Source organism: Devosia sp. 1635 (assembly GCF_013185955.1).
Taxonomy (GTDB): Bacteria; Pseudomonadota; Alphaproteobacteria; order Rhizobiales; family Devosiaceae; genus Devosia.
In genome coordinates this window covers 897,284-951,435 of record NZ_JABAOM010000001.1, presented here as the reverse complement: position 1 = coordinate 951,435, position 54,152 = coordinate 897,284, and the positions used below count along the sequence as shown (strand labels likewise).

65 protein-coding genes and 1 tRNA gene (1 of these 66 cut by a window edge) are annotated in these 54,152 nt (G+C 61.5%); 19 read left to right on the top strand and 47 right to left on the bottom strand.

Annotated elements, in window-relative coordinates:
- Positions 1–1,489 carry the 3' portion of a DEAD/DEAH box helicase gene (locus HRU92_RS04820; RefSeq protein ID WP_172123179.1) on the top strand. The gene continues 29 nt to the left of window position 1, outside the view, so only the last 1,489 of its 1,518 coding nucleotides appear in the window; the start codon falls outside the window, past its left edge; the stop codon is at positions 1,487–1,489.
- Positions 1,490–1,608: 119 nt separating this feature from the next.
- On the opposite strand, the gene HRU92_RS04815 is transcribed toward HRU92_RS04820, so the two are convergent.
- From HRU92_RS04815 to HRU92_RS04780, 8 genes are all read right to left on the bottom strand, one after another.
- Positions 1,609–2,877, bottom strand: a complete 1,269-nt coding sequence (locus HRU92_RS04815) for a 3-phosphoshikimate 1-carboxyvinyltransferase (protein WP_172123178.1) — start codon at positions 2,875–2,877, stop codon at positions 1,609–1,611.
- Positions 2,878–2,952: 75 nt separating this feature from the next.
- Positions 2,953–3,333, bottom strand: coding sequence for an iron-sulfur cluster assembly accessory protein (locus tag HRU92_RS04810; protein ID WP_248306954.1), 381 nt, complete (start codon positions 3,331–3,333; stop codon positions 2,953–2,955).
- 53 nt (positions 3,334–3,386) lie between these two features.
- Positions 3,387–3,788 carry an SUF system Fe-S cluster assembly protein gene (locus HRU92_RS04805; RefSeq protein WP_127752958.1) on the bottom strand — a complete coding sequence of 134 codons (402 nt, stop codon included), beginning with the start codon at positions 3,786–3,788 and terminating at the stop codon, positions 3,387–3,389.
- 15 nt (positions 3,789–3,803) lie between these two features.
- On the bottom strand, positions 3,804–5,024 hold the full coding sequence (locus HRU92_RS04800) for a cysteine desulfurase (protein ID WP_172123177.1): 1,221 nt from the start codon (positions 5,022–5,024) through the stop codon (positions 3,804–3,806).
- Positions 5,025–5,120: 96 nt separating this feature from the next.
- The gene (gene sufD, locus HRU92_RS04795; protein WP_172123176.1) at positions 5,121–6,314 is read right to left on the bottom strand and encodes a Fe-S cluster assembly protein SufD; all 1,194 of its coding nucleotides are present in this window, start codon (positions 6,312–6,314) and stop codon (positions 5,121–5,123) included.
- A gap of 18 nt (positions 6,315–6,332) precedes the next feature.
- The gene (gene sufC, locus HRU92_RS04790) at positions 6,333–7,082 is read right to left on the bottom strand and encodes a Fe-S cluster assembly ATPase SufC (RefSeq protein ID WP_127755211.1); all 750 of its coding nucleotides are present in this window, start codon (positions 7,080–7,082) and stop codon (positions 6,333–6,335) included.
- A 70-nt stretch (positions 7,083–7,152) separates the two neighbouring features.
- The gene (gene sufB, locus HRU92_RS04785; RefSeq protein WP_173087615.1) at positions 7,153–8,652 is read right to left on the bottom strand and encodes a Fe-S cluster assembly protein SufB; all 1,500 of its coding nucleotides are present in this window, start codon (positions 8,650–8,652) and stop codon (positions 7,153–7,155) included.
- 63 nt (positions 8,653–8,715) lie between these two features.
- Entirely contained in the window at positions 8,716–9,864 is a 1,149-nt protein-coding gene (locus tag HRU92_RS04780) for an aminotransferase class V-fold PLP-dependent enzyme (RefSeq protein ID WP_173087613.1), read from the bottom strand.
- A 283-nt stretch (positions 9,865–10,147) separates the two neighbouring features.
- Between HRU92_RS04780 and HRU92_RS04775 the strand changes: the two genes are divergently transcribed.
- Together HRU92_RS04775 and tyrS are read left to right on the top strand one after the other, a co-directional pair.
- Positions 10,148–10,810, top strand: a complete 663-nt coding sequence (locus HRU92_RS04775; RefSeq protein WP_127752953.1) for an alpha/beta hydrolase — start codon at positions 10,148–10,150, stop codon at positions 10,808–10,810.
- Between the two features lie 39 nt (positions 10,811–10,849).
- On the top strand, positions 10,850–12,100 hold the full coding sequence (gene tyrS, locus HRU92_RS04770; protein WP_172123174.1) for a tyrosine--tRNA ligase: 1,251 nt from the start codon (positions 10,850–10,852) through the stop codon (positions 12,098–12,100).
- A gap of 151 nt (positions 12,101–12,251) precedes the next feature.
- Here the strand turns inward: tyrS and clpA are convergent, their stop codons facing one another.
- Together clpA and clpS are read right to left on the bottom strand one after the other, a co-directional pair.
- Complete coding sequence (gene clpA, locus HRU92_RS04765; RefSeq protein ID WP_127752951.1) at positions 12,252–14,594, bottom strand: ATP-dependent Clp protease ATP-binding subunit ClpA; 2,343 nt, start codon at positions 14,592–14,594, stop codon at positions 12,252–12,254.
- A 9-nt stretch (positions 14,595–14,603) separates the two neighbouring features.
- Complete coding sequence (gene clpS, locus HRU92_RS04760) at positions 14,604–15,011, bottom strand: ATP-dependent Clp protease adapter ClpS (protein ID WP_172123173.1); 408 nt, start codon at positions 15,009–15,011, stop codon at positions 14,604–14,606.
- Positions 15,012–15,326: 315 nt separating this feature from the next.
- Here clpS and HRU92_RS04755 point away from each other — a divergent pair, with 315 nt between their 5' ends.
- Together HRU92_RS04755 and HRU92_RS04750 are read left to right on the top strand one after the other, a co-directional pair.
- Complete coding sequence (locus HRU92_RS04755) at positions 15,327–16,937, top strand: SPOR domain-containing protein (RefSeq protein ID WP_127752949.1); 1,611 nt, start codon at positions 15,327–15,329, stop codon at positions 16,935–16,937.
- Positions 16,938–17,029: 92 nt separating this feature from the next.
- Positions 17,030–17,308, top strand: a complete 279-nt coding sequence (locus HRU92_RS04750) for a hypothetical protein (protein ID WP_127752948.1) — start codon at positions 17,030–17,032, stop codon at positions 17,306–17,308.
- Positions 17,309–17,321: 13 nt separating this feature from the next.
- Here HRU92_RS04750 and HRU92_RS04745 read toward each other — a convergent pair whose 3' ends face one another.
- From HRU92_RS04745 to mgtE, 4 genes are all read right to left on the bottom strand, one after another.
- Positions 17,322–18,227, bottom strand: coding sequence for a division plane positioning ATPase MipZ (locus HRU92_RS04745; RefSeq protein WP_172123172.1), 906 nt, complete (start codon positions 18,225–18,227; stop codon positions 17,322–17,324).
- Between the two features lie 143 nt (positions 18,228–18,370).
- Positions 18,371–18,796, bottom strand: a complete 426-nt coding sequence (locus HRU92_RS04740) for a DUF1489 domain-containing protein (protein WP_210258538.1) — start codon at positions 18,794–18,796, stop codon at positions 18,371–18,373.
- Positions 18,793–19,470, bottom strand: a complete 678-nt coding sequence (locus tag HRU92_RS04735; protein WP_172123171.1) for a glutathione S-transferase family protein — start codon at positions 19,468–19,470, stop codon at positions 18,793–18,795. The genes HRU92_RS04740 and HRU92_RS04735 overlap by 4 nt, the downstream gene beginning before the upstream one ends.
- A 383-nt stretch (positions 19,471–19,853) precedes the next feature.
- A complete protein-coding gene (gene mgtE / locus HRU92_RS04730) occupies positions 19,854–21,269 on the bottom strand; it encodes a magnesium transporter (protein ID WP_172123170.1) in 1,416 nt (471 codons plus the stop codon).
- Positions 21,270–21,400: 131 nt separating this feature from the next.
- Here mgtE and HRU92_RS04725 point away from each other — a divergent pair, with 131 nt between their 5' ends.
- Positions 21,401–21,772, top strand: coding sequence for an MmcQ/YjbR family DNA-binding protein (locus HRU92_RS04725; RefSeq protein ID WP_127752945.1), 372 nt, complete (start codon positions 21,401–21,403; stop codon positions 21,770–21,772).
- A 65-nt stretch (positions 21,773–21,837) separates the two neighbouring features.
- On the opposite strand, the gene HRU92_RS04720 is transcribed toward HRU92_RS04725, so the two are convergent.
- Both HRU92_RS04720 and HRU92_RS04715 read right to left on the bottom strand, forming a co-directional pair.
- A tRNA-Leu gene (locus HRU92_RS04720) sits at positions 21,838–21,922 on the bottom strand.
- Between the two features lie 126 nt (positions 21,923–22,048).
- A complete protein-coding gene (locus HRU92_RS04715; protein WP_127752944.1) occupies positions 22,049–22,282 on the bottom strand; it encodes a FliM/FliN family flagellar motor switch protein in 234 nt (77 codons plus the stop codon).
- A 47-nt stretch (positions 22,283–22,329) separates the two neighbouring features.
- On the opposite strand from HRU92_RS04715, the gene lipB reads away from it, so the two are divergent.
- Both lipB and HRU92_RS04705 read left to right on the top strand, forming a co-directional pair.
- Positions 22,330–23,094: a lipoyl(octanoyl) transferase LipB gene (gene lipB / locus HRU92_RS04710; protein WP_172123169.1), complete on the top strand. Its 765-nt coding sequence runs from the start codon at positions 22,330–22,332 to the stop codon at positions 23,092–23,094.
- 30 nt (positions 23,095–23,124) lie between these two features.
- Positions 23,125–23,658: a DUF4282 domain-containing protein gene (locus HRU92_RS04705; RefSeq protein WP_172123168.1), complete on the top strand. Its 534-nt coding sequence runs from the start codon at positions 23,125–23,127 to the stop codon at positions 23,656–23,658.
- Positions 23,659–23,732: 74 nt separating this feature from the next.
- Here HRU92_RS04705 and HRU92_RS04700 read toward each other — a convergent pair whose 3' ends face one another.
- Positions 23,733–24,134 (bottom strand): DoxX family protein, encoded by a 402-nt coding sequence (locus HRU92_RS04700; protein WP_248305279.1) that lies wholly within the window; start codon positions 24,132–24,134, stop codon positions 23,733–23,735.
- Between the two features lie 229 nt (positions 24,135–24,363).
- Here HRU92_RS04700 and rimO point away from each other — a divergent pair, with 229 nt between their 5' ends.
- From rimO to folK, 8 genes are all read left to right on the top strand, one after another.
- A complete protein-coding gene (gene rimO / locus HRU92_RS04695; RefSeq protein WP_172123167.1) occupies positions 24,364–25,734 on the top strand; it encodes a 30S ribosomal protein S12 methylthiotransferase RimO in 1,371 nt (456 codons plus the stop codon).
- A 171-nt stretch (positions 25,735–25,905) separates the two neighbouring features.
- Positions 25,906–26,904, top strand: a complete 999-nt coding sequence (gene cysP / locus HRU92_RS04690; RefSeq protein WP_172123166.1) for a thiosulfate ABC transporter substrate-binding protein CysP — start codon at positions 25,906–25,908, stop codon at positions 26,902–26,904.
- 51 nt (positions 26,905–26,955) lie between these two features.
- A complete protein-coding gene (cysT, locus tag HRU92_RS04685) occupies positions 26,956–27,798 on the top strand; it encodes a sulfate ABC transporter permease subunit CysT (protein WP_172123165.1) in 843 nt (280 codons plus the stop codon).
- On the top strand, positions 27,795–28,616 hold the full coding sequence (gene cysW / locus HRU92_RS04680; RefSeq protein WP_172123164.1) for a sulfate ABC transporter permease subunit CysW: 822 nt from the start codon (positions 27,795–27,797) through the stop codon (positions 28,614–28,616). The genes cysT and cysW overlap by 4 nt, the downstream gene beginning before the upstream one ends.
- A gap of 102 nt (positions 28,617–28,718) precedes the next feature.
- Positions 28,719–30,488: an SLC13 family permease gene (locus tag HRU92_RS04675; RefSeq protein WP_172123163.1), complete on the top strand. Its 1,770-nt coding sequence runs from the start codon at positions 28,719–28,721 to the stop codon at positions 30,486–30,488.
- Positions 30,489–30,554: 66 nt separating this feature from the next.
- Entirely contained in the window at positions 30,555–31,421 is an 867-nt protein-coding gene (folP, locus tag HRU92_RS04670; protein WP_172123162.1) for a dihydropteroate synthase, read from the top strand.
- A 1-nt stretch (position 31,422) separates the two neighbouring features.
- Positions 31,423–31,809: a dihydroneopterin aldolase gene (gene folB, locus HRU92_RS04665; RefSeq protein WP_172123161.1), complete on the top strand. Its 387-nt coding sequence runs from the start codon at positions 31,423–31,425 to the stop codon at positions 31,807–31,809.
- Positions 31,809–32,243 (top strand): 2-amino-4-hydroxy-6-hydroxymethyldihydropteridine diphosphokinase, encoded by a 435-nt coding sequence (folK, locus tag HRU92_RS04660; protein WP_172123160.1) that lies wholly within the window; start codon positions 31,809–31,811, stop codon positions 32,241–32,243. The genes folB and folK overlap by 1 nt, the downstream gene beginning before the upstream one ends.
- Here folK and HRU92_RS04655 read toward each other — a convergent pair.
- Genes HRU92_RS04655 through crcB form a run of 4 tightly spaced genes read right to left on the bottom strand, consistent with a single transcriptional unit; the run spans position 32,240 to position 35,052 of the window.
- Positions 32,240–33,019, bottom strand: a complete 780-nt coding sequence (locus HRU92_RS04655; protein ID WP_172123159.1) for an ATP12 family protein — start codon at positions 33,017–33,019, stop codon at positions 32,240–32,242. The two genes, folK and HRU92_RS04655, sit on opposite strands and share 4 nt — an antisense overlap.
- Entirely contained in the window at positions 33,003–33,686 is a 684-nt protein-coding gene (locus HRU92_RS04650) for an HAD-IA family hydrolase (protein ID WP_172123158.1), read from the bottom strand. Before HRU92_RS04650 ends, HRU92_RS04655 begins: the two co-directional genes overlap by 17 nt.
- Positions 33,683–34,672, bottom strand: coding sequence for an RluA family pseudouridine synthase (locus tag HRU92_RS04645; RefSeq protein WP_172123157.1), 990 nt, complete (start codon positions 34,670–34,672; stop codon positions 33,683–33,685). Before HRU92_RS04645 ends, HRU92_RS04650 begins: the two co-directional genes overlap by 4 nt.
- A complete protein-coding gene (gene crcB, locus HRU92_RS04640; RefSeq protein WP_127752929.1) occupies positions 34,669–35,052 on the bottom strand; it encodes a fluoride efflux transporter CrcB in 384 nt (127 codons plus the stop codon). Before crcB ends, HRU92_RS04645 begins: the two co-directional genes overlap by 4 nt.
- Before the next feature lie 123 nt (positions 35,053–35,175).
- On the opposite strand from crcB, the gene HRU92_RS04635 reads away from it, so the two are divergent.
- A complete protein-coding gene (locus tag HRU92_RS04635; RefSeq protein WP_127752928.1) occupies positions 35,176–36,327 on the top strand; it encodes a patatin-like phospholipase family protein in 1,152 nt (383 codons plus the stop codon).
- Here the strand turns inward: HRU92_RS04635 and HRU92_RS04630 are convergent.
- On the bottom strand, positions 36,324–37,652 hold the full coding sequence (locus HRU92_RS04630; RefSeq protein WP_127752927.1) for a replication-associated recombination protein A: 1,329 nt from the start codon (positions 37,650–37,652) through the stop codon (positions 36,324–36,326). The genes HRU92_RS04635 and HRU92_RS04630 overlap by 4 nt on opposite strands.
- A 9-nt stretch (positions 37,653–37,661) precedes the next feature.
- On the bottom strand, positions 37,662–39,125 hold the full coding sequence (locus tag HRU92_RS04625; RefSeq protein ID WP_172123156.1) for a DegQ family serine endoprotease: 1,464 nt from the start codon (positions 39,123–39,125) through the stop codon (positions 37,662–37,664).
- A 193-nt stretch (positions 39,126–39,318) separates the two neighbouring features.
- On the opposite strand from HRU92_RS04625, the gene HRU92_RS04620 reads away from it, so the two are divergent.
- Positions 39,319–40,500, top strand: coding sequence for a type III PLP-dependent enzyme (locus tag HRU92_RS04620; RefSeq protein WP_164854793.1), 1,182 nt, complete (start codon positions 39,319–39,321; stop codon positions 40,498–40,500).
- A gap of 69 nt (positions 40,501–40,569) precedes the next feature.
- Positions 40,570–41,100, top strand: coding sequence for an AAA family ATPase (locus HRU92_RS04615; RefSeq protein ID WP_248306953.1), 531 nt, complete (start codon positions 40,570–40,572; stop codon positions 41,098–41,100).
- Here HRU92_RS04615 and HRU92_RS04610 read toward each other — a convergent pair.
- The 24 genes from HRU92_RS04610 to rplB form a co-directional block, all read right to left on the bottom strand.
- A complete protein-coding gene (locus tag HRU92_RS04610; protein WP_172123155.1) occupies positions 41,079–42,149 on the bottom strand; it encodes an NAD-dependent epimerase/dehydratase family protein in 1,071 nt (356 codons plus the stop codon). The genes HRU92_RS04615 and HRU92_RS04610 overlap by 22 nt on opposite strands.
- Positions 42,150–42,220: 71 nt before the next feature.
- The gene (gene rplQ, locus HRU92_RS04605; RefSeq protein ID WP_127752924.1) at positions 42,221–42,646 is read right to left on the bottom strand and encodes a 50S ribosomal protein L17; all 426 of its coding nucleotides are present in this window, start codon (positions 42,644–42,646) and stop codon (positions 42,221–42,223) included.
- A 32-nt stretch (positions 42,647–42,678) separates the two neighbouring features.
- A complete protein-coding gene (locus HRU92_RS04600; protein WP_172123154.1) occupies positions 42,679–43,698 on the bottom strand; it encodes a DNA-directed RNA polymerase subunit alpha in 1,020 nt (339 codons plus the stop codon).
- A 99-nt stretch (positions 43,699–43,797) separates the two neighbouring features.
- Complete coding sequence (gene rpsK / locus HRU92_RS04595; protein WP_127752922.1) at positions 43,798–44,190, bottom strand: 30S ribosomal protein S11; 393 nt, start codon at positions 44,188–44,190, stop codon at positions 43,798–43,800.
- Between the two features lie 82 nt (positions 44,191–44,272).
- Positions 44,273–44,641, bottom strand: coding sequence for a 30S ribosomal protein S13 (gene rpsM, locus HRU92_RS04590; RefSeq protein ID WP_108398542.1), 369 nt, complete (start codon positions 44,639–44,641; stop codon positions 44,273–44,275).
- 177 nt (positions 44,642–44,818) lie between these two features.
- A complete protein-coding gene (locus HRU92_RS04585) occupies positions 44,819–45,388 on the bottom strand; it encodes an adenylate kinase (protein ID WP_127752921.1) in 570 nt (189 codons plus the stop codon).
- The gene (gene secY / locus HRU92_RS04580) at positions 45,385–46,722 is read right to left on the bottom strand and encodes a preprotein translocase subunit SecY (RefSeq protein WP_127752920.1); all 1,338 of its coding nucleotides are present in this window, start codon (positions 46,720–46,722) and stop codon (positions 45,385–45,387) included. The genes HRU92_RS04585 and secY overlap by 4 nt, the downstream gene beginning before the upstream one ends.
- Positions 46,723–46,770: 48 nt before the next feature.
- Positions 46,771–47,268: a 50S ribosomal protein L15 gene (gene rplO / locus HRU92_RS04575; RefSeq protein ID WP_172123153.1), complete on the bottom strand. Its 498-nt coding sequence runs from the start codon at positions 47,266–47,268 to the stop codon at positions 46,771–46,773.
- A 15-nt stretch (positions 47,269–47,283) separates the two neighbouring features.
- Positions 47,284–47,472, bottom strand: coding sequence for a 50S ribosomal protein L30 (rpmD, locus tag HRU92_RS04570; RefSeq protein ID WP_127752918.1), 189 nt, complete (start codon positions 47,470–47,472; stop codon positions 47,284–47,286).
- Positions 47,473–47,498: 26 nt separating this feature from the next.
- On the bottom strand, positions 47,499–48,032 hold the full coding sequence (rpsE, locus tag HRU92_RS04565) for a 30S ribosomal protein S5 (RefSeq protein WP_127752917.1): 534 nt from the start codon (positions 48,030–48,032) through the stop codon (positions 47,499–47,501).
- A 21-nt stretch (positions 48,033–48,053) separates the two neighbouring features.
- Entirely contained in the window at positions 48,054–48,416 is a 363-nt protein-coding gene (gene rplR / locus HRU92_RS04560) for a 50S ribosomal protein L18 (RefSeq protein ID WP_127752916.1), read from the bottom strand.
- 12 nt (positions 48,417–48,428) lie between these two features.
- Entirely contained in the window at positions 48,429–48,962 is a 534-nt protein-coding gene (rplF, locus tag HRU92_RS04555) for a 50S ribosomal protein L6 (RefSeq protein ID WP_127752915.1), read from the bottom strand.
- A gap of 52 nt (positions 48,963–49,014) precedes the next feature.
- The gene (rpsH, locus tag HRU92_RS04550; protein WP_127752914.1) at positions 49,015–49,413 is read right to left on the bottom strand and encodes a 30S ribosomal protein S8; all 399 of its coding nucleotides are present in this window, start codon (positions 49,411–49,413) and stop codon (positions 49,015–49,017) included.
- Positions 49,414–49,425: 12 nt separating this feature from the next.
- On the bottom strand, positions 49,426–49,731 hold the full coding sequence (gene rpsN / locus HRU92_RS04545) for a 30S ribosomal protein S14 (RefSeq protein ID WP_127752913.1): 306 nt from the start codon (positions 49,729–49,731) through the stop codon (positions 49,426–49,428).
- A gap of 29 nt (positions 49,732–49,760) precedes the next feature.
- Positions 49,761–50,318: a 50S ribosomal protein L5 gene (gene rplE / locus HRU92_RS04540; RefSeq protein ID WP_127752912.1), complete on the bottom strand. Its 558-nt coding sequence runs from the start codon at positions 50,316–50,318 to the stop codon at positions 49,761–49,763.
- Positions 50,311–50,622, bottom strand: a complete 312-nt coding sequence (rplX, locus tag HRU92_RS04535; RefSeq protein WP_127752911.1) for a 50S ribosomal protein L24 — start codon at positions 50,620–50,622, stop codon at positions 50,311–50,313. The genes rplE and rplX overlap by 8 nt, the downstream gene beginning before the upstream one ends.
- Positions 50,622–50,990, bottom strand: coding sequence for a 50S ribosomal protein L14 (gene rplN / locus HRU92_RS04530; protein ID WP_046138380.1), 369 nt, complete (start codon positions 50,988–50,990; stop codon positions 50,622–50,624). Before rplN ends, rplX begins: the two co-directional genes overlap by 1 nt.
- Positions 50,987–51,241 (bottom strand): 30S ribosomal protein S17, encoded by a 255-nt coding sequence (rpsQ, locus tag HRU92_RS04525; protein WP_127752910.1) that lies wholly within the window; start codon positions 51,239–51,241, stop codon positions 50,987–50,989. The genes rplN and rpsQ overlap by 4 nt, the downstream gene beginning before the upstream one ends.
- Positions 51,242–51,253: 12 nt before the next feature.
- Positions 51,254–51,448, bottom strand: a complete 195-nt coding sequence (rpmC, locus tag HRU92_RS04520; RefSeq protein WP_046172875.1) for a 50S ribosomal protein L29 — start codon at positions 51,446–51,448, stop codon at positions 51,254–51,256.
- Between the two features lie 11 nt (positions 51,449–51,459).
- Entirely contained in the window at positions 51,460–51,873 is a 414-nt protein-coding gene (gene rplP, locus HRU92_RS04515) for a 50S ribosomal protein L16 (protein WP_108459097.1), read from the bottom strand.
- A 15-nt stretch (positions 51,874–51,888) separates the two neighbouring features.
- Positions 51,889–52,638, bottom strand: coding sequence for a 30S ribosomal protein S3 (rpsC, locus tag HRU92_RS04510; RefSeq protein ID WP_127752909.1), 750 nt, complete (start codon positions 52,636–52,638; stop codon positions 51,889–51,891).
- Positions 52,638–53,018 carry a 50S ribosomal protein L22 gene (rplV, locus tag HRU92_RS04505; RefSeq protein WP_127752908.1) on the bottom strand — a complete coding sequence of 127 codons (381 nt, stop codon included), beginning with the start codon at positions 53,016–53,018 and terminating at the stop codon, positions 52,638–52,640. The genes rpsC and rplV overlap by 1 nt, the downstream gene beginning before the upstream one ends.
- Position 53,019: 1 nt before the next feature.
- Positions 53,020–53,298 carry a 30S ribosomal protein S19 gene (rpsS, locus tag HRU92_RS04500; protein WP_126151783.1) on the bottom strand — a complete coding sequence of 93 codons (279 nt, stop codon included), beginning with the start codon at positions 53,296–53,298 and terminating at the stop codon, positions 53,020–53,022.
- Positions 53,299–53,301: 3 nt separating this feature from the next.
- A complete protein-coding gene (gene rplB, locus HRU92_RS04495) occupies positions 53,302–54,141 on the bottom strand; it encodes a 50S ribosomal protein L2 (RefSeq protein WP_127752907.1) in 840 nt (279 codons plus the stop codon).
- Between the last annotated feature and the right edge of the window lie 11 nt (positions 54,142–54,152).

Below are 54,152 nucleotides of genomic sequence, written 5' to 3'. Positions count from 1 at the left end.
GTCAACCAAGGTCACCGACGCGGTGACTGCCGCAGGTTATACCAAGCCGACCGAAATTCAGGCCCAGGCAATTCCCCATCTGCTGGAAAAGAAAGACCTGATCGGCATTGCCCAGACAGGTACCGGCAAGACGGCATCCTTTGTGCTTCCGATGTTGACGCTGCTGGAGAATGGCCGCGCTCGCGCCCGCATGCCCCGCACGCTGATCCTTGAGCCCACGCGCGAACTGGCGGCTCAGGTCGCCGAGAACTTCGAGAAGTACGGCAAGAACCACCGCATCACGATGGCCCTGATCATCGGCGGCGTTTCGTTTGAAGACCAAAACAAGAAGCTCGACCGCGGCGTGGACGTCCTGATCGCCACGCCAGGACGCCTGCTTGATCAGATCGATCGCGGCCGCATTCTGCTGACGGGCGTTGAAATCCTCGTCATCGATGAAGCCGATCGCATGCTCGACATGGGCTTTATCGACGACATCGAGAAAATCTGCTCGCGGCTGCCCGCTCGGCGCCAGACCATGTTGTTCTCGGCGACCATGTCCAAAGAGATCGAGCGTCTGACCAAGAAGTTCCTCAAGGACCCGGTTCACGTTCAGGTTTCGCGCCAGAGTTCAACGGCAGACACGATCGACCAAAAGCTGGTGAAGGTGTCGTCCAAGCCCGAAGAAAAGCGCGCCTCGCTGCGTGCTCGCATCTCCGAGGCGGAAAACCTTACCAACGCGATCATTTTCTGCAATCGCAAGCGCGATGTCGCCACCCTTGCCCGTTCGCTCGAGCGGCACGGCTTCAGCGTTGGCGCACTGCACGGTGACATGGACCAGAAGAGCCGCACCGAAACGCTCGACGCCTTCAAGAATGATCGCCTGACGCTGCTGGTGGCCAGCGATGTTGCTGCCCGTGGCCTCGATATCCCGGCCGTCAGCCATGTGTTCAATTTCGATGTTCCCGTGCATGCCGAAGACTATGTCCACCGCATCGGCCGCACCGGTCGGGCCGGGCGCTCGGGCGTGGCCTATACCTTTGTAACGCCGGCAGACAGCAAGCACCTCGATGCCATTCTGAAACTCATCCAGAAGCCCATCGAATGGCTGGATGTGCCCGAGAACGGGAAGTCCGCGCCTGAGGCTTCTGAGGAGGAGACAGAGGGGACAACCCGCACCCGTCCGCAACGCACGCGCCGCGGCGGCCGCCGACCTGCAAGGCCCGAGGCGGAAGCAGCTGCACCTGAAGAGGTGACCGGACAGCCGGCCGAAGCACCCGCAACAACTAACCCTGCTGAAGCGGAACAGCCTGCTACTGAGCCCTCGGAGGGTCGCGGCGGTCGTCGGCCGCGGCGCCGTGAGAAGGTCGAGACACAAGGTGAATCCGAGTCGAGGCAGCGCCCCAATGCGCGTCGGCCTGCGCCCGAAGACCTCGGCGTTGACCCGCAGTCCCCCTTTGGCACCGACGGCCCCATCCCGGCGTTCCTGCTCCGGTCCACGGCTCGCTAGGCTCGAGCCGCGAACAACAGCTTCGGGGTGGAAGCCCCAGAACTGTTTCATGCTTCGATTGAATCCATTAGCCCGCAAGTTTTCACTTGCGGGCTAATGGCGTTTTTGGCGCGACGGGTTTAGGTGGTGGGAAGGAGTTCCACTCCGAGCCCCTCGAGCATTTCCCAGAAAGCGGGATAGGTCTTGCTCGTGCAGGCGGGATCCATGATGGTGACGTTACGGATCATCAGACCCGCCAGGGCAAAGCTCATGGCGATACGATGATCATGATAGGTCTCGATGCGTGCAGGCAGCGCCTGACCGGCTAAGCCCGGGTCTGCATTGACCACAAGATCATCCCCCTCCTCTACCGCTAACCCGGGGCGAATACGGTTAAGCTCGTTCGCGATCGCGCGGATACGGTCGGTTTCCTTCACGCGCAGATTGGCGATCCCGACAAAGCGGACAGGCGTCCGGTTGAAAGCCGCCACGACGGCAAGCGTCGGAACAGCATCCTGCATCTGCGAACCGTCAATCACTGCGGGCATATCGGGGTACTGCGCGAGCACGGCGCGGGCGGAAGCGTCGGGCTGCGTGAAGGCTTCAGCGGCGACGCCAAGGTCGATGCTCCCCTTGGTCAGGGCTTCGATGCCCCACAGGTAAGTGGCAGCCGAAGCGTCAGGCTCAACCTTGAAGTCGATTGCCTTGTAGCCGGTGGGTTGAACCACCCAGGCCCCCTCCCCCTGCTCGGCCACGTCAGCGCCGAAGGTCCGCATGGCAGCGAGGGTGAGATCGACATAGCCGCGCGCACCAATGTCCGCACCGGCAAGCGCAACCTCGATTGGGCCAGAGCCGAAGGGCGCAGCCATCAACAAAGCCGAGACATATTGGCTAGAAAGGGATGCGTCGATCTCCACTCGGCCTTTGCCGAACTGGCCCGTGCCGTTGATGGTGACCGGCGGGCATCCGGTAGGTGCCGATGCATCGATACCGATGGACTGCAGCGCTTCAACCAGTGGCCGAATGGGCCGGAGGCGCATGTCCTCGTCACCATCGACAACGACAGTACCGTTGATCGTCGCTGCGGCAGCAGTGAGGAAGCGCGTCGCCGTCCCGGCGTTGCCAAGGAACAGGGGTTCCGCTGGGGCCTGAAGCCGCCCGGAACTGGTCACAAGAAAGGTGGTTGGATCGGGTTCGTCCACAAGGACGCCCATCTGGCGAAGAGCTACCGCCATTAAGACAGTGTCCTTGCTTTTCAGCGCGCCGGTGATCCTGCTGGTGCCCTTCGCCAGCGCAGCCAGCAACAAGGTTCGATTGGTGATGGACTTGGAGCCGGGGGGCGAGACCCGACCGTTCAGCGGGCGATCTGGGGGGACGATGGTGAGGGCGGGTGGGAGTGGATGGCGCATGACGCCGCTGTTAGGCCATCAGCGATCACGATGCAATCGCACACAACCTTTAGCTCAACGGCGGCAAAGCCCGCGTCAGGCTCCGGCCCGCGCTTCGGCGATTGCCTTGAGGTCCGCGGGCTTGAGGGTAACGCTCTCACCGCAGCCGCAAGCGCCAGTCTGGTTGGGGTTCTTGAAAGTGAAGCTCGAGCCCATCTTGGTCTGCTCGAAGTCCATGACAGTGCCGAGGAGGTACATGGTGGCTTTGGGGTCGACCCACACGTCCACGCCATGGTCGCTCACATGGTCGTCGCCTGGTACCGGCTCGGAAACATAGTCCATCGTGTAGGACACGCCAGCACAGCCCGCGTTCTTGATACCCACGCGCAAGCCGACAACGGGCTTCTCAGAGTCTTCGATGATCTCCGCGATGCGCTCGGCAGCGGCATCGCTCAAGGACATGATCTTGAAGGGCATGGGGCAGCGACCTTTATCGGTGTTTCACGATATATAGACCCTCACGGTCCGGATTACCACCAGTTCAACGCCACTTGCGCTTCTTCGCTCATGCGGGAGGCATCCCACGGGGGATCAAACACCATGTTGACGGTGACATCCTGAACCCCTTCCACAGCGCGGGCGGCGTTCTCGACCCAGCCCGGCATTTCGCCGGCCACCGGGCACCCAGGCGCGGTCAGCGTCATGTCGATGGTGAGGTTGCGGTTGTCATCCAGATCGACCTTGTAGATGAGGCCCAGCTCATAGATGTCCACCGGGATCTCCGGATCGTACACGGTCTTGAGCGCCGCGATCAGGTCAGCCGTAATGCGCTCGACCTCACCCTCGGGAATAGCGGAAGAAACCGTGGGATTGATCCGCACGGAGGTTTCGGCAGTATCGTCGACGGCGGTAGCTTCGGCTTGGTCGGTCATAGGTGTCCTCGCGGCTTACGCGAAAAATTTCTGGGCGCGCTCGATGCCATCCACCAGCGCGTCGACATCATCGGTCCCATTATATAGGGCGAAGGAGGCCCGGCAGGTAGAGGTGACGCCGAAACGCTGCAGCAGTGGCATGGCGCAGTGGGTACCAGCACGTACCGCAATGCCGTAACGATCAAGGATCGTAGCGACGTCGTGGGCATGCGCGCCGGCAATCTCGAAGGAGAAGATGCCGCCCTTGCCTGGCGCAGTGCCTATCAGGCGCAGGGAATTGATGCGGCTGAGCCGTTCCTGGGCATAGGCGGCAACCTCTGCCTCATGGGACGCAATGGCACCGCGACCAAGGGCTTCCATGTAGTTCAGCGCGGCCCCGAGACCAATTGCCTGCACGATGGGTGGGGTGCCAGCCTCAAAGCGGTGAGGCGGCTCGTCGTAGGTCACGCCCTCAGTCGTGACCGTTTCGATCATCTCGCCGCCACCCTGATAGGGCTGCATTTCCGCGAGTAGATCATACTTGCCGTAGAGCACTCCGATACCAGTCGGACCATAGAGCTTGTGGCCGGTCATTACGTAAAAGTCAGCATCCAGATCCTGCACGTCGACAGCAGTGTGCACCGCACCTTGGCTACCATCAACCAACACGGGGATGCCGCAGGCATGGGCGATCTCGATGATCTGCTTGATCGGTGTCACCGTGCCGGTGACATTGCTCATATGCGTTATGGCAACCATGCGGGTGCGAGGCGTCAGCGAGGCCGCGAAAGCATCGAGATCAAACGAGCCGTCGTCGCGAACATCTACCCAGCGCAACACCGCACCCTTGCGCTCGCGATGGAAATGCCAGGGCACAATGTTGGAATGGTGCTCAAGCATAGACAGCACGATCTCGTCGCCTTCTCCGATGCGCGGGCCGGCAAAGGAGGCGGCGACAAGGTTGATCGCCTCGGTAGCCGAACGGGTGAAGATGATCTCCTCGGCGCGACTCGCATTGAGGAACTTTTGCACAGCGGAGCGACCGCCCTCGAAGGCCTCGGTCGCACGGTTCGCCAGTGTGTGCAGGCCGCGATGGACATTAGCGTATTCGTGGCGGAAGGCGTGATCCATGCGGTCCAGCACCTGCACCGGCTTTTGCGCGGAAGCCCCGCTGTCGAGAAACACCAGGCGCTTGCCGTGGATCTGCTCGGACAGGATCGGAAAATCGGCGCGGACTTTTTGCAGGTTGAAGGTCATGGTTCAGCTTTCGTGCGGGCATTGCACCCGCCTCGCCCATTTCGACGAATAACGAACGAGGTGTGGCACGTCCTGCGTCACACCTCGGATCAGGGCCTAGTGGCCGTTCAGCAGCCAGCCATCCACAATGCCGTTAAGCACAGTGTTGAGTGCCTCATCCTCGATAGGATCGAGCACCTCGGCAAGGAAGCCGCGGACCAGCATGGTCTCGGCCTGAGCGCGGGGAATACCGCGGCTCATCAGGTAGAAGAGCCAGTCAGCGTTCAGCTCGCCACAGGTGGAGCCGTGGCCGCAGACGACGTCGTCGGCATAGATCTCGAGCTCGGGCTTGGAGAGGATCTCGGCCTGATCAGAGAGCATCAGGCCCTGCATCATCATCTTCGCGTCAGTCTTCTGCGCGTCGCGGGCCACGACGATCCGGCCCTGGAACACGGCCTTGGACCGTCCCCGGGCGATCTGTTTGAACATCTCCTGAGAGGTCGTGTTCGGCACCGCATGGTGCACGTCGAGGGTGATGTCGCAGTGCTTGTCGTCATCCACCAGGTTGAGGCCGGTGAAATCGGCATGGGCGTTCTCACCAGAGAAACGGGCGAAGAGCTGCGTGCGCGACAAGGCGGCTCCCGAATGGATCGCTAGGGTGCGCAGGTTCGCGGCCGGCCCAATCTCATATTGATTGGTGGCGAAATGGGTCGCCGCGCGGGCCGACAGGTCAACGGTGATGTGGGTCACGTTGGCGCCGGTGCCGACAGCGAGGAAGGTCGCGTGATTGCCGATGTGAGCTTCGTTGGACCCAAGATAGGTCTCGATGACCGTAACCTTGGCGCTCTCGGCCACAAAGATCTTCACCGCACTGGCGGAATGGGCAGCCGGTCCATCGGAACGCCGATCGATATGGATGACCTGCTCGACTTCGCCGTCGATATGCAGGTTGAGGCTTTCAGGAGCAAGGGCGGTGTTGAGGTGAACCAGCACATCGTCGCGCGCGGAGAGCACATCCCCTTCCGACTTGCCGACAACGACACCCGCGGGTGCCGCCGGAGCGGCCTGCACGCGACCGTTGACGATGGTAACCTGATAAGCCCCAGCAATCCGCAGCGCCGGCGCCTCGGCAGCGTTAGCAGCCTCAGCTAGTGGCGGCACGGACCGCAACAGGCTCTTAAGATCGGTGTAGTGGTAGCTTTCGACCCGGCGGGTCGGCAGGCCAGCCGCAGTGATCCGCTCGGCCGCCGCTTCCGCACCGGCGCCCTTGAGCTGGGCGATTAGAGTTTCTTCGGCGGCACTCAGCCGCATTTGCAGGTTCTGTCGCATCTAGGCCGCCGCGGTATCGAAGTCGGCATAGCCCTTGGCTTCAAGCTGAAGCGCCAGGTCCTTGTCGCCGCTTTCAACGATCCGTCCGTCCGAGAACACATGCACGACATCAGGCACGATGTGGTTCAGCAAACGCTGATAGTGGGTGATGACGAGCATGGAGCGGTTCGGAGCCCGCAGCGCATTGACACCCTTCGAGACGACCTGCAGCGCATCGATATCCAGGCCGGAGTCGGTCTCGTCGAGGATGCACATCTTGGGCTGGAGCAGCGCCATCTGCAGCACTTCAGCGCGCTTCTTTTCGCCGCCGGAGAAGCCGACATTGAGGGGGCGCTTGAGCATCTCGCTATCAATGTTGAGATCGGCGCCGGCCTGACGCACGGCACGCATGAAATCGGGGGTGGACAGTTCCCCTTCCCCGCGCGCCTTGCGCTGTGCATTGAGCGCCGCCTTGAGGAAGGTCATGGTCGCAACACCGGGAATTTCGATCGGGTACTGGAAGGCGAGGAACAGGCCAGCAGCAGCCCGCTCAGCGGGCTCCATGGCAAGGAGATCCTCGCCGTCAATCAGAACTTCGCCTTCCGTGATTTCGTAGTCTTCCTTGCCGGCCAGCACATAGCTCAGCGTCGACTTGCCCGAGCCGTTGCGGCCCATGACGGCATGCACTTCACCTGGAGGGATCACCAGGTTCACGCCTTTGAGGATTTCGCGATCTTCGATGCGAGCGTGCAGGTTGCGGATTTCAAGAATGGGGGTAGTCACTGCAATTCTCCGGAATGGCCGGGGTCGCCCACTGGGCGCCGCCCGGATGAAATGATGGTTAGCCGACGCTGCCTTCGAGGCTAATCGAGATCAGCTTCTGCGTCTCGACCATGAACTCCATGGGCAGGTGCTGCAGCACGTCGCGCACAAAGCCATTGACGATCAGCGCCACTGCTTCTTCCTCGGACAGCCCACGCTGCTGGCAATAGAACATCTGGTCGTCGGAGATCTTGCTGGTCGTGGCTTCATGCTCGAACACCGCCGTGCCATTGCGGCTCTCGATGTAAGGCACCGTATGGGCCCCGCACTTATCGCCGATCAGCAGGGAGTCGCATTGCGTGAAGTTCCGGGCGTTCTTGGCCTTCGCATGCGCCGAAACCTGGCCGCGATAGGTGTTGTCCGAGAACCCGGCAGCGATACCCTTGGAGATGATGCGGCTGGACGTGTTCTTGCCCAAGTGGATCATCTTGGTGCCGCTATCGACCTGCTGGTAGCCGTTCGAGATGGCGATGGAATAGAACTCGCCACGCGAATTGTCGCCGCGCAGGATGCAGCTGGGGTACTTCCAGGTGATCGCCGAACCGGTTTCCACCTGCGTCCAGGAGATCTTGGAATTGTCGCCACGGCAATCGCCGCGCTTGGTGACGAAGTTGTAGATGCCGCCCTTGCCGTCCTTGTCGCCGGGATACCAGTTCTGGACGGTGGAGTACTTGATCTCGGCATTTTCCAAAGCCACGAGCTCGACCACTGCGGCGTGCAACTGGTTCTCGTCGCGCATCGGCGCCGTGCAGCCTTCCAGATAGCTGACATAGCTATCCGCCTCGGCAATGATCAACGTCCGCTCGAACTGGCCGGTATTGCGCTCATTGATGCGGAAATAGGTCGACAGCTCCATGGGGCAGCGTACGCCCTTTGGGATGATGACGAAGGAGCCATCGGTGAAAACGGCCGAGTTGAGCGTGGCGTAGTAGTTGTCCGTGACGGGGACCACAGAGCCGATATATTTCTGCACCAGCTCGGGGTACTCGCGAATCGCCTCGGAGATCGAGCAGAAGATGATGCCAACCTTGCTCAGCTCCTCGCGGAACGTGGTGACCACGGAAACCGAGTCGATAACCGCATCAACCGCCATGCCGGGCCGCTCGACGCCAGCGAGGATTTCACGCTCGCGCAGGGGCACGCCCAGCTTGTCGTACATGGCGATCAGTGCCGGGTCGACTTCGTCGAGGCTTTTGGGGGCCGGCGAGGATTTTGGCGCCGCGTAGTAGTACATGTCCTGAAGATCGATCTCAGGATAGTGCACCTTGGCCCAGGTCGGCTCGGTCATGGTGAGCCAGCGCTGATAGGCGTCCAGACGCCATTGCAGCATCCATTCGGGCTCGTTCTTCTTGGCCGAAATGAAACGGACCGTGTCCTCGCTCAAGCCTTTCGGCGACTTGACGGACTCGATCTCGGTCTCAAAACCGTATTTGTATTTGTCGACGTCGAGCGCGAGCACCTGATCGACGGTTTCGCGATCGATGTTCTCCTTGAGCGTCGGGATGTCGTAGTCGGCCATATCGCTTCTCCTTTGCCCCACCGCGATTCAAGGTCGCCGGGAGCCGTCCAATTCCTTGCGGCCTCAGGCCGCATGTTCCTGCTTTGCCCGATGGCGCTGCAGGATTGTTTCTATCGCCCCGAGCAGAGCGTCCACCTCGGCCGCGCTCGAGTTCCAACCGAGGCTGACGCGCAGGGCGCAGCTCGCGAGTTCCGGCGCGACTCCCATCGCGGTCAATACGTGGCTGCTCGAAACCTTGCCTGACGAGCAAGCCGAGCCCGAGGAAACCGACAGACCCATCAGGTCCAGCGCCATCATGGTCGTCGCGCTCGCCATGCCGGGGATGGCAAAATTGGTGATGCTACCAACCCGGTCGGCACCGAACACCACCACCCCTGCCCCCAACCGGTTAAGGCCGTTCTCGAGGCGACTTACCAGAGCGGACGTGTCCGCTGCGGCATAAAGCTCGGGGAAAGCCGAAGCTGCAGCGCCGAAAGCTGCAATCAGCGCCGCAGCTTCGGTGCCCCCGCGACGTCCCTGCTCCTGCCCGCCACCGGGAATAAGCCGCACTTCGTCAGCATGGCTTTTGACCAGCAGGGCGCCAACACCGGCGGGCGCGCCGATCTTGTGACCGCCTACAGCCATCATATCGGGTGCCGAGGCGGCAAAATCGAGGGGCAGTTTGCCAAAGGCCTGGGCCGCATCGATAAAAAGCGTGTGACGTGTCGGCCCCACCAGAGCATTGATGCGGCTAACGGGCTGCACCACGCCGGTTTCGTTGTTGACCCAATGCAGCGCGACGAGCAGGGTTTCGTTCGCTGCGTCGGCTTGGGCCAGTTGGGCCGCGAGCTGGTCAAGGTCGATTTGGCCGTCGGGGCGCAGGCCGATAGCGCGCACCGGCAGCCCCGTAGATGCGGCCGCTTTCAGGACGGCAGTATGCTCGCCGGCACTCACCAACACTGCGCTTGCGGCAAAAGCACGCGCGCCGCCGACGATCGCTTGAGTAATGGCTTCGGTGGCGGAGCCCGTAAAAACCACCTGCCGACGCTCCGCACCGGCCAGTCGCGCGACCTGGTCACGAGCAGCCTCTATGAGATTGCGCAGCTTGCGGCCATGTCCGTGCACCGAGGAGGGATTGCCCGCAAGCTCAAGAGCGGCGACCAGCGCGTCGCGCGCCGCGGGGAGCAATGGCGCGGCGGCAGCGTGATCGAGATAGATCGCCGATTGTTTCATCAACTCGCCCTCGAGCCATGCCTCCGAGCATGGTTCACTTGCCGAGCCTGCAGGCCGCGATGACGGTCTGGGCCAAACACTTCTTGAAATTGCGCACCCACATTCTTTACAAGGGGCGCTCTCGGGCCGGAAACCCGGCGAAAACGAGTTTCGAATAATTCTAAACTGGTTTTACGAGCCATGTTTTATGGAGCGTGCGGGGCTTAGTCAAGCGCGCGCCCTGCAGAACCGATGCTCCGTCAGACCATATCAACAGAGCCGAAACGGCCGGAAAAGCAGTGTCATGCCAGAAGTGATTTTCAATGGCCCCGAAGGCCGCCTGGAAGGCCGGTACCAGCCAGGCAAGGAGCCCAATGCTCCCATCGCCATCGTGCTGCATCCGCACCCGCAGTTTGGCGGGACGATGAACAACCAGATCGTCTACAACCTCTTCTATATGTTCGCTGAGCGCGGCTTTGCGGTGCTGCGGTTCAATTCGCGCGGTGTTGGCCGTTCGCAGGGCATGTTCGACCATGGCATTGGCGAGCTGTCCGATGCGGCGGCGGCGCTAGACTGGTTGCAGACCATCAACCGGGAATCGCGGGGCTGCTGGATTGCGGGCTTCTCGTTCGGCGCTTGGATCGGCATGCAGTTGCTGATGCGCCGGCCGGAGGTCGAGGGCTTCATCTCGGTCGCGCCACCGGAAAATCTCTATGATTTCTCGTTCCTTGCCCCCTGCCCTTCATCGGGGCTGATCATTCATGGCGACAAGGACCGCGTGGCGCCGCCCAATTCGGTGCAGAAGCTCGTTGACAAGCTCAAGACGCAGAAGGGCATCACCATCGAGCAGCAGATCGTGGAAGGGGCTAACCACTTCTTCGAAGGCAAGATCGATGATCTGACCACGCGCTGCGCCGATTACCTCGATCGTCGCCGGCAGGAGATTGCCGCGGGTGGCGGGCGCTAGGCGGCTGAGTTAAGCCCCTGATAAAGAAGCGGTTTGTTGATGTCGAAGTTCAAGTCTGATTTCCTGCGCGTGCTCGATGAGCGCGGTTTCATCCACCAGATCTCCGATCCGGAGGGGCTCGATGCCCTGGCCCTCAAAGGGCCGATCACTGGTTATGTCGGGTATGATGCCACCGCCACGTCGATCCATATCGGTAACCTGATCACCGTTACGATGTTGTACTGGCTGCAGGAAACCGGCCATCGGGCGATCAGCCTGATGGGCGGCGGCACCTCGATGGTGGGGGATCCCTCTTTCCGCGACGAGCAGCGCAAGCTGCTGACGGTCGAGCAGATCGAAGCCAATATCGCGAGCATCAAGCGGGTCTACAGCAACATCCTGCGCTATGATGGCCACAATCCAGCCATCATGATTAACAATGCTGAATGGCTTCTGAACCTCAACTATATCGAGTTCCTGCGCGACGTGGGCCGGCACTTTTCGGTCAACCGCATGCTCAGCTTTGACTCCGTGAAGCTCCGGCTGGATCGCGAGCAGTCGCTGAGCTTTCTCGAGTTCAACTACATGATCATGCAGGGCTACGACTTCGTCGAGCTCAACCGACGCTATGGCACCGTGCTGCAGATGGGCGGCTCGGATCAGTGGGGCAATATCATCAATGGCGTTGACCTCAGCCACCGCATGGGTGGACCGCAGCTTTATGCACTGACCACCCCGCTGCTGACCAAGTCGAGCGGCGAGAAGATGGGCAAGTCGGCCTCGGGGGCCGTGTGGCTCAATGGCGACCTCTTCAGCCCCTATGACTTCTGGCAGTACTTCCGCAACACCGAGGACGCCGATGTCGGCAAGTTCCTCAAGATCTTCACGCGGCTGCCGCTCGATGAGATTGCCAAGCTTGCAGCGCTTGGCGGGACCGAGATCAATGAGGCCAAGAAGGTGCTGGCCACCGAGGTGACCGCCATCGTACATGGCCGCCAGGCGGCTGACGAGGCGGCGGCGACGGCCAAGGCGACCTTTGAAGCCGGCGCCATCGACCTGTCACTGCCGACGGCAACGGTGTCGCGAGCCGAATTGAACGGCGGCGTTGGGATCTTGTCGGCGCTGGTGACCGCAGGACTAGCGGCCTCGAACGGCGAAGCGCGGCGGCATGTGGCTTCGGGTGCGGTACGCGTCAATGACACCGTGGTCGAGGACGACAAGCTGAGCCTGGGTGAAAACGCGCTGCTGGCCGAAGGGGTGATTAAGCTGTCCGTTGGCAAGAAGCGGCATGCGTTGATCAAGCCGGTTTAGGGCTTGCTACCAAGCCCTGCGAGCTTGAGATGGACCCCGGCTTGAGGCCGGGGTGACACCGGCGGGTGTGACCAGCTCAAGGGCTGACCTGAACAAAAAAAACAAAAAGGCCGGGATCGCTCCCGGCCTTTGTTTTTGAGCTTTTGGAGGATTACTCCTTGTCGGCCGTGGCCTTGGGCTTTTTGGGCTTGGGCAGGGCCTTAGGCTTGGCCGGGCGCGGTGGCACCGCAACCAGTTCCAGCTTGGCGTCGGCGCCTTCGCCAACGACCGCCACGGTCACCGAACCGCCATTGACGAGTTCCCCGAAGAGAACCTGATCGGCAAGCGGCTTCTTGACGTGTTCCTGGATGACGCGACCCAGAGGACGGGCACCCATGCGTTCGTCGTAACCATGCTCGGCGAGCCAATCGGCGGCTTCCGAGGTCAGGTTGATGGTGACGCCACGCTCGGCCAGCTGACCTTCCAGCTGCAGAACGAACTTCTCGACCACCCGACGGACCACTTCACGCGGCAACGGGGCAAAGGAGATGATCGCATCGAGCCGGTTGCGGAATTCGGGAGTGAAGATGCGGTTGATTGCTTCTTCGTCGTCCCCAACTTCGCGCTTGCGGCCAAAGCCGATCGGGCTCTTTTGCAAGTCCATAGCGCCGGCATTAGAGGTCATGATCAGGATCACATTGCGGAAGTCGACCGACTTGCCGTTGTGGTCCGTGAGCTTGCCGTGATCCATCACCTGCAACAGGATGTTGTAGAGGTCCGGATGGGCCTTTTCGATTTCATCCAGCAGCACGACGCAATGCGGATGCTGATCCACCCCGTCGGTCAAAAGACCACCCTGATCAAAGCCGACATAACCCGGAGGGGCACCGATCAGGCGCGACACGGTGTGACGCTCCATATATTCGGACATGTCGAAGCGCAGCAGCTCCACCCCGAGCGTGTCGGCGAGTTGCTTGGCCACTTCGGTCTTGCCGACGCCGGTAGGACCGGTGAACAGGTAAGAGCCGATCGGCTTTTCGGGCTCGCGCAGGCCCGCACGGGCCAGCTTGATCGCCGAAGACAGCGCCGTAATGGCGGCATCCTGCCCGTAGACCACGGTCTTGAGGCTCTGCTCGAGGCTGCTCAGCAGTTCCGCATCGGACTTGCTGACCGATTTGGGCGGGATGCGCGCGATGGTGGCGATGGTATTCTCGATATCCTCGACATCGATCACCTGCTTGCGCTGATCCTCGGTGAGCAGCATCTGGCTAGCGCCGGTTTCATCGATGACGTCGATCGCCTTGTCGGGCAATTTGCGGTCGTTGATGTAGCGGGCCGACAGTTCCACCGCCGCCTTGAGAGCATCGTCGGTGTACTTGATCTTGTGGAACTCTTCGAAATAAGGGCGCAGGCCCTTCACGATTTCGATGGCATCGGGGATCGAAGGCTCGTTGACGTCGATCTTCTGGAAGCGCCGCACCAGAGCGCGGTCCTTTTCGAAGAACTGGCGGTATTCCTTGTAGGTGGTCGAACCGATGCACCGGATCGCGCCGGAAGCCAGAGCCGGCTTGAGCAGATTGGAAGCATCGAGCGCGCCGCCCGAGGTTGCACCCGCACCGATCATGGTGTGGATTTCGTCGATGAAGAGCACGGCATGAGGCAGCTTTTCCAGCTCCTTCATCACGGCCTTGAGGCGTTCCTCGAAGTCGCCCCGATAGCGGGTGCCGGCCAGCAGCGAGCCCATGTCGAGCGAGTAGATCACTGCTTCCTTGAGCACTTCGGGCACGTCGCCCTCAACGATCTTGCGGGCCAGGCCTTCGGCGATGGCAGTCTTGCCGACGCCGGCATCGCCCACATAGATCGGATTGTTCTTGGAGCGGCGGCACAGCACCTGGATGGTGCGGCGCAACTCGGCATCACGACCGATCAATGGATCGATCTTGCCTGCTCGTGCCTTGGCGTTCAGATCCACGCAGAAATCTGCGAGAGCCGAACTCTTGGCGTTGTCGCCCCGCCCGCCTTCGCTATTGCCTTCACCGTCCTCGGCACCACGCACTTTGCGCTCCTCGCTGGGACCAGACTTGGTGATCCCGTGGCTGATGAAATTGACCGCATCGAGCCGGCTCATATCCTGCTGTTCGAGGAAATAAGCAGCATGGCTTTCACGCTCGGCAAAAATGGCAACCAGCACATTGGCACCGGTGACCTCTTCGCGGCCAGAAGACTGGACGTGGATTACGGCGCGCTGAATGACCCGTTGGAACGCGGCAGTGGGCCGAGCGTCCTGACCATTGGCGACGATGAGGCTGTCGAGTTCCTCATTGATGAAGTCCTCGAGATCGCTCTTGAGCGCGTCGACATCGACATCGCAGCCCGCAAGGACGGCAATGGTGTCTCGATCGTCGGTCAAGGCGAGCAGAAGGTGTTCGAGGGTAGCGAATTCGTGGTTACGCTCGCGCGCCAGGTTCATCGCCTGATGCAGAGCTTTTTCCAGTCCGCGAGAAAATGATGGCATGTGATGTTCCTATTGCTTTTCCATCACGCATTGCAGCGGATGCTGGTTCTTGCGCGCCGTATCCATGACGCGAGTGACCTTGGTTTCGGCGACTTCGTAGGGGTAGATGCCACACTCACCAACGCCCTTCTGGTGAACATGGAGCATGATGCGCATCGCGTCTTCGCGCGATTTGTTGAAGACGTCCTGGAGCACCAGGATGACGAACTCCATGGGAGTGTAATCGTCGTTCAGCAGCAACACACGATAAAGATTAGGCCGCTTGGTCTTGGGCCGAGTTTTGGTTGCGGTACCGGATTCCGCGCCGCCGGCATCCTTGTTGTCATCGCCGTCATTCGGACCGGCAGAGGTGAGCGGGCGCAGCCAAGTGGTGGCAGACGCCTCGCCGATGGGAGCAAGGAGATCGGGTAGTGTCATGGCAAGGCATCTGTCGTGAGAGAAACGAAGCAGCATGGTGGACCCATTATGTAGGAAAATTATGGGCGCTGTTAAGGGTCATCGCTTCTCATATTCGTGACCGGCAAAAAGACCTGATAAGAGGAGTTTTGCCCGCTGCCCACGCTGACGCCACATCATCTCCACATCACGGACAAAAAGCTGGGCATTTTACGGAATGGTAATACGCGAAGCCTAGGTTCGGGATTGTGGTGGAGACGGCGGGGGCACGTCGCCATCATTGTGTGAGTTGTGTACGGACGCTTTGACCGTCCGAGAGTGAAATTGGAGTTGCGGGTGGCTTTTCAGGCGAAATCCCCTTGGCGCGTCGTCCTCGTCCGCGCCTTTGCCGCTATAGTGGTTGCGCTTTCCCTTGCTCTACCTAGCGCCGCTCCCGCCCAGGCTATCGAGAACCTGCGCAAATATGCCGGCATCGTTGTCGACGCCAAGTCGGGCCAGGTTCTTTACGAAGAAGCTGGCGACGCAAGGCGCTACCCGGCCTCGGTCACCAAGGTAATGACCCTTTACGTGCTGTTCCAGGAACTCTCGGCGGGCAATATCAAGCTGTCCACCAAGATGACGGTGTCCAAGCACGCCGCTTCCGCAGTGCCCACCAAGCTGGGCCTGCGCGCCGGTGCGACCATCACGGTGGAAGACGCGATCAAGTCGCTCGTGACCCTGTCCGCCAATGACATGGCCAGGGTGATCGCCGAGCACATCTCGGGTTCGGAAAGCAAGTTCGCCGAGCGCATGACCGCCACGGCGCGGGCGCTGGGCATGCGGTCTACGACCTATCGCAATGCCTCGGGGTTGCCCGACGGCGCGCAGATCACCACCGTGCGCGACCAGGCGATCCTCGCCATCGCAGTTTACCAGCACTTCCCCAGCTATTACGAATTCTTCCAGACCCGCTCGTTCTCCTATGGCAAGCGCACCTATGGCAACCACAACCGAGTGCTTGGCTATATGGGCGCTGTGGACGGCATCAAAACCGGCTATATCAATGCTGCCGGTTCGAACCTGATGACCGCCGCGCGCAAAGACAATCGGCATATCGTCGTTATCGCATTCGGGTTCAACTCGTCCGCCTCGCGCGACCAGAAGGTGCGCCAGCTCGTCGCCAACTACCTGCCTAAGGGTCGCAAGGGCAATTACCTGCAGACCGCCCAGATCCCGCAGCCGGGCCGCCAGGGCAATATCCAGGTGGCCGTGGCCCAGCCCAGCAAGCCAGTGTTCGTGATGCCCATGCCCCTGCCCGGCTTCCGCCTGGCACAGTTGGTAGCGGCGAACGGTGCCCAGGCCCAGCCACGCGCTCAGCTGCCGCAACCATCTCAGGCGCCCGTCGTGGTCGCCAGCGCCGCACCGGCACCGGTGCCGCCCGCCCCCATGCCGGCCGACCTGTCGCTGCAGCCTGCGGTGCAGGCCGCCAATGTGCTCGCTGCCCCTTCGCAGACGCCCCAGCCGGCCTATCCTTCGCAGGACGTAATCGGCGCCTGGCTCAGCGACTCCTATAATTTGGGTGCACCGCCTTCGGCCCTGGGCCACACCGTCCCGTCAGCGCCGCTGGCGCCTGAAGAACGCATCGGCTCGGATGGCGTGCCGATCGATCCGGCGATCAGCGGCTCGGTGAAAGTGGCTGCTGCCAATGACAATGCGGTGCCGCCCGGCGGCTGGGTGGTCCAGATCGGCGCCGGCCCGAGCGAAGAAAGTGCCCGCGGCCTCCTGAGCGATGCTGCAAGCAAAGTCGGCCAACTCGGTGATTTCCGCTCCTATGTCGAGCGGTTCGAAAAGAACGGCAAGACCTTCTTCCGCGCCCGCTTTGTGGGTTTCGGGGACCGGGACGATGCGACTGCCATGTGCAATCAGCTCAAGCAGCAGAACCTGGCGTGTCTCGCCATGCAGAGCTGACGCCGACCTAAACCTTCCGTTCGAGGCAGGACTGTTGTGCCGGCCCCGGATTCCCCATCAAGCAAATTGGCGCCTGTGTTTGGAGTAGCCCAATGAGCGAACGAACTGCCCTGCTGGACCTGGCCAGTTTCATTGGCCGCTCGAGCCTGGTGAGTGACGACATGACGGCCCGCAACCGGGTGCTGGCCGGCGTTGGCAAGCGCATGCAGTCGCGCCACGGCCGACGCAGCGTGGGCGAGCTGCTGGGGGTGGTGCTGGCACTGTCGGCCCGGACCCGCCGGATGGTGCAGGAGCCGGTCCGCATCGATCTGGATGTGTTTGCGCCCGGCGGCAAGCGCGCCGTGCTGATCAGCTTTGGCGGGGACCGCTAGCGGTCCCCTGCCCTCAGGCGTGGCAAGGCACGGGCGTATAGCGCGCGTGCACTGAAGGGGGCGCGGCGACGATCTCGGCGGCAGCCCGATGGGTTTCAGCCCGGGCCTTTGCCGGCAGGTTCAGCGCGGCAACGAGACTGCGATACTCCTGGCGCGCCGTCATATGCGAGTTGGACGGCTGGCCGCCAAGCAATTCCTCATCGAGTGGATCAAAGACGGTCATGCCGCTGGCAAACAGCGAGCGGAAGATCACCCGCTCGCCGATGCCGTCCGACACCCGGCAGCCGAAGCGCGCCGCAATGCGATCGAGCATGCTCTGCACCTGGCGCGTATTGCGCGAGGACAGCATGGAGATGCGGTTGCGCACCAGAATCCAGTCGATGCTTTGGCCATCAATGCTGAGCCGCTCGGAGCGGGCGCGCTGCACGAGGCGTGAGTAATGGCTGGTTTCCACGGGCTCACCGGTAACGGCATCGGCACGGGCCAGCACGTTGAGGTCGATTAGGCTGTCATTGACCGGGGTGATCAGGGTGTCGGCTAGCGAATGGGCCAGCCGCGTCATGTTGGTGTCAAAGCCGGGCGTGTCGATGACGATGAAGTCCACGCGGTCCTCGACCTCGGCTATGGCCCGACGGAAGACGTCGAATTCGGCGCGGTGGTTGTCCTTGACGGAGTCACCCCAGGCGGCCGGTAGGTGGAAATGCTTGGGGCTGGGTAGCGCCAGCTGGTGCTCGCTGTTCCAGGCACGCCGGTTGCGGACATAGTGGGTGAAGGTTTGCTGGCGGCTATCCACATCGATGGTGGCAACCCGGTGCCCCTGGTAGAGCAGGAAGATCGCCAAGTGGAAGGCGGTGGTCGATTTGCCCGAGCCACCCTTCTCGTTTCCAACCACAATGACATGTGCGCCTTGCCGTGCCATTCGCCGCTCCATCTTGGCCCCGAAAGACTCGGGCTCGCTCAATGGGCAGAGAAGCGCGCCTATGGTTAACAAAGCTTAAACAAGCGGCGCTGGACTGTACCAGCCCTGCTCACAAGCTTGGCAAGTGGCCCGATATCCCCAGGCTAAAGCAAACCGAGCCTGGCGAGATCGGCCGCGATCTGCAGGGCGCCGGCATTCTCGTTGGCACCGATATCGGGCGGAGCATCCTTGGGATCGAGATAGCGCCAGCCCTGGAACGGGCGCTTTGGATATGGCACCGTACGAACCATGTCGCGGCTCATGATGATGTCGCAGTAGTTCTTGCCCTCCTCATCGGTGTAGGGAGCGAGCCTTAATATGGGCTGCCGCAAGACGATGGAGCCAGCGATCACCCAGTAAATGGAAGACTGCCCCTCCATCTCGGCCGCGCGGCGCGGCATCATCCGGGTGCGGTGGACATGCACGTCCTCGCCATAGTCAGCGCCCCACCAATGGGCCCGCTCATTGCGAAAGCTTTCCAGCTCCTCGACGCTGGCGACGCCAACGGACAATTTGACCATGTGGATCATGCCAGGCTTCCCCGGGGTGCCACGCCCTGGATGACATCGATCTCGTCGTCGTCAACGATCCACGGCTCCTGCAGAGCCAGGGCCAGCCATCGCTGAAAGGCGGGCAAGGCATAGATGGCGGCGACATAGTCGTTGAAGGTATCGGATACGGGCAGAGCATAGGTGCGGATGCGGGTAGCGACGGGAGCGTACATGGCGTCGGCAGCGGTGAAGGCCCCGAAAAGAAAGGGTCCACCAGAGCGAGACAACAAGCCGCCGAGGGAATGCTCGAGCCGCTGCAGGTCCTTGGCGATCATGTCGGCACTGACCCGGCCCGGATGGCTGGCGCGCAGGTTCATCGGCGCGTAGCTACGCAAGGCGGTGAAGCCTGCGTGCATTTCTGCGGAAACCGCTCGTGCCCGGGCACGGTCGGCGCGATCCTGCGGCCAGATCGGTTTGTCAGGAAAACAGTCGGCGAGATATTCGATGATGGCGATGGTTTCGGGAACCTGGAGATCGCCATCGATCAGCAGCGGCACCCGGCCCGTGGGCGAGCGCTGGGCCAGCACATCGCGGAAGCCTTCCCCCGCGAGTTGGAGCACTTCATCCTCAAATGGAATGTCGAAGTGAGCCAAGACCAGCCAGGGCCGCAAGGACCAACTGGAATAATTACGATTGCCGATCAGCAGCTTCATCGAACTCTCCAAAAAAGAAGGGCGCCCTTTGGCATGGGCGCCCTCCGAAATGCCTTGGGGTGAAAAACTTTGGCGCTTAAACGCCCGCAACGACAGAGAAGACTAGTCCCATCGACGCCAGGCAGACCATGGTCCAGGTTGCCGCGCGCCACATAGCAGCTCTCGGATGAGTGCGCATTATCGCTCCTTAAAAGCCATTCACTCGGGGGTCGCACCCCAGCAGCAAAACGTTAACCCTGACGAATTGTTCTGGCAAGCGGCCAAACTGCAACACTCCGGTTCACAGCCTGCCCCACGCCAGAGATCGTACAGGCTTAAACTTGGCAGGGAATGTCCCCGTTCCAAGCAAAGCTGTTGATAATTGGTTAAACTTTTACCGAATTTCAAAAGAGCCCGAACCACAAGCCGGCGATGCCCAGAAAAGCAAAGAAGCCGACCACATCGGTGATGGTGGTCACGAATACCGCGGAGGCGATAGCAGGATCGGCCTTGAGGCGATCCAGGATCACAGGGATCAGAATGCCGGCCGTGCCCGCCACCACGAGATTGATCACCATGGCCGAGCCGATCACCACGCCTAGCTGGACATCGCCGAATCGGGCCGCGGTGACCAGGCCCACCAAGATGGCGAAGATGACCCCATTGGCCAGGCCCACCACCATTTCGCGGGTGATCAGCCGGCGCAAGCGGCTCCCATCCAGCTCGCGCATAGACAGGGCCCGGACAGTCACCGTCATGGTCTGGGTGCCGGCATTGCCGCCCATGGAGGCAACAATCGGCATCAGGACGGCCAAGGCAACCATCTGCTCGATGGTGCCATCGAAAAGGCCGATAACGACCGAAACCAGCACGGCGGTAATGAGATTGATCACCAGCCACGGCACACGGCTACGAATGGTATCGACGGTGGAGTCGGAGATGTCTTCATCACCAACGCCCGCGAGCAGCTTAATGTCCTCGTCCGCTTCTTCGTGAATAACGTCGACGATGTCGTCGATGGTGAGCACGCCGACCATGCGCCCGCTTTCGTCGACCACGCCCACCTCGACCAGGTCGTAGCGCTCGAAGCCGCGGGCGGCTTCCTCCTGATCCTCATCGGCCCGAACCAGAATCACCTGCGTATTCATGATCGCGTCGATCTTGGTCGATCGTGGGGAGCGCAGGAACTTGTCGAGAGGAATGGTCCCGAGCACCTTGTAGGCCGCGTCGACCACATAGATCTGGTAGAACTCGTCGGGCAGTTCAGCTTCGGTGCGCAGGTAGTCGATGGTTTGGCCGACCGTCCAGAAGGGCGGGATGGCGATGAAGTCGGTCTGCATCCGCCGGCCGGCGGAATCCTCGGGAAAATCGAGGCTACGCTTCAAGCTCAGCCGTTCAAAGGTTGGCAGTGCCGAAAGAACCTCGTCCCGGTCCTCCTGCTCGAGATCCTCCAGAATGGTTACGGCGTCGTCATTGTTGAGGCCGGTGACGCCACGGGCGATTTCGGCATTGGGAATCGCCTCCATCAGCTCGACGCGGATGCTCTCATCGACTTCTGTCAGTGCCGAAAAGTCGAATCGGTCCCCCAGAGTACGGACCAGCAGAATGCGTTCATCGGGGTTGAGGGTTTCGAGCACATCGCCGATATCGGCGACGTGCAGAGGCTCCATGACACTGGCGACGTCATCCGCCCTGCCCGCCTCCAGATAGGCGCGCAAACGCTCCAGCCAAAGCGGGCTGATGCGGTCTTCGCTGTTGCGAAGCGCGTCGGGATCAACCACGGCCTCAGGGCCCGGTGCGGTATCGAATTCTGTGCTCACTGGAAGCCCTTTGTGTCGCGAGTTTCGGGGGCGCGCCAAGCTGTAGCTAATCAAGGAGCGATGCGCCAGACTAGCCGTTGTTGTTTTCAAGCACTGCGCAAGTGCAGTGCGGCATGACAAGGAAAACCGCGATGGCTGCTTCCGAAGCGCTCGACCAAGTCTTTGTTCGCATTGAGAGGATTGCCACCCAACGCGCACTGCCCGGCGTTGAACGATCAACCAGCTATGGCACGCCGGCGCTCAAGGTAAACGGCGCCACCTTCACCAGGCTCAAAGACGAGGAGACATTGGTGCTGCTGTGCCCCGAGGAGCAGAAGGCGCTGCTCATGGAGATATCGCCCGAGATCTATTTCGAGACCGACCATTATGTCGGCTGGCCGGCGGTGCTAGTCCGGCTGGAACGGATCAGCGATGAAGAACTGAGCCTGCGGCTGGAGGACGCCTGGCGCAGCAAGGCCCCTGCCAATCTTACGGCGGAGCGCCCGTTGACGCCCCCGGCCTAACGGGGAACCAGAAACAAGAAAGCCGCCCCGGAGGGCGGCTGTTCTGGTGTCACCCTGAAGGTGACTGGTGCGGTCGAGAAGACTCGAACTTCCACATCTTGCGATACAGCGACCTCAACGCTGCGCGTCTACCAATTCCGCCACGACCGCACGTCCTGGTAGAAGCCCCGCCCTGGGGCGAAGCGAGACGGGGTTTAGCAAAGGTCCTTGAGAACCTCAAGCGCTTAAATTGCTTATCAAAGAGATCGGTGGAAAACCCTACCCGCTCCCGGGCGGCTAAAAGCGCTTGCTGGCCTTGTTGCGGACCAGGACCTGGAGCTGGCCATTGTCGACGCTGACCTCGCCATGGGCTACGAGCGTGTTGTTGGCATAGATGTGCAACGGGTCGCTTTCCAGCGCATCCAGCTCGATCACGGCGCCGCGGCCCATCCGCAGCAGATGGTGGATGGGCATGGTGGTCGCGCCCAGCTCCACCGTGATTTCCACTTCAATATTGTCGAGAGTGTTCATAGATATCGGTTCAACCCCAGCCGCAGAAAGGCGATCCTCAGCTCATCATGGTTAGTGAAGCGTTAACGGCACCCCAAGCCTGCGGTGGCGCAAGCAAATTGCGACGCGCTGATTCCCGGCCTGTCGAGTGGATGATCTCGTCCAGCCCCGTCCCTTATCCCATGGCACTTGGGGCCATGCGCGACCGGGCTGCGGCAATCGCGGCCGGCACTGCCGACGAGGCGGTGTGGTTGCTGGAACACCCACCGCTTTACACTGCCGGCACCTCAGCACGGGCCGCAGACCTGTTGACCGATCGATTCCCGGTGTTCGAGGCCGGGCGCGGCGGACAATATACCTATCACGGCCCCGGGCAGCGCGTGGCTTACCTAATGCTCGATCTGCGCGAGCGCGGTCGCGACATTCGCTGCCTGGTGCAGAGCCTGGAGGGCTGGGTTATCGACACGCTCGCTGCCCACAATATCGTCGGCGATCGCAGCGAGGGCCGCATCGGCGTTTGGGTCAAGCGGCCCGACAAGGGCGCGGACCGCGAGGACAAGATTGCGGCACTGGGGGTGCGGGTCTCGAAATGGGTAACGTTCCACGGTATCTCGCTCAATATTGCGCCCGATCTCAGCCACTACGGCGGAATCGTGCCTTGCGGGATCACCGACCAAGGTGTGACGAGCTTTGAAGATCTGGGGCAGCTGGTCTCAATGCCTGAGGTCGACATGGTTCTGCGGGCGCAATTTGAGCGCCGCTTTGGTCCAACGCGCGACGGCTCGGCAGAAGAGCTTGTGCCCGAAGGCATCACTGACCAAGTTGTGACTTAATCGAATCGCGCCAAGCTCGAGGAAACTGCAATGACGCTCGACGACCTCAAACGCCTGTTCAGCCGACAGACATTGTTCAGGCTGGACGCGATCCTGGCGCCCAAGCTGGTGCCCATCCTTTATGCGTTGGGCTTGGCGGGTATCCTGCTTTGGGCCATTAGCCACCTGTTCTGGACCTTTGGCTTTGGCTTCGGCAATGGGCTTTGGGGCTTGCTCGAGATTGCCGTGTTCGGCCTGCTGTTGTTTGTTGGCCTCAGGATTGGCTGCGAGGCGCTGCTGGTGTGGTTCAAGACGCATGAGGGGCAAACCGAGCCGGTGACCCGTTCGCGCTATTCGAGCTCGCTGCTGGACGAAGTTCGAGACGCAATTCGCGATCTTGCCGAAGCGGGCGAGGAACGGGAGTTCGTTGAGACCGACGAATATGTGCTCAATGCCGTGGATGCGGTGACGGAACCCGATCTTGAGCCGGAAGATACGCTGCGCTCGCCGGCGACCAGGGCTGGCGAAGTGTTCAAGCCGCGCCGCACCGCCAAGCGGACGCCCCGGATCGACGGCGAGGAATAGGCCAGACGGCTTGTCGCAGGTCAAAAAGAGGCCGCCCCGAAATGATCGGGGCGGCCCTTGCTTTTCGCGGCGCGTCAGACGCGGCTGAGCGTGCGGTTGCGAGCGCGGGTATCGATGGCCCAATCGCCCGGGCCGGCAAAGACCAGGTAAAGGAAGATGAAGCAGTAAAGGGCTGCGGCATCGCCGCCATTACCCACTGGCCAGAAGTTCTGGGGGAAGTGGACCATGAAATAGGCCACTGCCATCATGCCCGACAGCACAAAGGCGACCGGACGGGTGAGGAACCCAACCAGGATCAGCAGACCACCAAAGGTCTCGAGAATGCCGGCAATCAGGAACAACCCTTCGGGGGTGCCCATGCCGGGGACCGGGAAACCAAACAGCTTCTGGGTACCGTGTTCAATGAACAGCAGGGCCGTAACGATGCGAAGCACGGCGAGGGCCTGCGGCGCGTAGGCGGAGAGACGATCGAACAAGTGTGCCTCCTTTAGGCAAAGTGCTGCGCCGGTTTGACGCATTCAACCCTGCTAGCCTAGGTGGATCATTGTTAAAATCTGACCATATACGCACACACTGTTCACCAAGCGCACCCAACCCCGCACGTGGTGCAGGCCTGCTTCACGGCAGCGTCAAGGCCGGTTGATTGCGCTTTGGGCACAATTTCTGTATGAGGACGCCAATCCTTAACATCGGAAACCGTGCTCAATGAGCCAAGCGCCAAAAATTGGCCTCGTCAGCCTCGGCTGCCCCAAAGCCCTTGTCGACAGCGAACGCATCATGACGACGTTGCGCGCCCAGGGCTATTCGTTTTCCCGCGACTACGAGGGCGCCGACATCGTTCTCGTCAATACCTGCGGCTTTCTCGACAGCGCCAAGCAGGAAAGCCTCGAGGCGATCGGGGAAGCGCTCAACGAGAATGGCCGCGTGATCGTCACCGGCTGCCTAGGCGTCGAGGAAGAGCTGATCCGCCAGACCCATCCCAGCGTGCTCGCCGTTTCGGGCCCGCACCAGTATGAGTCGGTGGTCAACGCCGTCCACCAGCACCTGCCGCCGGTGCCGAACCGGTTCGTGGATTTGGTGCCTGAGCAGGGGCTGAAGCTGACCCCCCGGCACTATGCCTATCTCAAGATTTCCGAGGGCTGCAATAATCGCTGCTCGTTCTGCATCATCCCGCAGATCCGCGGTGACCTGGCCTCGCGCCCGGCTGCCGGCGTGCTGGGGGAAGCCGAGCGGCTGGTGAAGGGCGGCGCCAAGGAACTGCTGGTGATCTCGCAGGACACCAGCGCTTATGGTGTGGATCTGAAATACGCGACCTCAAACTATCGGGGCCGTCCGGTTGCCGCCAAGTTCTATGACCTGGCCAAGGAGCTGGGGGAACTGGGCGCGTGGATTCGCCTCCACTATGTGTACCCCTACCCCCATGTGGACCAGATCATTCCGCTGATGGCGGAAGGCAAGGTGCTGCCTTACCTCGATATTCCATTCCAGCATGCGTCCCCGAGCGTGCTCAAGAACATGCGGCGCCCGGCGAACCAGGAAAAGACGCTCGATCGCATCAAGCGCTGGCGCGATATCTGCCCGGACCTGACCATCCGTTCGAACTTCATCGTCGGTTTCCCCGGCGAGACGGACGAGGACTTCGAGTTCCTGCTCGACTGGCTGGAAGAAGCCGAGATCGACCGTGCGGGCTGCTTCAAATACGAGCCGGTGACCGGCGCACCCGCCAATGAACTGGTCGGCATCGTGCCTGACGAAGTGGCGCAGGATCGCTTCGAGCAGCTGATGGAAGTGGCACAGAACGTTTCGACCGGCCAGCTGGCCAAGAAGGTCGGGCGCACGATCGAAGTGCTGGTCGATGACATCGACAAGAACGCCAACCGCGCCATTGCCCGCTCCAAGTGGGATGCGCCCGATATCGATGGTCAGGTCGTGGTCAGCGATGCCACCGGCATCAAGCCGGGCGATCTGGTGCAGGTCGTCGTGACCGATAGCGACGAATACGACCTGTTTGCCGACCCGGTGCGCCCGAGCACGGTGGCGACCCCCGTGCGCTTCGAAGCGGCGCCGCAGGCCTAAGGTCGAACAACTTTATCGCGCCGGCCAAAGCGCCGGCGCAATGTCTTTCCGGCAAACTGCCCTTCGGGTAAATCGCTCATCCGCGTCAACGCCTTAGGCTTTGACGCGGCTCGGCACAGCGTGCATCTGGGCTGCATCATTCCAGCGCAGCACACCGGAGCCAGCGTTCCCATGAAGAAGATTCTTGCCGCAGCCATCGCCTCGCTGGCCCTGGCTGCAGGTCCTGCCGCGGCGCAGCCCACCGAAATCCTCAACGTCTCCTATGACATTGGCCGCGAGCTCTACGAGGCCGTGAACCTCGCCTTTGTCCCCAGTTACGCGGAAAGCACCGGCAGCACCCTCACTGTCAGCCAGTCCCATGCCGGCTCGTCGGCGCAGGCGCGTGCCGTCCTTGAGGGTCTGCAGGCCGATCTCGTTACCTTCAACCAGGTGACCGATATCAACATGCTGGCGCGGCAGGGCTTTGTGTCCGAGGACTGGCAGAGCGAGTTTCCCAACAATGCTTCGCCCTATTACTCGTTGCCCGCGTTTCTCGTGCGGGCTGGCAATCCCAAGAACATCACCGATTGGGGCGATCTGGCGCGCGACGACGTCAAGGTGATCTTCCCCAATCCCAAGACCTCGGGCAATGGGCGCTACACCTATCTGGCCGCCCGCGCCTGGGCGCAGGAAGAGTTTGGCGGCGACGAAGCGCAGGTCGAGCAGTTCCTGACCAAGCTCTTCAGCAATGTTCCCGTGTTCGAGACTGGCGGGCGCGCCGCCACCACCGCCTTTGTCGAGCGCAACCTCGGGGATGTGCTGATCACCTTCGAAGCCGAAGTGCAGGGCATCCGGCACCAGCTTGGAGTCGACAAGTATGACGCGGTGGTCCCCAGCATCAGCCTCCTTTCCGAATTCCCCGTGGCGGTGGTCGACAAGGTCGCTGACCAGCGCGGCACCCAGGAGATCGCCAAGGCTTATCTCGACTTCCTTTACACACCCGAAGGCCAGGAAATTCTCGCGGCTAACTACAACCGCGTCCATGACGAGACGGTCGCTGCCGCCCACAAGGCCGACTTTCCTGAAGTGCGGCTGGTGACGGTGGAAGAGGCTTTTGGCGGCTGGGATCAGGTGACGGCGGACCATTTCGCCGATGGCGGACTGCTGGATCGCGTGTTCCTCAACCAGTAATGCAGAGCCGGGCAGCGCCGCCTTGGCGGGCTGCCCGATGCCGAGGACCGTATGGCCGCCGCTTCCCGACGAAATAACCTGCTTCCCGGCTTTGGCGTGACGCTGGGGACCACCCTGCTCTATCTCGGCATCATCATCCTACTACCCATCGCGGCCATGTTGTTGAAGGTGGCGGGGATGGGGCCGGCCGAGTTCTGGCGCATTGTTTCGTCGCCACGGTCGCTGGCGGCCTATCGGATCACCTTTTCTTCGGCGCTGATGGCCACCGCCTTCAACGGCGCCTTCGGCCTGCTGCTGGCCTGGGTGCTGACCCGCTACGAATTTGCCGGCAAGCGGGTGCTCGATACGCTGGTGGACCTCCCCTTTGCCCTGCCCACCGCCGTGGCAGGGCTCGTCCTCGTGACCCTCTTTGCCGATAATGGCTGGTATGGGCAGTTGCTGGCGCCGATCGGACTGCAGGTCAACTACACCCAGTTGGGCATCATCGTGGCGATGACCTTCACCTCCATTCCCTTTGTGGTGCGCACGGTGCAACCGGTGCTCGAGGAAGCCAATCTTGAGCTCGAGGAAGCAGCCAGGACCCTGGGCGCGACGCCGTGGCAGGTATTTGCCCGGGTGATCTGGCCCACCATCTTGCCAGCCTTCATGGCCGGCTGCGTGCTGTCCTTTGCCCGCTCGCTCGGCGAGTTCGGCGCCGTGGTGTTCATCGCGGGCAATCTGCCGGGGCTGACCGAGATCGTGTCGTTGCTGATTTTTATCCGGCTCGACGAATACAACTACGAGGGTGCAGCGGCGCTCGCCTTTGTGCTCCTCCTGACCGCCTTTGGCACGCTGTTCCTGACTAATGCGCTCGCCGCCTGGCAGCTGCGCTACACGGATCGGAGCAAGATATGAGCCGGGTCGCCTCCACCCCACGCAGCCTCAGCGAACGGCTGTTGATTGCCCTGGCGCTTGTGCTTTCGGGCCTGGTCCTCGTTGTGCCCTTGCTGCTGATCTTCGCGACGGCACTGCGCGAAGGGATCGGCGTTTACTTCAGCAATATCCTTGAGCCTAACACGCTCCACGCCATCTGGCTGACGGTGTTGACCGCGATCGTGGTAGTGCCGATCAACATGGTGTTCGGGGTCTGCGCGGCCTGGTTGGTGACCCGGTTCCGCTTTCCGGGACGGCAACTGCTGGTGACGCTGATCGAACTGCCGTTCTCGATCAGCCCCATTGTTGCTGGCGTCTCTTATCTCTTCCTCTATGGCGGCCAGGGGCTGCTTGGGCCGGCGCTGCAAAGCGTGGGCATCCAGCTGATGTTCACGGTGTTTGCCATTTTCCTCGTGAGCCTGTTCGTTACCGCGCCGTTCGTCGCCCGCGAGCTCATTCCTCTGATGCAGCAGCAGGGAAGCGAGGACGAGGAGGCATCCCTGTCGCTCGGCGCCAATGGCTGGCAGATGTTTTGGTATGTCACCCTGCCCAATATTCGGTGGGCCCTGCTCTACGGGGCTGTGCTGTGCAATGCGCGCGTGATGGGGGAGTTTGGTGCGGTATCGGTGGTTGCCGGCTCCATTCGCGGGCAGACCAACACGCTGCCACTGCAGATCTCTCAGCTGTTCAACGACTTCAACGTCACGGGTGCCTTTGCCGCCGCATCGACCCTGGCGCTGATGGCGGTCGTAACGTTGATCCTCAAATCGGTGCTCGGCCGTAACGCGGGCCGTGGATAGCGACCCCGTAAAGGTTCCACTCCGCAGGTGCGGCTTTTATTTTCCGGCTCTGGCATACAACGCCGGCCAGGGGCGTTGCTCATGGCGAAATCCGGAGCCGATATGACCACACCGCAGATGTTAGCCTTCCTCGTTATTGGCGCCATGATGGTCGCCTTTATCTGGGGGAGGTGGCGATACGACGTTGTCGCCGTTGGTGCACTCCTTGCCGCCATGGCCGTGGGTATCGTGGCGCCTGAGGATGCCTTTAGCGGCTTTTCGGACGACATCGTCATCATCGTGGCCAGTGCCCTGATCGTCAGCGCCGCCATCGCCCGCTCCGGCGTCATGGAAGTGGCGGTGCGGCGCCTGGCACCGGGCTTGACCGCGCCACGCGCGCAATTGCTGTTGCTGGTGGTGGTGGTCACGGTGCTTTCCGCATTCGTCAAGAATATCGGCGCGCTGGCGATCATGATGCCCATCGCCTTCCAGATGGCGCGCCGCTCGGGCGTGTCGCCATCGCTGTTTCTGATGCCGATGTCGTTTGGCTCGCTCCTCGGCGGTCTGATGACCCAGATCGGCACCTCGCCTAATATCATTGTGTCGCGGGTGCGCGAGGAGTTGGTCGGCACGCCCTTCACCATGTTCGACTTCACCCCTGTGGGCGCGGCGCTCTCCGTGGTGGGTGTTGCCTTTCTCGTGCTGTGCTACCGCTTGCTCCCCGAGCGCCGACCGGCGGATGGCGGCATGGAAACCGCAGTCGACATCAAGAACTATACGACCGAAGCCCATGTGCTCGAGGATACTGGCGCGGTAGGGCTGCAGATCGGCGAATTGCAGGGGCTCGCGGACGGGCGGGCGATGGTGACGCGCATTCTCAGTGCTTCCGGACAGCGCCGTACACCCTTCCCGGACACCAAGCTCAAGGCGGGCGACACGCTACTGATTGAGGGTGAACCCGACGCGCTCGACAAGATGGTGGCGCAGGCAGGGCTTTCCTTTTCCGAGCGGCGCGACGCTATTGCCAATGCCTCCCAGGAAACCGGCACGATCGAAGCAATCGTGGGCGAGCGCTCGGACCTGATCGGCGCCACCGCGCAGGAACTGACGCTGTTCGATCGCACCGGGCTCAATCTTCTCGCGGTGAGCCGGCGCAATGAGCGCCTGACCGAGCGGCTGGGACAGATCCGGTTCCGCAATGGCGACGTGCTGCTGCTGCAGGGCGATCTCAACAAGCTGCCTGAATTGCTGCGCGAATGGGACTGCCTGCCCCTGGTGGAGCGTGGCTTACGCATTGGCAGCGTGCGCAACGGACTCGTGCCGCTCGGGATTTTGCTGGTGGCGATGGCATTGACTGCCTTTGGAGTGGTGCCAGTAGCACCGGCGTTCTTTGCTGCGGCGGCCGCTATGGTGCTGACGCGCGCACTGCCGCTGCGGGAGGTTTATAATCGGATCGATGCGCCGATCCTGATCATGCTCGCTTGCCTCATCCCCGTCAGCGATTCGCTGCGCTCAACCGGCGGCACCGAGATCATCGCTGGCTGGCTTTCCGCCACCGCCAGCACCTTGCCGGGCTGGGGCGCTCTCGCCCTGATCATGGTTGCGGCCATGGCCGTGACCCCCTTCCTCAACAATGCGGCGACCGTTCTTGTGATGGCGCCGATTGCGGCGACCTTTGCGACCGATCTCGGCTATGCGCCCGAGGCTTTTCTGCTGGCGGTGGCCATCGGGGCCGGCTGCGATTTCCTCACGCCGATCGGACACCAGTGCAACACGCTGGTGATGGTGCCGGGCGGGTACAAGTTCAGCGACTATGCGAGATTGGGGCTACCGCTATCGCTGCTGGTGATTCTGGTCGGGGTGCCGATGCTGATGCTGGTGTGGCCGTTCTAACGAGCTAGCGTGCTTGAGCGGGCCGATGCTCACCGGTAAGTTGCGGTACCGGAGACCGCGCCCTTCATGCACACATCCCACTCGATAGACCTGCCCGGCCAACCACCGCTCCTCCTGGGGCCCACCGCCAAGATCATGGGCATCCTCAATGTGACGCCCGATTCGTTTTCCGATGGCGGGCAACACAATCGGGTGGAAGCGGCTGTAGACCATGCCCGCATGATGGTGGCTGAGGGTGCAGATATCATCGATGTGGGCGGTGAAAGCACCCGCCCGGGCGCGGCATTGGTTGGCGTCCAGGAGGAACTGGACCGCGTTATGCCGGTGCTCGATGCGCTCCGTGCCGCCCAAATCGGGGTCCCGATTTCTATTGACACCTATAAGCCGCTGGTCGCCGATCAGGCGATCCAGGCGGGTGCCGCGATGATCAATGACGTTCATGGCCTGCAAGGCGATCCAGACATGGCTGCCGTGGCGGCGCTGCACGGGGTGCCGGTGATTGCCATGCACTGGGACAAGTCGCGCGACCCCGGCGACGATTTGTTGGCTGCCATGCAGAGCTATTGGGCGGGAACACTCGCGGTCGCCGAGGCGGCAGGGATCCGGCGTGAGCAGCTGATCGCCGACCCGGGCTTCGGCTTTGGCAAGAGCCTGGCCGAAAACTACGCCATGCTGACGCGGCTAGAGAAGGCGTGTTCCGCCGGGGACGGTGTGCAGTTGCCCATGCTGGTGGGGACATCGCGCAAGTCGATGATTGGCAAGGTGTTGGGCAACGAGCCCGAGGAGCGGCTCGCGGGTACGATCGCGAGCAATGTCTTGGCCTATAGCCATGGTGGCCATATCTTCCGGGTGCACGATGTGCGCGCGCATCGCGACGCGCTGCGCGTGGCGGAAGCGGCGCTATATGGCCCGCCGGCAGAAGGAAACAATTGAGATGAGCCAGCCATTCAGCGGCGACCGCATCATCCTGCGCGATCTCGGTTTTTACGGCTTCCACGGCTTGCTCAGCGAAGAACAAACGCTGGGCCAGCGCTTCTTTGTGGACCTTGAATGCGGGGTGGACCTGTCGGAGCCCGGCTATACCGACCAGATCGGCTCGACGGTCTCCTATGCCGAGATCTATGACGTGGTCAAAGCGGCCTTTGAAGGCAAGCGGGTCGATCTGATCGAGGCGCTGGGGCAGAACATCGTTGATGGCGTGTTCGCAGCCTTTGCCGATGTGCAGTGGATCGTGGTTCGGATCCGCAAGCCCGAAGCGCCGATCGCTATGGTGCGGGGGGAAGCGGCCATCGAGCTGCACCGTCAGCGGCCGGTCGCCTGATGGCACGGGCATGGCTCAGCCTGGGCGCCAATCTGGGCGATGCACCCGCCAATCTGGCGGAAGCCGTGCGGCGGATTGGTGAAGCGGACGGGGTCGCCGTCGTGGCGCAATCGGGCATGATCACGACCAAGCCCTGGGGCAAGACGGACCAGCCGGATTTTCTTAATCTGGCGCTAGAGATCAACACCGCGCTGGAACCCGTACCCTTGCTCGACGCGCTGCAGGCGATCGAAGCGGTGATGGGTCGGGAACGGCTCGAGCATTGGGGGCCGCGGCTGATCGATATCGATGTGGTGGCCTATGAGCGGCTGGAGATGGATACGGCAAGGCTGACCTTGCCGCATCGCTATGCCCATGAACGCGACTTCGTGCTCGATCCGCTGCGGGAGATTGCGCCCGAAGTGGCGCAGTGGCTGACCAGCCGGCGCAGTTAGGGGCGCAGGTGCTCCAAGACGCCGACGGCGGCATCGAATTCGATGCGGCGGCGGGCGCGGCGATAGGCGGCTTCCTCGTCCTCGCCCCACTGGCCGATCTGGAAATCCTCGTCGAGATGGGCGGCCGTCCAGACATGGTCGGGGGTAAAGAGCTTGTGCCAAAGACCCAGCGCCAGCAGCCCCGAGCCGGTGAGCCCGGTGATCGAAACCAGTGCCGTCAGCACCAGCAGGTTCTCGCTTTCGAGCTCTTCGGCGAGCCGGCTCAGCGTTGCTGCAGGTTGCTCCTGGTGCACAATGCCGACCGTGGGCTGGAAACGAACGCCAAAATGGCGGGCCAGTAACACGAGCGCGTTGTCCCAAACGGCTTCCTGTTCGGCCACCAGCTCGCGCGGCGCTTCGGCGCGGTAGAGCATCAGGTCGCCGCCGGCGAATTTGATGATCTCGGCGCGCAATGCGGGCACCAACTCCTCGCCGCTTTCGATGGCTGAATTGATCAGCCGGACGGTGGGCATGGTGGTGGCGTCGATGCGTTCGCCCTGCGCCGCCCATTCCTCGGCCATGGTGGTGGCAATCCCGGCAGCGGGCACGACGATGGGCAATTTGCGCCCGGGCGTGCGCGTGGGGCGACCATCGAGGGTGACGACGAAGCCACCGTCAACCGGAGCGACGCCCACGTCCTTGTAGAAGCGGACGGGCAGCTCGACCTTGTCGAGTTCCTGGGCACGGCCATAGCCGTCATCGAGGTGCTTCTGGATGTCTTCAAGCTGGTCGCGCATGCTCTTGCTCCATCAGCTGTTCAACCGCGGCGTCGAGCTGATCAAACGTGTCGATCAGGATATCGGCTCCGGCCGCGAGCAATTCATCGGCTTCGTGATAACCCCAGCTAACCCCGATCGCCCATGCGCCGGCAGCCTTGCCCATCTCGATGTCAAAGGTAGTGTCGCCCACCATGATCGTATCGGTGGCCAGGGCGCCGCGTCCGTCCATGGCGCGGTGAATCATGCCGGGGTGAGGCTTGGAGGGATTGTGGTCGGGCGTCTGGAAGCTGACGAAATGACCGGCAATGCCATGCAGCGCCAGGATGCGCTCGACGCCAGCCAAACCTTTGCCGGTAGCGATACCGAGTTCGGTATCACTGCGGCCGCGCAGGCGGTTGAGGGCATCGAGGGCGCCGGGGAACAGCGCTTCGCGGCTGCTATCGGCTACGAGCGAGGCGCGATAGTGCGCCTTGTAGGCATCGACCATGGGATCGATGATGGCGGGATCATCATTGCCGGCGAGACGCCCCAGCGCCAGTGGCAGCGACAAGCCGATGACCCGGCGCGCTTCTGCTGGCGTGGGTGGGCGCAGACCGGCATCCTCGAAGGTGCGGGCCATGTGCTCGGCAATCAGGGCCTGCGTGTCGATCAGCGTGCCGTCCATGTCGAACATGATAAGGGTCATGCCGCTTCCTCCGGATCATCGCCCTGAACATCGTAGCGGTCGGGATCAAAGCCGAGCGCTTCAAAGCTCTGGCGCATATGGGGCGGCAGCGGGGCGGAGATATCGAGGCGCTTGCCACCACGCAGGGGCAGAGCGATGCGGCGGGCGTGAAGATGAAGCCCCTCCCCCAGCCCTTCGGCAGGCTGCCAGTTCTCGATATTGAAATAGCGGGGATCGCCGATGATGGGCGTGCCGAGCTGGGCCATATGGACGCGCAACTGGTGGGTGCGGCCGGTGACGGGCTTGAGGGTCACCCAGGCAAAGCGACGGCTCGCAGTATCAGTGGTGGAATAATAGCTGGTGGAATGCTGCGCGCCGGGCGTGCCGTTGCGCACCACGACCATCTGCTCGCCATCGGTGGTCGACTGCTTGGTCAAAAAGCAGGAGATCTCGCCTTGGCGCGGCGTGGGATTGCCCGCGACGATGGCCCAGTAGATCTTGCGAGCCGAGCGGGAGCGGAAGACCGAGCCGAAATGGCTGGCGGCAGCATGGGTCTTGGCGACCACAAGGCACCCCGAGGTGTCGCGGTCCAGACGGTGCACCAGCCGGGGAGCTTCGCCCTTCTTGTTGGGCAGGCTCTTGAGCATGCCATCGATGTGTCGCTTGGTGCCGCTGCCGCCCTGCACGGCAAGGCCGGCAGGCTTGTTGAAGACATAAATGTCGTCGTCCTCATACAGGATGAGGTCGCGCAGGAACTGCGCGTCGGCATTGCTGACCTTGGGCGGCCGGGGCGCTTCGGCATCGTCGATGGGCGGGATGCGCACGGTCTGGCCGGCCGAGAGCCGCGTGCTGGTTTGCACCCGGCCCTTATCGACACGCACCTCACCATTGCGGATCAGCTTTTGCAGCCGTCCGAAACCAAGCTGGGGGAAATTCTGCGCAAACCAGCGATCCAGACGCATACCGTCTTCATCGCCGCTCACTTGGCGCTGCTGCACCGCACTCATGTCAGGCTGCCTCGCGTGACCAAAAGCCCCAGATACAGCCCCGCCACCGAAACAGCAACCGATGCCAGCACATAGAGAGCGGCCTGGAGGAGTGCGCCGCGCTCGATCAGCGTCAAAGTGTCCAGCGAAAAGCTCGAAAACGTCGTGAAACCGCCCAGAACGCCCACTGCGGCAAAGAGCCTCGCTTCCTCAGCCCAACTCGGGCTCCAGCGCACAAGCGAGCCCACCAGCAGCCCCATGGCCACAGAGCCCGCAATGTTGACCAGCAAAATAGCGAAGGGGAAGCCTGAGGGTAGCATACGCCCCAGAATCGTCGAGGCGCCGAAGCGCCCCATCGCACCCAAAGCGCCGCCGCAGGCAATCAACAGATAACCACTCATGCACTTGCTCCTTGCTCCCCATGGCGGTTTAGCCACAGTTCAAACAAATGCAAGAAGGCCGGTGTTGGCACGGGAACAGTTCCAAGTCTCAGCTATTGGGCAACAAAGTGACTGGGGCAGATAATGACCGTTTTTGATCAGGGGCTTGCGCTCGGCGTTCGTTCCATGGGGATGGCCCTGGCCATGCTGGCTCTCGCGGGATGCGTGAGCATCAGCAGCCGGTTGCCGGCCGTACCGGCAGCGCTGACCGAACAGGCCGGCATCCCGGGCTCGGCCATTGACGCCGATATTCGCTATTGGGGCGACGAAACCGCCGAGATGAAGGCCGCGGACCTGCGCGACGCGGGCGATGGCAGCATCGATTACCTGACGCTTTCGGGCGGCGGCATCAATGGCGCCTATGGCGCGGGCTATCTGGTGGGCTGGACGGCGCGCGGGGACCGGCCGCAATTCGAGGTCGTCACCGGCATCAGCGTCGGCGCCATGATCGCGCCCATGGCATTCCTTGGCCCGCGCTATGACAGCCGGCTGCAGGCGATCTTCGCCGATCTGGCGTTGCAGCGCTCACCCGCCCTCGACTTCGTTTCAGCCGTGCTGGGCGCGCCCTCGATCGCCAGCAACCGCCCGCTCATCAATGCCATTGCCCGCCTTGTCGATGCACAGGCCCTTGATGAGATTGCCATTGAGCACAAAAAAGGACGGCGCCTGCTGATCGGGACCACCAATCTGGATGCCGAGCGGCCGGTGGTGTGGGATATCGGCGCCATCGCCGTCAGTGCCATTCCCAACAAGCTGCGGCTGGTGCGCCAGATCATTCTGGCCTCGGCGGCGGTCCCGGGCATTTATCCGCCTGTGCTGATCAATGTTGCTGCAGGCGGCAGAGGCTATGACGAGCTGCATGTGGATGGCGGGGTGACGCAGAACCTGGTTCTGCTGCCCGGCGGTTTTGATGGGCTGCCCGGCGCCGCGTCCCGCAACCGGCACCTCTATGTCATCTACAACGGCACCATCGCTCCCACCCGCGAGCCGGTGCAGATGACTAGCGCCTCGATCCTGGGGCGCTCGATCCCGACCCTGCTGAAGTATCGCGGACGCAGCGACATCGCCGTGCTTTCGTCAATGGTGGCGGAAAGCGGCATCGACTACAGCCTTACGGCTATTCCGCCGGAGTTCCCGAGCACGGATAATCTGTTCGGCAGCCCGCAATGGCTGGTGGCGCTCTATAACTATGGCTTTGAAAGCGGCAAGGCCGGCGTGTGGCAGCAGGAGGACTAGTCGTTCTCCTCGCGCGCCCCCTTTTCAGCACGCAGACGCGCGAAATAGTCCAGCCGCTTGCCGAGATCGCGTTCAAAGCCCCGGCCAACCGGATGATAAAAACTCTGCCGTCCAAGCTTTTCGGGGAAATACTCCTGCCCCGAAAAGCCTTCGGGCGTGTCGTGGTCATAGATATAGCCGTCGCCATAGCCCGAGCCCTTCATCAGCTTGGTCGGCGCGTTCAGAATGGTCATCGGCGGCATGGGCGAGCCGGTTGACTTGGCAAGGCTGGTGGCGGCCTTGAAGGCCGTGTAGACGGCGTTCGATTTGGGCGCGAGAGCCAAATAAACCACGACCTGAGCAAGGGCGAGTTCGCCTTCCGGTGAACCCAGCATCTGGTAAGCGTCACGAGCTGCGACGGCCTGCGGCAGCGCCTGCGGATCGGCCAAGCCGATGTCTTCCACGGCCATGCGGATGAGGCGGCGGGCCAGAAACAGTGGATCTTCGCCGGCGTCGAGCATGCGCGCGAAATAGTAAAGCGCCGCATCCGGATCCGAGCCGCGCACGGTCTTATGCAACGCCGAGATGAGATTGTAGTGCCCGTCCTGAGCCTTGTCGTAGATGGGCGCGCGGCGCTGCACGACGGTCAGGAGGGCAGCGGCATCAAGAATCTCGCCCGGCTTGGCCGAGGCCAGCACTTCTTCCACCAAGCCCAGCAAGGCGCGGCCGTCTCCATCAGCAAGGGTTAAAAGCGTTGCCCGGGCATCGGGCTCCAGCGGCAGTGCAGCGCTACCCAACGCTTCGGCACGCCCGACGAGTTTGTCCAGATCTTCGAGGCTGAGCGATTCGAAGCGCAGGACCTGGCTGCGCGAGAGCAAGGCGGCGTTGAGCTCAAAGCTGGGATTTTCGGTCGTGGCGCCGACCAGCACCACAGTGCCGTCTTCCATCACCGGCAGAAAGCCATCCTGCTGGGCGCGATTGAAGCGGTGGATTTCGTCCACGAACAGCAGGGTCTTCTTGCCGGAAAGGCGAACGAAGCGGGCCCGCTCAAACACCTTCTTGAGATCGGCCACGCCGGAAAACACCGCCGAAATCTGCTCGAACTCATAGCCGATCTGATCGGCGAGCAGGCGCGCGACGGTGGTCTTGCCCGTGCCCGGAGGACCCCACAGGATCAGCGACCCCAGCCGGCCAGAGGCGATCATGCGGCGCAGCGTGCCATCGGGCCCGAGCAAGTGGGTCTGCCCGATCACCTCATCGAGGCTGCGCGGGCGCAACTGATCGGCCAGAGGGCGGGCGCGATCCTCGGCGGACTGGTCGGTCGGGGTGGCGAAAAGATCGGCCATGGGGCTCCTTTAGCCGCTGACAATGCTGCGCAACACCCGCCCGTCGCGCTGGAGGATAATCTGCCAAGTGCGGACGCGCTGCGCGACGGCACTGGTGAAGGCCTGCACAGTATCCATGCTGATATCGTTGAGCGACAGCACGATGTCGTCCACTCGCAAACCCATCTGATCGGCAGGCGAGCCGGGCTCAACCGCCGTAATCAGCACACCCTTGGCGTCGTAAGGCAGGTCCTTGGCTTCGGCAAGGGCCGGATCAAGCTGACGCACGCTGGTGCCGGCAAAGCGGGTGTTGCCACTGATGTCGGCGATCTTGTCCGGTCCGGCAGCGGGCGCAGTCTCGACAGTGAAGGCAATGGCCTGGGTGTTGCCGCCGCGCAGGCGCTCAAGCTGCGTCTGGGTGCCGATTGGCTTGGTGGCGAGGCGGAAGTTAAAGGCGCTGGGATCATCGACAGTGATGCCGTCCACCGACACGATCACATCGCCCGAGGCAAAGCCGGCGCGTTCGGCCGGCCCACCAGGCGCCACTTCGGTGATCAGCGCCCCATGCGGCGCGGGCATGCCAAGGCTCTTGGCGATATCGGGGGTCACTGTCTGCATCTTGGCGCCAAACCAGGGGCGCACGATTTCGCCGCCAGCGACGCCGGCATCGGCCACCAGCCGCGCCATGTTGGCGGGAATGGCAAAGCCGATGCCCACCGAGCCGCCGGTCTGCGAATAAATGGCGGTGTTGATGCCCACGAGCTTGCCGTCGAGATCGACAAGAGCGCCGCCGGAATTGCCCGGATTGATCGCCGCATCGGTCTGGATGAAGAACTCGTAGTCGCTGCTTTCCACGCCAGTGCGGGCCAGGGCGGAAACAATGCCGCTCGTCACCGTCTGCCCGACGCCGAAGGGATTGCCGATGGCGAGCACCAGATCGCCAACGAGGAGCCCGTCCGAATCGGCAAAGGTGATGGCGGGGAAGGTGACGGAAGCGGGGTCGCGCACGCGCAGGACGGCCAGATCAGTCTGGGCATCTTCGACGACGATGTCGACTGCAAACTCACGGCCATCGGAAAGGGCGATACGCACATCGGTGGCGCCCTCGATCACATGGCGGTTGGTGAGCACGACGCCGCTGGCATCCACAATTACGCCCGAGCCCAGCGAGCGACTCTCGCGCGGGCGGCTCTGGAACTGGCGGCCACCAAAAAAGCGCTGGAAGAATGGATCGCTGGCAAAGGGGGAAGTCGCCTGCTGCTCGATGCGGGTCGCATAGACATTGACCACCGAAGGGGCGACCGTCGCCACGACCGGCGCAAAGCTGAGCTTGAGCTGCCCCTCGCTCTGGGGCACCTGCCGGGTGGCGGGGGCCGAGGTCAGATCCTGGCTTTGCGCTACGGAGGCTTGCTGTAGTGGAGCCAAAGCCAATGTCCCGCCCAGAGCCAGAGCCCCAAGCACCAAACCAGCCCCGATCCAAGCCTGCACACGCATCAAGCAAAACTCCAGCAAAGGGTGCGGCCCAGGGGCCGCGGAGGGGCAGCGAAACGCCCAGACTTTGTCGTCAAAATGGCACAGCGGCCAGCAGATAAATCCAATGCAAATAAAGGTTTGAATTGGGGGGCCCGGCACCCTATATGCAGCGCTCACCTCCCCCTCTCCCCTGTGCCGGAAAGGCAAGTCGTCAATGACCACTGAGCCGAAACACGTGTTTCCCAATACCTCCGCGCTGATCGCTGCGGAAGCTCCGGATTTTCCGGCATTTCTGTTCTCGGAGCGGGAGCTGCACAAGGCCACAAAAGTGTTTCGCAAGGGCTTTGACGGGCTGCTGACTTATGCCGTCAAGTGCAACCCTTCGCCCCACATCATTGCGCAGCTGCACCGCGAAGGGCTGAAGGCATTCGACGTTGCTTCCAATCGAGAGATGGAGCTGGTGCGCGACTATGCGCCGGGTGCAGCAATGCACTACAACAATCCGATCAAGAACAAGCGGGAAATTGTGCGGGCGTATGAGGAGTTCGGCGTTCGCTCCTTCACCATCGACCATCCCCAGCAGCTCGATCAGCTTGCCTCCGTGGTATCGCCCTCGCGCGACGTTGAGGTCACGACGCGCTTCAAGGCCGGCAAGGCGCTGAAGTCGTACGATTTCGGCATCAAGTTTGGCGTGATGGAGCAAGGCGCCGCCGAGATCGTCACCATGGTCGAGCAGATGGGCTATACGCCGAGCCTGTGCTTCCATGTCGGCTCGCAGTGCGAAGACGCCTATGCCTATGAGCGTCACATCGCGGCTGCATCGCGCATCGTGAACGAAGCGGGGATCGAGCTGAAACGCCTTAATATCGGTGGCGGCTATCCCGCCCCCTACCCGACCAGCGAAGCGCCGCCGATGGACTATTATTTCGAAACGATCTCGACCGCGGTCGAGGATCATTTCGGCAACAAGAATCGCCCTGAGCTGATCATCGAGCCCGGTCGGGCCCTCGTGACCTCGTCGACCTCGCTGCTGCTGCGGGTGAAGCATCAGCGTGGCGGCCAATCGGTTTATGTCAATGACGGCGCCTATGGCTCGCTGATGGAAGTGAAGTTCATGCACTTTACTCCCCCAGTGCGGGTGTGGCGCGGTGCGCGGGTGCACGACAACAATGCCGAGTTCTCCGAGTTCACCATCTGGGGGCCGACCTGCGACAGCTATGACGTGCTGCCCCAGGTGTTCACCCTGCCCGCCGATATCGATGAAGACGACTGGATCGAGTTCGGCCTGATGGGTGCCTATACCCAGGCCTCGCTGACCCCGTTCAACGGCTTTGACCGCCGTGACCAGTACTGGGTCGAGGAAGTCTACACCGGCAAGGACGTCCAGCCGGAATAAGCGCGAAACAGCTGAACAAGGGCCACCCCAGACCATCGGGGTGGCCTTTTCGTTTTGGGGAGGAGGAAGATGCCGCAATTGCCGCCGCTGGCCGCCATGGGCGAGCGCATCGTGATCATGGGGCCCAGCAATGCCGGCAAGTCAACGCTGTGCGTAGCCCTCGCCCAGAAGCTTGGAGCGACACCGGTGCACCTCGACCAGCTTCGGCACCTGCCGGGCACGGACTGGCAGTTGCGCCCGGATGCACAGTTTCACCAGCTACACGACGAGGCCATCCGTTGTGAGCGTTGGGTGATGGACGGCAACTATTCGCTACTGCTGCCGCAGCGCCTTCAGCGTGCTACCGGCGTCATCATTCTCGATGACCATTTCATCCGGCGCCATCTGCGCTATCTCAGGCGAACCCTGTTGCAGAAGCGCCGTGCCGGCAGCCTCGAAGGCAACAAGGACAGCGTCAAATGGGCGATGATCCGCTGGATCTGGAAGACGCGGCGCAGCACTGATCGCCTGAACCTGCTGGCGGCGGAGGCCGGCCTGCCCGTGGTGTTCTGCCGGAGCCTCGATGAGGTGAAGGCGCTTTATTGTGCCTGGGCGCTCTGAGCCGGCGTGTTGGCATCGGTCGGCTTTACCAAGCCGAGCCGGATCACGCTTTCGGCGGTGGCGAGAATGGCATCCCGCCCGCTGATGAAGGGGCGGCCAAGCAAGCCCTCCCCTTTGGTGCGATCGTAATGTTTCTGGTTGCCGATATCATTGATGATCTGGCGCGTGGGCCCGCCAAACCGCGCCAGCAGCTTAATCAACCAATCGGGCACCTGTTTGCGGGTGATGGCCCGGTCGGGATAGGCGCTGCGCAAGATTTCGGCCACATCGGGAAACGGCACATAGTCCGAGGTCGCCAGATAACGGTGCCCGGCAGAGGATGACTGCTGGAGCGCGGCAACGTGCATCGCGGCCACGTCGCGGACATCCACCACCGAAAAGCCATTGCTGGGCATGGCGGGCGTAGAGCCCTCCAGAAGCCCCGAGACCATGCGCAGGGACACACTGGCATCATCGTCGAGCGCCGGTCCCAGGATGGCGCCAGGGTGGATCGTGGTCAGCGCCAAGCCCTCGGAGCGCGCATAAGCCCAGGCGGCGCGTTCAGCCTTGGTCTTGCCCACGCAATAGGCCCAGGTGAACTTCATCGCGGCGAGATCGGTGAAGTGCTCCTCGGTGTAAACCCGCTGGCCCGTGACATGCCCATGGCCATAGCCGACGGTGGCGATTGAAGACGTCATCACCACGCGTTTGACCCCCGTGACCACGGCAAAGCGCAAGACCCGCTCGGTGCCCTCTACGGCCGGGGCGATAACCTCCTGCGGATCTTTGGGTTCGATACCGAGGATCTGGGCTGCGACATGGACAATCGCATCCACCCCGATCATCGCGTCCCGCCAACCCCGATCGTGCATCAGGTCGAGCTTGACGAGTTGCAGGCGTGACAAGACCCCCTGCCCCAACTCGGCGGCGACAGTCTTGCGGACGGCCTCTGCCTTGCCTTCGGAGCGCACCGTGCCGCGTACGTCAAAACCGGCGTGCAGCAACTCGAGGACGGTCCACTTTCCGACAAACCCACTCGCACCGGTGACCAGGATCCGACCAGACTGCATTGCGGCACCCAAAACAAAAGCGGCCACGGAGTGAACCGCAGCCGCTTCTAAAAGTCTATGGGTCTGAGCGCTTACGCGGCTTCGGACTCGTCTTCGTCGCGATACTGTACCGGGCCGCTGTCCTGGCCCTTGGCATTGACGTCACGATCGACAAACTCGATCACGGCCATGGGCGCATTGTCGCCATAGCGGAAGCCGGCCTTCATGATGCGGATATAGCCGCCCTGACGCTCGGCATAACGCGGGCCGAGCACTGCGAACAGCTTGGCAACCTGGCCTTCGTCACGGATCTGAGCGATAGCCTGACGGCGGGCATGCAGGTCGCCGCGCTTAGCGAGGGTGACGAGCTTCTCGACGATCGGACGCAGGTCCTTGGCCTTGGGAAGCGTGGTGACGATCTGCTCGTGCTTGATCAGCGCGGCGGACATGTTGGCAAACATCGCCTTGCGATGGCTGGCCGTACGGTTGAGTTTGCGGCCTGAATTACCGTGGCGCATGGTGGTCTCCTAAAGTGCTTGGCAGCGCGCGATCAATAATGATCTTCGTAGCGCTTGGCGAGGTCATCGATATTCTCGGGTGGCCAGTTGTTGACGTCCATTCCGAGATGAAGCCCCATCTGTGCCAGGACTTCCTTGATTTCGTTGAGCGACTTGCGGCCGAAGTTCGGGGTCCGCAGCATCTCGGCTTCCGTCTTCTGGATCAGGTCGCCGATGTAAACGATGTTGTCGTTCTTGAGGCAGTTGGCCGAACGCACCGAAAGCTCGAGTTCGTCGACCTTCTTGAGCAGCGCCGGATTGAAGGCCAGCTCGGGCACGGAATCCTGCGCCTTTTCCTTGCTGGGCTCTTCGAAGTTCACGAACACCGAGAGCTGATCCTGCAGAATGCGAGCGGCATAAGCCACGGCATCATCCGGCGAGATCGCACCATTGGTTTCCACCTGCAGCGTCAGCTTGTCCTTGTCGAGCGATTCACCAGCACGGGTGGCATCGACCTTGTAGGACACGCGACGAACCGGCGAGAACAGCGAGTCGACCGGGATGTAGCCGATCGGCGCGTCTTCAGGACGGTTCTTGTCGGCAGGCACATAGCCCTTACCGGTGTTCACAGTGAACTCGATATTGATCTCGGCGCCATCATCAAGATGGCAGATCACGAAATCGGGGTTCAGCACTTCGATATCGCCGGTGACCTTGATGTCGCCCGCGGTTACAGCGCCCGGCCCCTGCCGCGTGAGCTGCAGACGCTTTGGGCCTTCGCCGCCCATCTTCAACGCGATCTCTTTCACGTTGAGGACAAGGTCGGTCATGTCCTCGCGCACGCCCGGCAGCGAGGAGAATTCGTGCAGAATGCCATCAATCTGGATTGCCGTCACCGCCGCGCCCTGGAGCGACGACAGCAGCACGCGACGCAGGGCGTTACCAAGGGTAAGCCCGTAACCGCGCTCAAGCGGCTCGGCAACAACCGAGGCCACGCGCGCGTTATCGCTGCCCGAAACAATCTCCAGCTTGGTCGGCTTAATCAGTTCTTGCCAGTTCCTCTGGATCGTCACGGTTCTTGTCCTTTCAAAATCGCGGCCCTCGCCCGGCCGCACCGCCGCAAACGCAATAAGACTCCCGGCCGCCCCGGCCGGGAGCTCTTGACTGCTCTATTAAACGCGGCGCCGCTTGCGCGGACGGCAGCCGTTGTGCGGGATCGAAGTGACGTCACGGATCGAGGTGACGTTGAAACCGGCAGCCTGGAGAGCGCGCAGCGCAGACTCGCGACCCGAACCAGGACCGCGCACTTCAACCTCAAGGGTCTTCATGCCGTGTTCCTGAGCCTTCTTGGCGGCATCTTCAGCAGCGACCTGAGCCGCGTACGGGGTCGACTTGCGAGAACCCTTGAAGCCCATCACACCCGAGGAGCTCCACGAAATCGTGTTGCCCTGCATGTCAGCGATGGTGACCATGGTGTTGTTGAAGGATGCATTCACGTGAGCAACACCCGACGTGATATTCTTGCGCTCCTTGCGGCGGACGCGCGTGGTTTCAGTCTTAGCCATTTAATTCCTCTGATCGATATCTACGCTGCCGTCAGCCTTGGAGCGGCCCCGGCAGCTACATCGAAGAACCCCAAATGGGTTCTTACTTCTTCTTGCCGGCGATCGGCTTGGCCGGACCCTTGCGGGTGCGGGCATTGGTGTGGGTACGCTGACCGCGAACCGGCAAACCGCGACGGTGGCGCAGGCCGCGATAATTACCCAGGTCCATCAGACGCTTGATGTTCATTGCCACATTGCGGCGCAGATCACCTTCCACGACATAGTCGCGGTCGATGGTTTCACGGATCTGGATAACTTCAGCGTCGGTCAATTCATTGACGCGGCGCTCGGCTGGAATGCCAACCTTGGTGCAGATATCCTCGGCGAACTTGTCACCGATCCCGTGGATATACTGCAACGCGATGATCACGCGCTTATTCGTCGGGATATTGACGCCAGCAATACGAGCCACGTCTGCTCTCCTTCATTCAACACGGATACCGTCACGGCCCGTGCCTTTAAACAACAAGGGACCGGATTTCGACCCCCAACCAATTGAGGAACCGAATCCAGCCCAATAATCTATGGAACTGACGCGGTTCTTTAAGGACTTGACAAGCCAGAGTCAACTGCCCTGCCAAATCTGCCTTCAGTGCTCGATGGCCGCCTTGATGGCATCGGTCACTGCGGTGACCGGCGCCATGCCGTCCACAGTTCGCAGTAGACCCTTGCCACTGTAATAGGCAACCAACGGCGCGGTTTGCTCGCCGTAAACGGCAAGGCGCTTGCGCAGCACGTCCTCGTTGTCGTCGGCGCGAGCGCCGCCACTTTCCTTGGCGCGATTAATCACGCGCTGGACCAGAACATCGGGATCGGCCTTGATCTCGACCACGGCGTCGAGCTCGACACCCTTGGCCGCCAGCATCTCACCCAAGGCTTCCGCCTGGGCAATGGTGCGGGGAAAGCCGTCGAGGATAAAGCCCGGCTGGCAGTCCTGTGCATCGAGGCGTTCAGCAACGATGCCATTGACGATCTCGTCGGAAACTAGATCCCCACGATCCACAATGGCCTTGGCCTCAAGCCCCAACGGGGTCTTGGCCGCAATAGCCGACCTCAGGATGTCCCCGGTGGAGAGCTGCGGAATTCCGTAGGTCTCCAGCAGGATTTTTGCTTGTGTCCCCTTGCCCGCTCCTGGCGGCCCCAACAGGATCAACCTCATCGACGTTTGCCCCCACCCAGACGAGACTTCTTGACCAGCCCTTCATATTGCTGCGCGATCAGATGGCTCTGGATCTGGCTAACCGTATCGAGCGTCACCGTCACCATGATCAGCAGCGAGGTGCCGCCGATGAACTGGCTCACCGCCAGCTGGTTGTGGATCAACTCGGGAATCAGCGCCACAACAGTCAGATAAAGCGCGCCGATCAGAGTGATACGAGTCAGCACATAGTCGATGTACTGAGCGGTCCGTTCGCCGGGACGAATGCCCGGGATGAAGCCGCCAGAGCGCTTGAGATTGTCGGCAGTTTCCTGCGGGTTGAAGACGATTGCCGTGTAGAAGAAGGCGAAGAAAATGATGAAGAAGGCAAAGAGCGCAAGGTAAAGTGGTTGCCCACGACCAAGCAGCGCCGTGGTCACCTGAAGCCATTGCGGCGCGTTGCCTTGAGCGGCAAAGGACGCGATGGTTGCAGGCAGCAGCAGGAGCGATGAACCGAAGATCACCGGGATCACGCCTGCCGTGTTGAGCTTGAGCGGCAGATGCGAGGTATCGCCTTGGAACATCTTGTTGCCGACCTGGCGCTTTGGATACTGGATCAGCAGCCGGCGCTGGGCGCGTTCAAAGAACACGATGAAGGCAATCACCGCAATCGAAAGCAGCACGATGCCAAAGCCAGCCAGGGGCGGCAAGGCACCGGTCCGGCTCAGCTCGAAAGTCTGAACAATCGTGGTCGGCAGGTTGGCGACAATACCGGCAAAGATGATCAAGGAAATGCCGTTACCTACGCCGCGTGCAGTGATCTGTTCGCCCAACCACATCAGGAACATGGTGCCGCCAACCAGCGTGATCACCGTCGAGATACGGAAGAACCAACCTGGATTGAGCACAACGCCTTGGCTGCCCTCCAGTCCGACGGCGATGCCATAGGCCTGAACGGCACAAAACACCACGGCAAGATAGCGCGTGTACTGGTTCATCTTGCGACGGCCAGCTTCGCCTTCTTTCTTGAGCGCCTCAAGACGAGGCGATGCGGTGGCGATCACCTGCACGACGATCGAAGCCGTGATATAGGGGATCAGGTTGAGGGCAAAGATCGCCATGCGTTCGACGGCACCGCCGGCGAACATGTTGAACATGCCGATAATGCCCTGCTGGGATTGTTCGAAGGTCGCGCGGAACGCGTCCGGATCAATGCCAGGAACGGGAATAAAAGTGCCAAGACGATAAACGAGCAGCGCGCCCAGTGTGAACCAGATGCGCTGCTGAAGGGCCTTGGCCTTCGAGAAGGTCGAGAAGTTTAGATTACGAGCTAGTTGCTCGGCTGCGGACGCCATGCATCGCTCCCTATGGCTTTAAGGCCAGGCGCGTAAGACCGAGTGAAATCACTCGGCCTGTGCGTCCTCTGCCGTCGACTTTGCCTTGAGCAAATCGACCTTGCCGCCTGCAGATTCAATAGCTGCAAGCGCACCCTTGGTTGCATAATCAACCTTGAAGGTGACCTTGGAGGCGGTGAAACCCTCAGCACCGATCAGGCGCACGCCGTCCTTGACGCGACGGATCACGCCGGCAGCAACAAGAGCCTGAGCATCGACAATACCGGACACGTCCAGCTTGCCGCTATCGATGTAGTTCTGGATGCGATCGATACGGATCTGGTTCCAGTCCTTGGGGTTCGGCGGATTGAAGCCGCGCTTTGGCATACGCATGTGAAGGGGCATCTGGCCGCCTTCAAAACCGTTGATCGCCACGCCTGAGCGTGCGGTCTGGCCCTTGCCACCGCGACCACCGGTCTTTCCCTTGCCCGAACCGATACCGCGGCCTACGCGGATACGGGTCTTGCTGGAGCCTGGATTATCACGAAGTTCGTTCAAACGGGTCATGGGGGACCTTCTTTCCTACTCGCCGATTACGCGGACGAGGTGCGGGAGCTTGTTGATCATGCCGCGCACTTCGGGCGTATCAATCAGCTCGCGCTTCTTGTTCATCTTGTTCAGCCCCAGACCGATCAGGGTTGCACGCTGCACCTTGTCACGGCGGATCGGTGATCCGATCTGCTGGACGGTAATGGTTTTGCCATCAGCCATTTTTAATCTCCGACTAGGTGGTGCGATCAGACTTCGACGGCAGCTTCGCCGCGGCGAGCCTGCAGTTCGGAAACCTTTAGGCCACGACGGGAGGCCACCGAGCGAGGGCTATCAACGCGCTTGAGCGCATCAAAGGTAGCCCGCACCATGTTGTATGGGTTTGCAGTGCCCTGCGACTTAGCAACGATGTCGTTGATGCCAAGAGTTTCGAACACAGCGCGCATCGGACCACCAGCAATGATGCCGGTACCGGGAACGGCTGCGCGCAGGATCACCTTGCCGGCGCCGTGACGACCCTGCACATCGTGGTGCAGCGTACGAGCGTCGCGCAGGGGTACGCGGATCATCTGCCGCTTCGCCTGCTCTGTGGCCTTGCGGATTGCTTCTGGAACTTCGCGCGCCTTGCCGTGACCAAAGCCAACGCGGCCCTTCTGGTCGCCAACAACAACAAGCGCTGCAAAGCCGAAGCGACGGCCACCCTTGACCACCTTAGCCACACGGTTGATGTGGACCAGGCGATCGACGAATTCGCTTTCGCGTTCTTGAACGTCTCTGCTCATAATGTTTTTCCTTGCCGTGTCTTAGAACTGCAGACCGCCCTCGCGGGCTGCCTCTGCAAGGGCCTTTACACGGCCGTGATAGATGTACGACCCACGGTCGAAGACGACTTCGGCAACGCCAGCCTGGGTGCCGCGCTCGGCAATCAACTTGCCGATCGCTGCTGCAGCCTCGGCGGTGCTGCCATTGGCAACACTGGACTTGATGTCCTTGTCGAGCGTCGAAGCGGCCGCAAGGGTGCGACCCGTCGTGTCATCGATGATCTGAGCGTAGATATTCTTGTCCGAACGGAAAACCGACAGACGCGGACGACCGAAGGCACGAGCCTTGAGCGCCTTGCGGACACGGGCCTTGCGGCGCTCCGCACCTTTTGCACTAATAGCCATAGCTGGCGCTCCTTACTTCTTCTTGCCTTCTTTGCGGAAGACCTGTTCGCCCAGGTACCGCACGCCCTTGCCCTTGTAGGGCTCTGGAGCACGCCACTCGCGGATATTGGCCGCAACCTGGCCAACCTGCTGCTTGTCCGTACCGGTTACGATGATCTCGGTCGGTGCAGGGACAGCAAGCGTGATGCCCGCAGGGGCTTGGTAGATCACTTCGTGGCTGAACCCAAGCGAAAGCTTGATGTCCTTGCCCTGCATTGCAGCGCGATAACCAACACCCTGGATCGCCAGCCGCTTTTCAAAGCCCGTGCTGACACCGGTGACCATGTTCTGGATCAGTGCACGGGTGGTGCCCCAGGCAGCGCGCGCCTCACGGGTGTCGTTGGCCGGAACAACGGTGATGCCGTCGTCGCCCTGCTCAACATTGACAACTTCCATGAGGGGCAGGCTCAGCTCGCCCTTGGGCCCCTTGGCGGTTACGGTGCGACCATTGACGGTCACCGTAACGCCACTCACCGGTGCAACCGGTTTCTTGCCAGTACGTGACATTTTCAGTTCAATCCTTGAGTAATCGTCTTACCGTGGATCCAGGGCACAAGCCCTAGAACACGCGGCAGAGTACCTCGCCACCGACATTGGCGGCCTTGGCTTCGTGGTCGGCCATCACACCCTTGGGGGTGGAGAGGATCGACACACCCAGGCCATTCGCAACCTGGGGGATATTCTTGACCGACGCATAAACGCGACGGCCGGGACGCGAAACGCGCTCGATGGTGCGAATCACGGGGTCGTTTTCGGCATACTTCAGTTCAATTTCGTATTCGGCAGCGCCGTTCTCGAACTTGGTTTCCGAATAGCCGCGGATGAAGCCTTCGGACTGAAGCACGTCCAGGACGCGGCCACGCAGCGTGGAAGCCGGCGTGGACACGGAAGTCTTGCGGCGCAACTGGGCATTGCGGATGCGGGTCAGCATATCGCCGATGGGATCGGAAAAGCTCATCTCAGATTCTCCTTACCAGCTCGACTTCACGAGGCCGGGAATCATGCCCATGTTGCCCAGCTCACGCAGGGCAATACGGCTCATCTTGAGCTTACGATAGTAAGCGCGTGGACGACCCGACACTTCGCAACGATTGCGCACCCGCACCTTGGCGGAATTGCGCGGCAGTTCGGCCAGCTTCAACTGGGCCGCGAAACGCTGATCAATGGGGATCGACTGATCCTTGGTCTGCGCCTTGAGAGCTGCGCGCTTGCCGGCATACTGCTTGGCGAGCGCAACGCGCTTCTTGTTCTTTTCAATGGAGCTGGTCTTGGCCATGTCCTGTTCCTTATCCTTCCCCTGCCCGCTTACTGGCGGAACGGGAAGTTGAATGCCTTAAGAAGCGCGCGCGCCTCATCATCGCTCTTGGCCGTCGTCGCAATGACGATGTCCATGCCCCAGACCTGGTCAACCTGATCGTAGTTGATTTCCGGGAAGATGATATGTTCCTTGATGCCCATAGCGTAGTTGCCACGGCCGTCAAATGAATTCGGATTGAGGCCGCGGAAATCTCGCACGCGGGGCAGCGCAATGTTGACCAGACGGTCAAGGAATTCATACATGCGCGTCTTGCGCAGCGTGACCTTGACGCCCAGCGGCATGTCTTCGCGCACCTTGAAGCCGGCGATCGACTTGCGAGCATGGGTGATCACGGGCTTCTGGCCGGCAATCTTTTCCAGATCGCCCGCAGCGCTCTTGACCTTCTTGGTGTCGTTGACGGCTTCGCCAACGCCCATGTTCAGCACGATCTTGTCGAGCTTGGGCATTTCCATGACGTTCTTGTAGGAGAACTGCTCCTGAAGAACCTTGCGGATATTTTCTTCATACTCGGTACGAAGCCGCGGAATGTAAGCGGTCTCAGCCATCGATCACATCTCCGGTCGACTTGGCAACGCGCGTCTTGACGCCGTCGTTGATCTGGAAACCGACGCGGGTGGGCTTGCCATCCTTGTCGGCGAGCGCGATGTTCGACAAATGGATCGGGGCTTCCTTGGTGAAGATCCCTGCATCGGTCGACGCGGTCTGCTTGGTGTGGCGACGAACCAGGTTGATACCCTGGACCAGCGCCTTGGTTTCGGTCGGGATGACCTGCAGGACCTGCCCGGTCTTGCCCTTGTCCTTGCCGGCCAGGACGACGACCTTGTCGCCCTTTTTAATCTTGGCAGCCATTACAGCACCTCTGGCGCGAGCGAAATGATCTTCATGTGGTTCTTGGCGCGAAGCTCGCGCGGAACTGGTCCGAAGATACGAGTGCCGATTGGCTCTTTCTGATTGTTGATCAGAACCGCGGCATTCTTGTCGAAGCGTATTACGGTGCCATCGGGACGACGGATGTCGAACGCGGTGCGAACGACCACGGCCTTCATGACCTGGCCCTTCTTGACACGGCCACGTGGAATGGCATCCTTGACGGAGACGACGATGATGTCGCCGACCGAAGCGTACTTGCGGTGCGAACCGCCCAGTACCTTGATGCACATGACCCGTTTGGCGCCGGAGTTGTCGGCAACATCGAGATTGGACTGCATCTGGATCATGGCGTAGCACCTTCCTGAGCCGCGTCCTGAACCAGCGTCCAGCGCTTGTTCTTGGAAATCGGCGCACACTCTTCGATCCAAACGATCTGCCCGACCTTGGCCAGATTGGCCTCGTCATGGGCGTGATACTTCTTGGACCGGCGAACCGTCTTCTTCATCACGGGATGCGTGAAGCGGCGCTCAACGCGCACCACGACCGTCTTCTCATTGGCGTCGGAGACCACAGTCCCCTGCAAAACGCGCTTTGGCATGGTCGCGGCTCCTTACTTCGCTGCGTTCTTTTCGCCGAGGATCGTCTTGATCCGCGCGATGTCGCGGCGGACGGACTTTACCTGGGCCGGCTTTTCCAGCTGCTGGGTAGCGCGCTGGAAACGCAGGTTGAACTGTTCTTTCTTGAGGTCGACGAGCTGATCCTTCAGTTCGTCTGCGGTCTTGCTCCGCACATCACTGGCTTTCATGCTCGCAGTCCTTAGTCGGCAATGCGGGTAACAACCCGCGTCATGATCGGAAGCTTCATTGCGCCAAGGCGCAGCGCTTCCTTGGCAACGTCCTCGGGGACGCCGTCGATCTCGAATACAATGCGGCCCGGTTTAACACGAGCAGCCCAGAATTCAACCGAACCCTTGCCCTTACCCATACGCACTTCAGTCGGCTTCTTGGAAACCGGCACATCTGGGAAGATACGGATCCAGACACGACCCTGGCGCTTCATCTCGCGGGTAATGGCGCGACGAGCAGCTTCGATCTGGCGAGCGGTGACCCGCTCTGGCTCAGTTGCCTTGAGGGCATACTGGCCGAAGGCAAGCTCGGTGCCGCCCTTGGCGACGCCGTGGATACGGCCCTTGTGCGCCTTGCGGAACTTAGTCTTTTTTGGTTGCAGCATAATGAACTAACCTTCTTATGCGCGTTCACGATCGCGGTCACCGCGATCAGGCCGCGGACCACGCTCGCTGCGTTCGCTACGCTGACCACCGGCATCGTTGCCTTCAGTCGCGCGACGCTCATGGGCAGTGGGATCGTGCTCAAGAACTTCACCCTTGAAGATCCAGACCTTGATACCGATGATGCCATACGTGGTTTCGGCTTCGGCAGTGCCGTAGTCGATATCAGCACGCAGGGTGTGCAGCGGAACGCGACCTTCGCGGTACCATTCGGTACGAGCGATGTCAGCGCCACCAAGGCGACCACCAACATTCACGCGGATGCCACCGGCGCCCATGCGAATTGCGGTCTGCACAGCACGCTTCATGGCGCGGCGGAAGGCAACACGACGTTCCAGCTGCTGGGCAATGCCTTGGGCAACGAGGGTCGCATCGGTTTCCGGCTTGCGCACTTCAACGATGTTGATGTGCACTTCGCTGTCAGTGTACTTCTTGACCTTGGCGCGGATCTTGTCGATGTCCGCGCCCTTCTTGCCGATCACGATGCCCGGACGGGCGGTGTGGATCGACACGCGGCACTTACGGTGCGGACGCTCGATGACGATCTTGGACACGGCAGCGGCCTTGAGGTCCTCGAGCAGAGTCTCGCGGATCTTGAGGTCTTCCTGCAGCAGCGAACCGTATTCGCCCTTGTTGGCGAACCAGCGGCTGTCCCAGGTGCGGTTGATGCCCAGGCGGAAGCCAATTGGATTGATCTTCTGGCCCATTATGCGGCCTCCTCAACTTGCCGGACGATGATCGTCAGATGCGCGAAAGGCTTCTCGATCCGCGACGACCGGCCACGGCCACGAGCCGTGAAACGCTTCATGACAAGCGAGTTGCCGACATAGGCTTCGGCGACGACGAGCGCGTCGGTATCGAGGCCATGGTTGTTCTCGGCGTTCGCGATGGCGCTCTCGAGCACCTTCTTGACCTGGCCGGAAATGCGCTTGTGCGAGAACTCGAGTTCGGCGAGAGCCTTCTCGACCTTCTTGCCACGGATCAGCTGGGCCAGAAGGTTGAGCTTCTGCGGGCTGATGCGCAGCATGCGCAACACAGCCTTGGCCTCGTTGTCCTTGAGCGAACGCTGGGTTTTTGGCTTGCCCATCTTACTTCCTCTTGGCCTTCTTGTCGGCCGCATGCCCGTAATAGGTACGGGTAGGAGCGAATTCGCCGAACTTGTGGCCGATCATGTCTTCAGTGACGTTCACCGGAACATGCTTCTGGCCGTTGTGGACGCCGAAGGTGATGCCGACAAACTGCGGCAGAATGGTCGAGCGGCGGCTCCAGATCTTGACCACATCGCTGCGGCCTGACGACTGGGCCTTCTCGGCCTTCTTGAGCAGATAGCCGTCAACAAACGGCCCCTTCCAAATCGAACGGGTCATGTTTTACCTGCCCTTCTTCACGTGGCGGCTACGAACGATGAACTTGTCCGTTGCCTTGTTGCTGCGAGTCTTCTTGCCCTTGGTCGGCTTGCCCCAAGGCGTAACCGGGTGACGGCCACCAGAGGTACGGCCTTCACCACCACCATGCGGGTGATCGATCGGGTTCATGGCCACGCCGCGGGTGACGGGCTTGCGACCCAGCCAACGCGACCGGCCGGCCTTGCCGAGCGAGGTGTTGGAGTGGTCCTGGTTGGAAACCGCGCCAACGGTTGCAAGGCAAGTGCCATGCACGCGGCGCTGTTCACCCGAGTTCAGGCGCAGGATCGCCCAACCCTGGTCACGACCAACATACTGGGCATAAGCACCAGCCGAGCGAGCGACCTGACCGCCCTTGCGGGGCTTAAGCTCAATGTTGTGCACGATCGTGCCAACGGGCATACGCTCGAGCGGCATTGCATTGCCGGGCTTCACGTCGGCGCCGTTCATCGAAGAGATGACCTTGTCACCAGCCGACAAACGCTGCGGCGCAATGATATAAGCCTTCTCGCCGTCTTCGTAGATCACCAGGGCGATCCAGGCGGTGCGGTTGGGATCGTATTCCAGCCGCTCGACAGTGCCGACCGAGTCGAACTTGACGCGCTTAAAGTCAACCAGACGATAGGTCCGCTTGTGACCGCCGCCACGGTGGAACGCAGTGATGCGTCCACGGTTGTTACGGCCGCCCTTTTTGGACAAACCCTCGGTCAAGGTCTTGACCGGAGCGCCCTTCCAGAGTTCCGAACGATCGGTCGTGATCAGCTGACGACGGCCTTCGGAGGTGGGATTGTAAGTTTTTAGAGCCATTTTTGTCTCTG

Bases quoted from the DNA above. Each gene is read 5' to 3' on its own strand.
- sufD (WP_172123176.1), bottom strand. From the start codon at position 6,314: ATGCGGCTGAGTGCCGCCGAAGAAACTCTAATCGCCCAGCTCAAGGGC.
- rpsC (WP_127752909.1), bottom strand. From the start codon at position 52,638: ATGGGCCAGAAGATCAATCCAATTGGCTTCCGCCTGGGCATCAACCGC.
- HRU92_RS04645 (WP_172123157.1), bottom strand. From the start codon at position 34,672: ATGAGTGCGGTGCAGCAGCGCCAAGTGAGCGGCGATGAAGACGGTATG.
- rplX (WP_127752911.1), bottom strand. From the start codon at position 50,622: ATGGCTGCCAAGATTAAAAAGGGCGACAAGGTCGTCGTCCTGGCCGGC.
- HRU92_RS04725 (WP_127752945.1), top strand. From the start codon at position 21,401: ATGGCTGCTTCCGAAGCGCTCGACCAAGTCTTTGTTCGCATTGAGAGG.
- rplE (WP_127752912.1), bottom strand. From the start codon at position 50,318: ATGGCTGAGACCGCTTACATTCCGCGGCTTCGTACCGAGTATGAAGAA.
- crcB (WP_127752929.1), bottom strand. From the start codon at position 35,052: ATGAGTGGTTATCTGTTGATTGCCTGCGGCGGCGCTTTGGGTGCGATG.
- rimO (WP_172123167.1), top strand. From the start codon at position 24,364: ATGAGCCAAGCGCCAAAAATTGGCCTCGTCAGCCTCGGCTGCCCCAAA.
- secY (WP_127752920.1), bottom strand. From the start codon at position 46,722: ATGGCGTCCGCAGCCGAGCAACTAGCTCGTAATCTAAACTTCTCGACC.
- rplR (WP_127752916.1), bottom strand. From the start codon at position 48,416: ATGGCTATTAGTGCAAAAGGTGCGGAGCGCCGCAAGGCCCGTGTCCGC.
- clpS (WP_172123173.1), bottom strand. From the start codon at position 15,011: ATGACACTACCCGATCTCCTTGCTCCCATCGGCGAGGCGTCTGCCACC.
- rplP (WP_108459097.1), bottom strand. From the start codon at position 51,873: ATGCTGCAACCAAAAAAGACTAAGTTCCGCAAGGCGCACAAGGGCCGT.
- HRU92_RS04775 (WP_127752953.1), top strand. From the start codon at position 10,148: ATGCCAGAAGTGATTTTCAATGGCCCCGAAGGCCGCCTGGAAGGCCGG.
- rpsN (WP_127752913.1), bottom strand. From the start codon at position 49,731: ATGGCCAAGACCAGCTCCATTGAAAAGAACAAGAAGCGCGTTGCGCTC.
- rplN (WP_046138380.1), bottom strand. From the start codon at position 50,990: ATGATCCAGATGCAGTCCAATCTCGATGTTGCCGACAACTCCGGCGCC.
- folK (WP_172123160.1), top strand. From the start codon at position 31,809: ATGGCACGGGCATGGCTCAGCCTGGGCGCCAATCTGGGCGATGCACCC.
- rplQ (WP_127752924.1), bottom strand. From the start codon at position 42,646: ATGCGCCACGGTAATTCAGGCCGCAAACTCAACCGTACGGCCAGCCAT.
- HRU92_RS04815 (WP_172123178.1), bottom strand. From the start codon at position 2,877: ATGCGCCATCCACTCCCACCCGCCCTCACCATCGTCCCCCCAGATCGC.
- folB (WP_172123161.1), top strand. From the start codon at position 31,423: ATGAGCCAGCCATTCAGCGGCGACCGCATCATCCTGCGCGATCTCGGT.
- rpsE (WP_127752917.1), bottom strand. From the start codon at position 48,032: ATGAGCAGAGACGTTCAAGAACGCGAAAGCGAATTCGTCGATCGCCTG.
- HRU92_RS04630 (WP_127752927.1), bottom strand. From the start codon at position 37,652: ATGGCCGATCTTTTCGCCACCCCGACCGACCAGTCCGCCGAGGATCGC.
- rplO (WP_172123153.1), bottom strand. From the start codon at position 47,268: ATGACCCGTTTGAACGAACTTCGTGATAATCCAGGCTCCAGCAAGACC.
- folP (WP_172123162.1), top strand. From the start codon at position 30,555: ATGCACACATCCCACTCGATAGACCTGCCCGGCCAACCACCGCTCCTC.
- rpsS (WP_126151783.1), bottom strand. From the start codon at position 53,298: ATGACCCGTTCGATTTGGAAGGGGCCGTTTGTTGACGGCTATCTGCTC.
- rpsK (WP_127752922.1), bottom strand. From the start codon at position 44,190: ATGGCTAAGACTGAAACCACGCGCGTCCGCCGCAAGGAGCGCAAGAAT.
- HRU92_RS04805 (WP_127752958.1), bottom strand. From the start codon at position 3,788: ATGACCGACCAAGCCGAAGCTACCGCCGTCGACGATACTGCCGAAACC.
- rpsQ (WP_127752910.1), bottom strand. From the start codon at position 51,241: ATGCCAAAGCGCGTTTTGCAGGGGACTGTGGTCTCCGACGCCAATGAG.
- sufB (WP_173087615.1), bottom strand. From the start codon at position 8,652: ATGGCCGACTACGACATCCCGACGCTCAAGGAGAACATCGATCGCGAA.
- rplF (WP_127752915.1), bottom strand. From the start codon at position 48,962: ATGTCACGTACTGGCAAGAAACCGGTTGCACCGGTGAGTGGCGTTACG.
- HRU92_RS04800 (WP_172123177.1), bottom strand. From the start codon at position 5,024: ATGACCTTCAACCTGCAAAAAGTCCGCGCCGATTTTCCGATCCTGTCC.
- rpmD (WP_127752918.1), bottom strand. From the start codon at position 47,472: ATGGCTGATGGCAAAACCATTACCGTCCAGCAGATCGGATCACCGATC.
- rpmC (WP_046172875.1), bottom strand. From the start codon at position 51,448: ATGAAAGCCAGTGATGTGCGGAGCAAGACCGCAGACGAACTGAAGGAT.
- tyrS (WP_172123174.1), top strand. From the start codon at position 10,850: ATGTCGAAGTTCAAGTCTGATTTCCTGCGCGTGCTCGATGAGCGCGGT.
- HRU92_RS04620 (WP_164854793.1), top strand. From the start codon at position 39,319: ATGACCACTGAGCCGAAACACGTGTTTCCCAATACCTCCGCGCTGATC.
- HRU92_RS04585 (WP_127752921.1), bottom strand. From the start codon at position 45,388: ATGAGGTTGATCCTGTTGGGGCCGCCAGGAGCGGGCAAGGGGACACAA.
- HRU92_RS04715 (WP_127752944.1), bottom strand. From the start codon at position 22,282: ATGAACACTCTCGACAATATTGAAGTGGAAATCACGGTGGAGCTGGGC.
- HRU92_RS04810 (WP_248306954.1), bottom strand. From the start codon at position 3,333: ATGCCCTTCAAGATCATGTCCTTGAGCGATGCCGCTGCCGAGCGCATC.
- HRU92_RS04750 (WP_127752948.1), top strand. From the start codon at position 17,030: ATGAGCGAACGAACTGCCCTGCTGGACCTGGCCAGTTTCATTGGCCGC.
- HRU92_RS04705 (WP_172123168.1), top strand. From the start codon at position 23,125: ATGACGCTCGACGACCTCAAACGCCTGTTCAGCCGACAGACATTGTTC.
- rplV (WP_127752908.1), bottom strand. From the start codon at position 53,018: ATGGGCAAGCCAAAAACCCAGCGTTCGCTCAAGGACAACGAGGCCAAG.
- HRU92_RS04625 (WP_172123156.1), bottom strand. From the start codon at position 39,125: ATGCGTGTGCAGGCTTGGATCGGGGCTGGTTTGGTGCTTGGGGCTCTG.
- HRU92_RS04650 (WP_172123158.1), bottom strand. From the start codon at position 33,686: ATGACCCTTATCATGTTCGACATGGACGGCACGCTGATCGACACGCAG.
- HRU92_RS04740 (WP_210258538.1), bottom strand. From the start codon at position 18,796: ATGATCCACATGGTCAAATTGTCCGTTGGCGTCGCCAGCGTCGAGGAG.
- rpsH (WP_127752914.1), bottom strand. From the start codon at position 49,413: ATGAGCTTTTCCGATCCCATCGGCGATATGCTGACCCGCATCCGCAAT.
- HRU92_RS04615 (WP_248306953.1), top strand. From the start codon at position 40,570: ATGCCGCAATTGCCGCCGCTGGCCGCCATGGGCGAGCGCATCGTGATC.
- HRU92_RS04745 (WP_172123172.1), bottom strand. From the start codon at position 18,227: ATGGCACGGCAAGGCGCACATGTCATTGTGGTTGGAAACGAGAAGGGT.
- cysT (WP_172123165.1), top strand. From the start codon at position 26,956: ATGGCCGCCGCTTCCCGACGAAATAACCTGCTTCCCGGCTTTGGCGTG.
- HRU92_RS04780 (WP_173087613.1), bottom strand. From the start codon at position 9,864: ATGAAACAATCGGCGATCTATCTCGATCACGCTGCCGCCGCGCCATTG.
- HRU92_RS04635 (WP_127752928.1), top strand. From the start codon at position 35,176: ATGACCGTTTTTGATCAGGGGCTTGCGCTCGGCGTTCGTTCCATGGGG.
- clpA (WP_127752951.1), bottom strand. From the start codon at position 14,594: ATGCCATCATTTTCTCGCGGACTGGAAAAAGCTCTGCATCAGGCGATG.
- HRU92_RS04610 (WP_172123155.1), bottom strand. From the start codon at position 42,149: ATGCAGTCTGGTCGGATCCTGGTCACCGGTGCGAGTGGGTTTGTCGGA.
- HRU92_RS04675 (WP_172123163.1), top strand. From the start codon at position 28,719: ATGACCACACCGCAGATGTTAGCCTTCCTCGTTATTGGCGCCATGATG.
- cysP (WP_172123166.1), top strand. From the start codon at position 25,906: ATGAAGAAGATTCTTGCCGCAGCCATCGCCTCGCTGGCCCTGGCTGCA.
- rplB (WP_127752907.1), bottom strand. From the start codon at position 54,141: ATGGCTCTAAAAACTTACAATCCCACCTCCGAAGGCCGTCGTCAGCTG.
- cysW (WP_172123164.1), top strand. From the start codon at position 27,795: ATGAGCCGGGTCGCCTCCACCCCACGCAGCCTCAGCGAACGGCTGTTG.
- HRU92_RS04735 (WP_172123171.1), bottom strand. From the start codon at position 19,470: ATGAAGCTGCTGATCGGCAATCGTAATTATTCCAGTTGGTCCTTGCGG.
- HRU92_RS04655 (WP_172123159.1), bottom strand. From the start codon at position 33,019: ATGCGCGACCAGCTTGAAGACATCCAGAAGCACCTCGATGACGGCTAT.
- lipB (WP_172123169.1), top strand. From the start codon at position 22,330: ATGGTTAGTGAAGCGTTAACGGCACCCCAAGCCTGCGGTGGCGCAAGC.